Source organism: Paraburkholderia sp. DD10 (assembly GCF_049177125.1).
In the GTDB taxonomy this organism is placed as follows: Bacteria; Pseudomonadota; Gammaproteobacteria; order Burkholderiales; family Burkholderiaceae; genus Paraburkholderia; species Paraburkholderia terricola.
The window spans coordinates 2,294,940-2,350,897 of the sequence record NZ_CP185393.1; the positions used below are offsets into that span (position 1 = coordinate 2,294,940).

At 63.4% G+C, this 55,958-nt stretch carries 53 protein-coding genes and 4 tRNA genes (2 of these 57 cut by a window edge); 16 read left to right on the forward strand and 41 right to left on the reverse strand.

The window, feature by feature from the left end; genetic code table 11:
• The 5 genes from carB to gloB form a co-directional block, all read right to left on the reverse strand.
• Positions 1-1,674, reverse strand: partial view of a carbamoyl-phosphate synthase large subunit gene (carB, locus tag ACOCG7_RS25515; protein ID WP_083086615.1) — the 5' portion only. It extends 1,581 nt beyond the left edge of the window; the window shows 1,674 of its 3,255 coding nt (coding positions 1-1,674); it begins with the start codon at positions 1,672-1,674; its stop codon lies beyond the left edge, outside the window.
• 179 nt (positions 1,675-1,853) lie between these two features.
• Positions 1,854-3,008, reverse strand: a complete 1,155-nt coding sequence (gene carA, locus ACOCG7_RS25520) for a glutamine-hydrolyzing carbamoyl-phosphate synthase small subunit (RefSeq protein WP_083086613.1) — start codon at positions 3,006-3,008, stop codon at positions 1,854-1,856.
• Positions 3,009-3,447: 439 nt separating this feature from the next.
• A complete protein-coding gene (locus ACOCG7_RS25525) occupies positions 3,448-4,689 on the reverse strand; it encodes an MFS transporter (RefSeq protein WP_421377823.1) in 1,242 nt (413 codons plus the stop codon).
• Between the two features lie 200 nt (positions 4,690-4,889).
• Positions 4,890-6,533 (reverse strand): transglycosylase SLT domain-containing protein, encoded by a 1,644-nt coding sequence (locus tag ACOCG7_RS25530; RefSeq protein WP_244744795.1) that lies wholly within the window; start codon positions 6,531-6,533, stop codon positions 4,890-4,892.
• 155 nt (positions 6,534-6,688) lie between these two features.
• Positions 6,689-7,480 carry a hydroxyacylglutathione hydrolase gene (gene gloB / locus ACOCG7_RS25535; RefSeq protein WP_083086610.1) on the reverse strand — a complete coding sequence of 264 codons (792 nt, stop codon included), beginning with the start codon at positions 7,478-7,480 and terminating at the stop codon, positions 6,689-6,691.
• A 17-nt stretch (positions 7,481-7,497) separates the two neighbouring features.
• Between gloB and ACOCG7_RS25540 the strand changes: the two genes are divergently transcribed.
• The 5 genes from ACOCG7_RS25540 to ACOCG7_RS25560 all read left to right on the forward strand — a co-directional run bounded on the left by ACOCG7_RS25540 (position 7,498) and on the right by ACOCG7_RS25560 (position 12,056).
• The gene (locus ACOCG7_RS25540) at positions 7,498-8,352 is read left to right on the forward strand and encodes a class I SAM-dependent methyltransferase (protein WP_073431182.1); all 855 of its coding nucleotides are present in this window, start codon (positions 7,498-7,500) and stop codon (positions 8,350-8,352) included.
• Positions 8,349-8,795 (forward strand): ribonuclease HI, encoded by a 447-nt coding sequence (gene rnhA / locus ACOCG7_RS25545; protein ID WP_073431181.1) that lies wholly within the window; start codon positions 8,349-8,351, stop codon positions 8,793-8,795. Before ACOCG7_RS25540 ends, rnhA begins: the two co-directional genes overlap by 4 nt.
• 74 nt (positions 8,796-8,869) lie before the next feature.
• Positions 8,870-9,604: a DNA polymerase III subunit epsilon gene (dnaQ, locus tag ACOCG7_RS25550; protein ID WP_073431180.1), complete on the forward strand. Its 735-nt coding sequence runs from the start codon at positions 8,870-8,872 to the stop codon at positions 9,602-9,604.
• Between the two features lie 48 nt (positions 9,605-9,652).
• Positions 9,653-9,727 (forward strand) — tRNA-Val (locus ACOCG7_RS25555).
• 451 nt (positions 9,728-10,178) lie between these two features.
• Positions 10,179-12,056 (forward strand): ABC transporter ATP-binding protein, encoded by a 1,878-nt coding sequence (locus tag ACOCG7_RS25560; protein ID WP_083086608.1) that lies wholly within the window; start codon positions 10,179-10,181, stop codon positions 12,054-12,056.
• A 146-nt stretch (positions 12,057-12,202) separates the two neighbouring features.
• Here the strand turns inward: ACOCG7_RS25560 and ACOCG7_RS25565 are convergent, their stop codons facing one another.
• The 3 genes from ACOCG7_RS25565 to ACOCG7_RS25575 all read right to left on the reverse strand — a co-directional run bounded on the left by ACOCG7_RS25565 (position 12,203) and on the right by ACOCG7_RS25575 (position 14,977).
• Positions 12,203-12,667, reverse strand: coding sequence for a DUF2214 family protein (locus ACOCG7_RS25565; RefSeq protein WP_073431178.1), 465 nt, complete (start codon positions 12,665-12,667; stop codon positions 12,203-12,205).
• A 152-nt stretch (positions 12,668-12,819) separates the two neighbouring features.
• A complete protein-coding gene (locus ACOCG7_RS25570) occupies positions 12,820-13,671 on the reverse strand; it encodes a hypothetical protein (protein ID WP_073431177.1) in 852 nt (283 codons plus the stop codon).
• 241 nt (positions 13,672-13,912) lie between these two features.
• Positions 13,913-14,977: a glycosyltransferase family 4 protein gene (locus ACOCG7_RS25575; protein WP_073431176.1), complete on the reverse strand. Its 1,065-nt coding sequence runs from the start codon at positions 14,975-14,977 to the stop codon at positions 13,913-13,915.
• 667 nt (positions 14,978-15,644) lie between these two features.
• On the opposite strand from ACOCG7_RS25575, the gene ACOCG7_RS25580 reads away from it, so the two are divergent.
• Positions 15,645-17,516, forward strand: a complete 1,872-nt coding sequence (locus tag ACOCG7_RS25580) for an ABC transporter ATP-binding protein (protein WP_193615301.1) — start codon at positions 15,645-15,647, stop codon at positions 17,514-17,516.
• 131 nt (positions 17,517-17,647) lie between these two features.
• Here ACOCG7_RS25580 and otsA read toward each other — a convergent pair whose 3' ends face one another.
• Both otsA and otsB read right to left on the reverse strand, forming a co-directional pair.
• Positions 17,648-19,120, reverse strand: a complete 1,473-nt coding sequence (gene otsA / locus ACOCG7_RS25585) for an alpha,alpha-trehalose-phosphate synthase (UDP-forming) (RefSeq protein ID WP_083086607.1) — start codon at positions 19,118-19,120, stop codon at positions 17,648-17,650.
• Between the two features lie 55 nt (positions 19,121-19,175).
• Positions 19,176-19,925 carry a trehalose-phosphatase gene (gene otsB / locus ACOCG7_RS25590; RefSeq protein WP_083086664.1) on the reverse strand — a complete coding sequence of 250 codons (750 nt, stop codon included), beginning with the start codon at positions 19,923-19,925 and terminating at the stop codon, positions 19,176-19,178.
• A gap of 343 nt (positions 19,926-20,268) precedes the next feature.
• On the opposite strand from otsB, the gene ACOCG7_RS25595 reads away from it, so the two are divergent.
• The 3 genes from ACOCG7_RS25595 to ACOCG7_RS25605 are packed head-to-tail and all read left to right on the forward strand — an operon-like array spanning position 20,269 to position 22,307.
• A complete protein-coding gene (locus ACOCG7_RS25595) occupies positions 20,269-20,955 on the forward strand; it encodes an SCO family protein (protein ID WP_143326731.1) in 687 nt (228 codons plus the stop codon).
• A 17-nt stretch (positions 20,956-20,972) separates the two neighbouring features.
• Complete coding sequence (locus ACOCG7_RS25600) at positions 20,973-21,434, forward strand: copper chaperone PCu(A)C (protein ID WP_244744794.1); 462 nt, start codon at positions 20,973-20,975, stop codon at positions 21,432-21,434.
• A 9-nt stretch (positions 21,435-21,443) separates the two neighbouring features.
• Entirely contained in the window at positions 21,444-22,307 is an 864-nt protein-coding gene (locus ACOCG7_RS25605) for a cytochrome c oxidase assembly protein (protein WP_083086603.1), read from the forward strand.
• Between the two features lie 62 nt (positions 22,308-22,369).
• Here ACOCG7_RS25605 and ACOCG7_RS25610 read toward each other — a convergent pair whose 3' ends face one another.
• From ACOCG7_RS25610 to ACOCG7_RS25620, 3 genes are all read right to left on the reverse strand, one after another.
• Positions 22,370-22,864: a GNAT family N-acetyltransferase gene (locus tag ACOCG7_RS25610; protein WP_083086602.1), complete on the reverse strand. Its 495-nt coding sequence runs from the start codon at positions 22,862-22,864 to the stop codon at positions 22,370-22,372.
• A gap of 176 nt (positions 22,865-23,040) precedes the next feature.
• Positions 23,041-23,241 (reverse strand): hypothetical protein, encoded by a 201-nt coding sequence (locus ACOCG7_RS25615; RefSeq protein WP_083086600.1) that lies wholly within the window; start codon positions 23,239-23,241, stop codon positions 23,041-23,043.
• A 42-nt stretch (positions 23,242-23,283) separates the two neighbouring features.
• On the reverse strand, positions 23,284-24,042 hold the full coding sequence (locus ACOCG7_RS25620; RefSeq protein ID WP_083086599.1) for a TraB/GumN family protein: 759 nt from the start codon (positions 24,040-24,042) through the stop codon (positions 23,284-23,286).
• 336 nt (positions 24,043-24,378) lie between these two features.
• Here ACOCG7_RS25620 and ACOCG7_RS25625 point away from each other — a divergent pair, with 336 nt between their 5' ends.
• Positions 24,379-24,801, forward strand: coding sequence for a hypothetical protein (locus ACOCG7_RS25625; protein WP_073431170.1), 423 nt, complete (start codon positions 24,379-24,381; stop codon positions 24,799-24,801).
• 133 nt (positions 24,802-24,934) lie between these two features.
• Here the strand turns inward: ACOCG7_RS25625 and ACOCG7_RS25630 are convergent.
• The 5 genes from ACOCG7_RS25630 to uvrC all read right to left on the reverse strand — a co-directional run bounded on the left by ACOCG7_RS25630 (position 24,935) and on the right by uvrC (position 28,593).
• Positions 24,935-25,008, reverse strand: a tRNA-Cys gene (locus ACOCG7_RS25630).
• A 103-nt stretch (positions 25,009-25,111) separates the two neighbouring features.
• Positions 25,112-25,187, reverse strand: a tRNA-Gly gene (locus ACOCG7_RS25635).
• Between the two features lie 62 nt (positions 25,188-25,249).
• A tRNA-Gly gene (locus ACOCG7_RS25640) sits at positions 25,250-25,325 on the reverse strand.
• Between the two features lie 278 nt (positions 25,326-25,603).
• A complete protein-coding gene (pgsA, locus tag ACOCG7_RS25645) occupies positions 25,604-26,197 on the reverse strand; it encodes a CDP-diacylglycerol--glycerol-3-phosphate 3-phosphatidyltransferase (protein WP_073431808.1) in 594 nt (197 codons plus the stop codon).
• A 188-nt stretch (positions 26,198-26,385) separates the two neighbouring features.
• The gene (gene uvrC / locus ACOCG7_RS25650) at positions 26,386-28,593 is read right to left on the reverse strand and encodes an excinuclease ABC subunit UvrC (RefSeq protein ID WP_073431807.1); all 2,208 of its coding nucleotides are present in this window, start codon (positions 28,591-28,593) and stop codon (positions 26,386-26,388) included.
• Positions 28,594-28,758: 165 nt separating this feature from the next.
• Between uvrC and earP the strand changes: the two genes are divergently transcribed.
• The 4 genes from earP (at position 28,759) to ACOCG7_RS25670 (ending at position 33,102) form a co-directional block, all read left to right on the forward strand.
• Positions 28,759-29,952 (forward strand): elongation factor P maturation arginine rhamnosyltransferase EarP, encoded by a 1,194-nt coding sequence (earP, locus tag ACOCG7_RS25655; protein WP_421377833.1) that lies wholly within the window; start codon positions 28,759-28,761, stop codon positions 29,950-29,952.
• A 414-nt stretch (positions 29,953-30,366) separates the two neighbouring features.
• A complete protein-coding gene (gene efp, locus ACOCG7_RS25660; RefSeq protein WP_012433870.1) occupies positions 30,367-30,924 on the forward strand; it encodes an elongation factor P in 558 nt (185 codons plus the stop codon).
• A gap of 275 nt (positions 30,925-31,199) precedes the next feature.
• The gene (locus ACOCG7_RS25665; protein ID WP_083086595.1) at positions 31,200-31,406 is read left to right on the forward strand and encodes a CsbD family protein; all 207 of its coding nucleotides are present in this window, start codon (positions 31,200-31,202) and stop codon (positions 31,404-31,406) included.
• 313 nt (positions 31,407-31,719) lie between these two features.
• Positions 31,720-33,102, forward strand: coding sequence for a sigma-54-dependent transcriptional regulator (locus ACOCG7_RS25670; RefSeq protein WP_073431805.1), 1,383 nt, complete (start codon positions 31,720-31,722; stop codon positions 33,100-33,102).
• Between the two features lie 123 nt (positions 33,103-33,225).
• Here the strand turns inward: ACOCG7_RS25670 and nagZ are convergent, their stop codons facing one another.
• From nagZ to ACOCG7_RS25780, 22 genes are all read right to left on the reverse strand, one after another.
• Positions 33,226-34,254 carry a beta-N-acetylhexosaminidase gene (nagZ, locus tag ACOCG7_RS25675; RefSeq protein WP_073431804.1) on the reverse strand — a complete coding sequence of 343 codons (1,029 nt, stop codon included), beginning with the start codon at positions 34,252-34,254 and terminating at the stop codon, positions 33,226-33,228.
• A gap of 64 nt (positions 34,255-34,318) precedes the next feature.
• On the reverse strand, positions 34,319-34,762 hold the full coding sequence (gene acpS, locus ACOCG7_RS25680) for a holo-ACP synthase (protein WP_073431818.1): 444 nt from the start codon (positions 34,760-34,762) through the stop codon (positions 34,319-34,321).
• 23 nt (positions 34,763-34,785) lie between these two features.
• The gene (gene pdxJ, locus ACOCG7_RS25685; protein ID WP_073431803.1) at positions 34,786-35,550 is read right to left on the reverse strand and encodes a pyridoxine 5'-phosphate synthase; all 765 of its coding nucleotides are present in this window, start codon (positions 35,548-35,550) and stop codon (positions 34,786-34,788) included.
• Positions 35,547-36,458, reverse strand: a complete 912-nt coding sequence (recO, locus tag ACOCG7_RS25690) for a DNA repair protein RecO (protein WP_073431802.1) — start codon at positions 36,456-36,458, stop codon at positions 35,547-35,549. The genes pdxJ and recO overlap by 4 nt, the downstream gene beginning before the upstream one ends.
• Positions 36,445-37,344: a GTPase Era gene (era, locus tag ACOCG7_RS25695; RefSeq protein WP_073431801.1), complete on the reverse strand. Its 900-nt coding sequence runs from the start codon at positions 37,342-37,344 to the stop codon at positions 36,445-36,447. The genes recO and era overlap by 14 nt, the downstream gene beginning before the upstream one ends.
• Before the next feature lie 54 nt (positions 37,345-37,398).
• Entirely contained in the window at positions 37,399-38,670 is a 1,272-nt protein-coding gene (rnc, locus tag ACOCG7_RS25700) for a ribonuclease III (RefSeq protein WP_073431800.1), read from the reverse strand.
• A 172-nt stretch (positions 38,671-38,842) separates the two neighbouring features.
• Positions 38,843-39,736 (reverse strand): signal peptidase I, encoded by an 894-nt coding sequence (gene lepB, locus ACOCG7_RS25705; RefSeq protein WP_083086591.1) that lies wholly within the window; start codon positions 39,734-39,736, stop codon positions 38,843-38,845.
• An 18-nt stretch (positions 39,737-39,754) separates the two neighbouring features.
• The gene (lepA, locus tag ACOCG7_RS25710; RefSeq protein ID WP_083086589.1) at positions 39,755-41,548 is read right to left on the reverse strand and encodes a translation elongation factor 4; all 1,794 of its coding nucleotides are present in this window, start codon (positions 41,546-41,548) and stop codon (positions 39,755-39,757) included.
• A gap of 230 nt (positions 41,549-41,778) precedes the next feature.
• The gene (locus tag ACOCG7_RS25715; RefSeq protein ID WP_073431797.1) at positions 41,779-42,021 is read right to left on the reverse strand and encodes a glutaredoxin family protein; all 243 of its coding nucleotides are present in this window, start codon (positions 42,019-42,021) and stop codon (positions 41,779-41,781) included.
• Positions 42,022-42,023: 2 nt separating this feature from the next.
• Complete coding sequence (locus ACOCG7_RS25720; protein WP_083086587.1) at positions 42,024-43,550, reverse strand: DegQ family serine endoprotease; 1,527 nt, start codon at positions 43,548-43,550, stop codon at positions 42,024-42,026.
• 34 nt (positions 43,551-43,584) lie between these two features.
• Complete coding sequence (locus ACOCG7_RS25725) at positions 43,585-44,628, reverse strand: MucB/RseB C-terminal domain-containing protein (protein WP_083086660.1); 1,044 nt, start codon at positions 44,626-44,628, stop codon at positions 43,585-43,587.
• A 4-nt stretch (positions 44,629-44,632) separates the two neighbouring features.
• Complete coding sequence (locus ACOCG7_RS25730; protein WP_073431816.1) at positions 44,633-45,259, reverse strand: sigma-E factor negative regulatory protein; 627 nt, start codon at positions 45,257-45,259, stop codon at positions 44,633-44,635.
• An 82-nt stretch (positions 45,260-45,341) separates the two neighbouring features.
• Positions 45,342-45,941, reverse strand: a complete 600-nt coding sequence (gene rpoE, locus ACOCG7_RS25735) for an RNA polymerase sigma factor RpoE (RefSeq protein ID WP_073431795.1) — start codon at positions 45,939-45,941, stop codon at positions 45,342-45,344.
• 100 nt (positions 45,942-46,041) lie between these two features.
• On the reverse strand, positions 46,042-46,530 hold the full coding sequence (locus ACOCG7_RS25740; RefSeq protein ID WP_310314529.1) for a protein YgfX: 489 nt from the start codon (positions 46,528-46,530) through the stop codon (positions 46,042-46,044).
• Between the two features lie 15 nt (positions 46,531-46,545).
• Complete coding sequence (fabF, locus tag ACOCG7_RS25745) at positions 46,546-47,784, reverse strand: beta-ketoacyl-ACP synthase II (RefSeq protein ID WP_073431793.1); 1,239 nt, start codon at positions 47,782-47,784, stop codon at positions 46,546-46,548.
• 218 nt (positions 47,785-48,002) lie between these two features.
• Entirely contained in the window at positions 48,003-48,242 is a 240-nt protein-coding gene (acpP, locus tag ACOCG7_RS25750; protein WP_004197638.1) for an acyl carrier protein, read from the reverse strand.
• Between the two features lie 151 nt (positions 48,243-48,393).
• Positions 48,394-49,143 (reverse strand): 3-oxoacyl-ACP reductase FabG, encoded by a 750-nt coding sequence (gene fabG, locus ACOCG7_RS25755; protein WP_083086585.1) that lies wholly within the window; start codon positions 49,141-49,143, stop codon positions 48,394-48,396.
• Between the two features lie 73 nt (positions 49,144-49,216).
• Positions 49,217-50,152: an ACP S-malonyltransferase gene (gene fabD, locus ACOCG7_RS25760; RefSeq protein ID WP_073431791.1), complete on the reverse strand. Its 936-nt coding sequence runs from the start codon at positions 50,150-50,152 to the stop codon at positions 49,217-49,219.
• A gap of 79 nt (positions 50,153-50,231) precedes the next feature.
• On the reverse strand, positions 50,232-51,221 hold the full coding sequence (locus tag ACOCG7_RS25765; RefSeq protein ID WP_083086583.1) for a beta-ketoacyl-ACP synthase III: 990 nt from the start codon (positions 51,219-51,221) through the stop codon (positions 50,232-50,234).
• Positions 51,221-52,327: a phosphate acyltransferase PlsX gene (gene plsX, locus ACOCG7_RS25770; RefSeq protein ID WP_073431789.1), complete on the reverse strand. Its 1,107-nt coding sequence runs from the start codon at positions 52,325-52,327 to the stop codon at positions 51,221-51,223. Before plsX ends, ACOCG7_RS25765 begins: the two co-directional genes overlap by 1 nt.
• A 172-nt stretch (positions 52,328-52,499) precedes the next feature.
• A complete protein-coding gene (gene rpmF / locus ACOCG7_RS25775; protein ID WP_006051932.1) occupies positions 52,500-52,679 on the reverse strand; it encodes a 50S ribosomal protein L32 in 180 nt (59 codons plus the stop codon).
• Between the two features lie 101 nt (positions 52,680-52,780).
• The gene (locus ACOCG7_RS25780; RefSeq protein ID WP_083086581.1) at positions 52,781-53,425 is read right to left on the reverse strand and encodes a DUF177 domain-containing protein; all 645 of its coding nucleotides are present in this window, start codon (positions 53,423-53,425) and stop codon (positions 52,781-52,783) included.
• A 212-nt stretch (positions 53,426-53,637) separates the two neighbouring features.
• On the opposite strand from ACOCG7_RS25780, the gene ACOCG7_RS25785 reads away from it, so the two are divergent.
• Both ACOCG7_RS25785 and ACOCG7_RS25790 read left to right on the forward strand, forming a co-directional pair.
• Positions 53,638-54,255, forward strand: coding sequence for a Maf-like protein (locus tag ACOCG7_RS25785; RefSeq protein WP_083086656.1), 618 nt, complete (start codon positions 53,638-53,640; stop codon positions 54,253-54,255).
• Positions 54,252-54,971, forward strand: coding sequence for an SAM-dependent methyltransferase (locus ACOCG7_RS25790; RefSeq protein WP_083086580.1), 720 nt, complete (start codon positions 54,252-54,254; stop codon positions 54,969-54,971). The genes ACOCG7_RS25785 and ACOCG7_RS25790 overlap by 4 nt, the downstream gene beginning before the upstream one ends.
• Positions 54,972-55,028: 57 nt before the next feature.
• On the opposite strand, the gene ACOCG7_RS25795 is transcribed toward ACOCG7_RS25790, so the two are convergent.
• A protein-coding gene (locus ACOCG7_RS25795; RefSeq protein ID WP_073431785.1) for a S49 family peptidase crosses the window boundary here: on the reverse strand, positions 55,029-55,958 show its 3' portion. Its footprint extends 75 nt past the window's final position; only the last 930 of its 1,005 coding nucleotides appear in the window; its start codon lies beyond the right edge, outside the window; it ends in the stop codon at positions 55,029-55,031.

The following is a 55,958-nucleotide window of genomic DNA, read 5'->3' on the forward strand; positions in this document are numbered from 1 at the left end:
GGTCGGGTTCGCTTCGCACTCTTCCTCGTAGGTCGAGTACATGTAGGCGGTTTTCGTCGCGAACTCGGCGGCGCACGTGTCGACGCGCTTGTACACCGGACGCACGTTCAACTCGATCCGGCGTTGACGCACTTCGGCCGGCTTCGCGCCGAGCAGCTTCGCGAGACGCCGGTCCGAGAAGCCGCTCTGCTTCACATACTTGAGTTCTTCTTTCGACAGGCTCGCGAGCGTGCGGCCCGTCAGCGCCTTTTCCTTCAGGACGATCTGTTCGATCTGCGCGAGGAACCACGGATCGATCGAGGTCTCCTCGAAGATTTCCGCGGCGCTCATGCCGATGCGGAACGCGTCGCCGACGTACCAGATGCGATCCGGACCGGCTTCGCCGATCTCGCGGATGATCTCGTCGCGGTTGCCGGTCTTTTCGTCCAGGCCGTCGACGCCGACTTCGAGACCGCGCAGCGCCTTCTGGAACGATTCCTGGAAGGTGCGGCCGATCGCCATCACTTCGCCGACCGACTTCATCTGCGTGGTGAGGCGTGAATCGGCTTCGCGGAATTTCTCGAACGCAAAACGCGGGATCTTCGTGACGACGTAGTCGATCGTCGGTTCGAACGACGCCGGCGTCTGGCCGCCGGTGATTTCGTTCTTCAGTTCGTCGAGCGTGTAGCCGACCGCGAGCTTCGCCGCGACCTTCGCGATCGGGAAGCCGGTGGCCTTCGACGCCAACGCCGACGAACGCGACACACGCGGGTTCATTTCGATCACGATCATCCGGCCGTCTTTCGGATTGATCGAGAACTGCACGTTCGAGCCCCCGGTATCGACGCCGATTTCGCGCAGCACCGCGAGCGACGCGTTACGCAACACCTGATATTCCTTGTCGGTGAGCGTTTGCGCCGGCGCGACGGTGATCGAGTCGCCGGTGTGGATGCCCATCGGGTCCAGGTTTTCGATCGAGCAGACGATGATGCAGTTGTCCTTCTTGTCGCGGACCACTTCCATCTCGTACTCTTTCCAGCCGAGCAGCGACTCTTCGATCAGCAATTCGCGAGTGGGCGACAGATCGAGACCGCGCTTGCAGATCTCTTCGAATTCGTCGCGGTTGTAGGCGATGCCGCCGCCCGAACCGCCCAGCGTGAACGACGGGCGGATCACCACCGGATAGCCGCCGCTGCCGGTTTCCGCCGCGATTTTCGCCTGCACCTGCAGCGCTTCTTCCATCGAATGCGCGGTGCCCGACTTGGCCGAACCGAGGCCGATCTTCGTCATCGCGTCCTTGAACTTCTGACGGTCTTCCGCCTTGTCGATCGCTTCCGGCGACGCGCCGATCAACTCGACCGTGTATTTGTCCAGCACGCCGTGCGCATGCAGATCGAGCGCGCAGTTCAGCGCGGTCTGACCGCCCATGGTCGGCAGAATCGCGTCCGGGCGCTCCTTCGCGATGATGCGCTCGACCACTTCCCACGTGATCGGCTCGATGTAGGTCACGTCGGCCGTGTTCGGGTCGGTCATGATCGTCGCCGGATTGCTGTTGACGAGAATGACCTTGTAGCCTTCCTCACGCAACGCCTTGCATGCCTGCGCGCCCGAGTAGTCGAACTCGCACGCCTGGCCGATGATGATCGGACCCGCGCCGATGATGAGGATGCTCTTGATGTCTGTCCGCTTGGGCATAACGCTCTCGCTAATGTATTCCTGAATTCTTTCCGTCGGCGCGCGTCGTTGCTACGCTGCGCGCGCTCTGTTTGTGCGGCTCGCCCGACAGGCGCTGAGCACAGTGAGTGCGCCGAGTGCGCGGCGCGGCTCGGCCGCGCGCGCCGCAACGGCGCTTCACAGGCCGCTTCTATCGCCTCTTACGCCGCCGCGGTCCTGCCTGCCTTCTTCGCGTCCATCAACCCGGTGAAGCGGTCGAACAGATAGGCGATGTCGTGCGGACCAGGCGATGCTTCCGGGTGCCCCTGGAAGCAGAACGCCGGCTTGTCGGTCAGCGCGAAGCCTTGCAGCGTGCCGTCGAACAACGAGACATGCGTGACCTTGGCGTTGGCCGGCAGCGTGTCGGCGTCGACCGCGAAGCCGTGGTTCTGCGACGTGATGACCACGCGGCCGTCGTCCAGATCCTTCACCGGATGGTTTGCGCCGTGGTGGCCGGTCTTCATCTTCAGGGTCTTCGCGCCGAGAGCGAGCCCCATGATCTGGTGACCGAGGCAGATGCCGAACGTCGGAATGCCGCGCTCGATCAGCTCCTTCGTGGCCGCGATCGCGTAGTCGCACGGTTCCGGATCGCCGGGACCGTTCGAGAGGAAAATGCCGTCCGGGTTGAGCGCGAGCGCATCAGCCGCGCTGGCTTGCGCCGGCAGCACCGTGACGTGACAGCCACGCTCGGCCAGCATGCGCAGGATGTTGTACTTGACGCCGTAGTCGAACGCGACCACACGGTACTTCGGCGCATTCTGCTTGCCGTAGCCCGTGCCAAGACGCCATTCGGTCTGGGTCCATTCGTAGGCTTCCTTCGTGGACACGACCTTTGCGAGGTCCATGCCCGAGAGGCCTGGGAACGAACGCGCGAGTTCGATGGCCTTGGCCTCGTCGTCCGAGCCGGCCAGGATCGCGCCGTTCTGTGCGCCCTTGTCGCGCAGAACGCGGGTCAGCTTGCGGGTGTCGAGGCCGGCGATGGCGACCACGCCTTCGTCCTGCAGATACTGCGAGAGCGTGCGCTCCATGCGGAAGTTCGACGCGAGAACCGGCAGATCGCGAATGATCAGGCCGGCGGCATGGACTTTCGTAGCTTCAATGTCTTCAGCGTTCACACCGACGTTACCGATGTGCGGATACGTGAGGGTCACGATCTGGCGCGCATAGCTCGGATCAGTCAGGATTTCCTGATAGCCGGTGATAGCGGTGTTGAACACGACTTCGCCGATCGTATGCCCTGGGGCGCCGATGGAATAACCACGAAAGACCGTGCCGTCGGCGAGCGCGAGCAGAGCGGGAGAAAATGACGGCAACACGGGAGACTCCTTGGGGAACACCCTGTTGCCGACCTGTCTATCCGACTGAGAGCCGCAGCGAAAAGCATCCACGGGATGCGCGCGCAGACTCGCTCGCGTACTGCCGTCGACGTTGCAAGGGGCGCGATGAGCCCATTGTCTGGACGGATCGGCTGGGTGCGTGGCCCTTCTTGCTACGCAAACGGCGCGCGGCGGATGAACGGTATGGGAGAGGTAGGCGCTAGGGTGCGGGTTGATAAGCTCAAACCTTGTAATTATAGCCGGAAACTGCCCTTCTCTCCAAATCCGAGATGGGGAGCGAACCAGGGCGCGCGTCCGCAGAAATCGGCGAAACCCTTGCTGGGCGGAGCGCTGCCGCCGTCGGACAAGACCTGCGGCGAGCGGAATCGGGATAGCGTCGGCAAACGCGCTCGGACCGGCGCAGCGCCGCGCGACAGTCTCAGGCCTCGTGCTCCGCATGCAGCACGACCGGCCGAACAGGCGTGCGGCCAGGCAATACGTACCAGACCGCGCTCAACACCTGCAGCCCCACCAGAATGCCCCAGGCGGTCAGATGCGCGACCGCCGGATAGTGGCCGCCGCTCGCCGGCCAGCGCGACAGCACCGCACCCACGCCGATCTGAAAACCGAAGATCAGCAGAAAGATGATGAGCGTGAGCGTGGTGTTCACCCGGCCGGTCATCTGCGCAGGAAAATGCCGTGCCATCACCGCGTAGCTGAGAATGCCGGTGCCGCCGAAAATCCCATACGCCGCCCACAGCAGACCTGCGGGCAGCGGCGCGCGGAACATGATCAGCATTTGCGTCGCAACGTAAAGCGCCATGCCCACGCCGCAAAACGCATACAGCGAGACGCCGCGGCGTTCGAGGACGCGCGCCGCCGCGCCGAAACCCACGCAGCCCGCCATCATCGCAAAGCCCAGAATCGACACCAGCGCGGCCGCCTCGGGCGGCTCGAAGCCCTGAACGTCACGCAACCAGGCCCCCACCCACAGCGATTGCATCGCATAGAACACGCCTTGGGTGACGACCGAGAACGAAGCGATTTTCCAGAACGCGGCGCTGCCCAGGATATGCAAGGTGCCTTTGAATTGAGTGCCAAGACTCGCCTGTCGGCGCGTTTCGTGCGCGTCCGGCGCAAGCGTCCATTGCGCCAGCGCCACCAGCACCGTCAGCAGAACCAGTCCCACGCAGACCGTGCGCCAACTCGCGAAGCCGAGCACCCACGTGAGCGGCGAGCCCACCATCACGCCGCCTAAACCGCCGATCGCCATCACGAGTCCGTTCATCAGCGGCAGGCGCGCCGACGCGAAGTGCTGCGCCAACGCCTTGAAAGCCGCGCCGAGGCACACCGACACGCCGACGCCGATCAGGAGCCGCCCGACCATCATCACGCCGACGCTATGGGCGGCGCCGAACACCCCTATTCCGAGCGCGGCAAACAGCAGGGTCGCGGCGGTCACGCGCCGCGCGCCGAAGTGATCGAGCAACACGCCGGCCGGAATTTGCGTGCCCGCGAAGCCGAGGAAATACAGGCTGGTCAGCAAACCGAGGTCGGTTGCCGACAAGCCCAGGTCATGCGTGATGAACGGAGCAAAGCCGAGGTTGACGCCGCGAAACACGTACGAAACAAAGTAACCGGCGGAAAACAGGAGAAAGACGCGCAGTTGGGTCGACGACATAAGCTTCGATCGGAGCGGCCGGTCGGCCAAAGCTCGAACGATAAAGGAAATCCGTCGAACTCGCCCGCGATGAACCGCACAACGAAAAACGCCGTCACACAGGTGACGGCGTTGGCAAGGCTTCGGTGCGAGCGCATCGCTATGGCGGCGGTGCTCCAGTACTGCATGGCCTCACTACCGAGGCGGAGCGGCTTTTCGCGCTATTTGCTCTTCTTCGTGTCGGCCGCGGTTTTCGACACCTTGCTGGATGTGGAAGCCGACGCTTTCGTCACCTTGCCCTTGCTCGCGGATGCCGCCGGCTTGCCGGCTTTGCCCGCGGGCTCGGCCACCTTGACCACCGCTGAACGGCCACGGCCCTTCTTCGTGTCACCAACGCGCGTGCCGATTTTCTGGACGCCGCCGCCTTGCACGTTGGTGGCAATGCGCTCGGGGCCGGGTTCGCTCGGCACCGTCTTGCCCACCGGCACGTGCAGCACGATGACCTGGCCACGCGAGACCTCGTTACGATGCGTGCGATTCCATGACTTTAACTGGCCGAGCGAAACGCCGTAACGTGCGGCGATCGCCGCCATGCTCTGATTGCGGCGCACGCGGATCAACATTTTGCGGGTATCGGGAACGTCCGGCTCCATCGCCAGAACCGCGCTTTCGGCAACATCGGCGCTGATGTCCTCGTCGTCGTCCGAACCGCGCGGCACCACAATCGTGGAGCCCGGCTTAAGACGCATGCCGGCCGGAATCTTGTTCACTTCCATCAGCGTGTCGGCGTCGACGCCGATTTTTTGCGCGATCGCCGCCGGCGCCGAACGCTCCGTGACGGTGTAGGTAGTCCATGAGGACAGCGAACCCGAATACGTCTTCAGATTGCGCTCGAAGGCGCTCGCGTTGTCGAACGGCAGCAGGATCTGCGGCTGCGTCGCGCCGAGAATCACCGGCTTCCTGAACGATGGATTCAGCGAACGGAATTCATCCCACGAAAGATTCGCCAGCTTGGCAGCCGTGTCCACGTCGATATCGTGCGAGGTGGTGACCGTGACGAAATACGGGTGATTCGGAATCGACGGCAACGCGAGCCCGTACATTTGCGGGTTCGCCACGATGTTTTTCACCGCCTGCAGCTTCGGCACGTAGTTGCGCGTCTCGTTCGGCATGCGCAAGCTGAGGTAGTCGGTGGGCAAGCCCGCCGCTTCATTGCGCGCGATTGCGCGCTGCACGTTGCCCTCACCCCAGTTGTACGCGGCGAGCGCGAGCTGCCAGTCGCCGAACATGTCATGCAGACGCGACAGATAGTCGAGCGCGGCGCTGGTCGAGGCCAGCACGTCGCGACGCTCGTCCTGCCACATGTTCTGCTTGAGGTTGTAGGTGCGGCCGGTGCCGGGCATGAACTGCCACATGCCGGCCGCCTTCGCCACGGACAAAGCCTGCGGGCTGTACGCCGATTCGATGAATGGCAGCAGCGCGAGCTCGGTCGGCATATGGCGCGCCTCGAGTTCCTCCACGATGTGATAGAGGTACTTCTGCGAGCGCTCGGTCATGCGCTGCACGTAATCGGGACGCTGCGCGTACCAGTTGACCTGCATGTCGACGAGGTCGGTCTGCAAATCCGGCATTTGAAAACCGCGGCGAATACGGCCCCAAAGATCGGCATCCGCGCTGGTCAGTTGAGTGACTGAACCCTGATCGACGTTGATCGTCTCTTTGGCGGTGGCTGTCTTGCGAAGGGCGTCGGCTACGGCTTGCTGACTGGCGGGATTTGTTGCGGTGGTGGGGCTATTCGTTGTCGGTCCCTGGCTCGCGCAAGCGGCGAGTGTCAGGACCAGCAACGCACTTAAGATAAATCTCATGAACGTCTCGGTTTCCACAAGGGCTGGAATTTGAGCCGATAGTACGAAACGCCAACGTCCGCGTCAATCGGAAAATTACGAAAAAATCAAGTAAATCTAGGGCTTGGCGAATTTTTCGGATTATTCCCCTGAACAACACCCTCATGCGAATCCGGTTAACGAAAGCGGTTTTTCCATTCACGCATCAATGTGAACGCCGCCAACCGGTCAGAGACTTTCTCATGCAACTGCGCCTGCAAGCTCGCTTGAACGGCCGGATTGCCGGCGCGCAAAAACGGATTCACGGCGCGTTCGTGGGCGATGGTGGTGGGCAGTGTCGGCGTATTGCGCGCGCGGAGTTCGCTCGCCTTGTCGCGCCAGGCTTGCAGCTCGGCATTGTCCGGCTCGCAGGCGAGCGCGAAGCGGATGTTCGACAGCGTGTACTCGTGCGCGCAGTGGACCTCGGTCGCGCCGGGCAGCGCGGCGAGCGAATCCAGCGAGGCAAGCATTTGTTGCGGCGTGCCTTCGAACAGCCGGCCGCAACCGCAAGCGAACAGCGTGTCGCCGCAGAACACGTGCGGCGTGCCGCGCGGGTCCGCCGCCTGGAAGTAGGCAATATGTCCGCTCGTGTGACCAGGCACCTCGAGCACGCTGAATTCGAGCGCGGGGGCCGCGATCGTCACGTGATCACCATTTCGGAGACGGTGTGTGAGATGCTCGATCGCTTCACCGGCGGGGCCGTACACGGGAACGGCCTGGCCATTCAGCAGATCGGCCACCCCGCCGACGTGGTCTTGATGATGGTGCGTGAGTAAAATAGCGCTCAGCCGCCAACCTCGTTTCGCCAGATAGGCGCGCACGGGTGCGGCTTCGCCCGGATCGACGACCACCGCCAGGTGTCCGTCGGAAACGACCCAGATGTAATTGTCTTCAAACGCCGGGACCGGTACGTACTCGAGCGCATTCATAGGCGACGCATTTTGATATGACTGACCGAGCGATTATAGACTGGCCCGCCTGGACCGATTCACCGCCTGGCCGCTACGTGCTCGAGTGGGAGCAGACCCAGCTCGACCGCGTAGTGTCGGACGTGTTCGGTTACCACGCGCTGCAACTTGGCCTGCCGCAGCTCGACGCCTTGCGCGAAAACCGCATGCCGTGCCGCGGGCTGGTGCTCGATGCCGCGAGCGGCGCGAGCGCGCCCTACACTTTTCCGCGTGGCCCGGCGCAGGCCGGCAATGGCTCCGCGGGTAACCGTTCCGCGCAAGCCGAGCCCACCGTCCTGACCGCGCCGGCCGGACGCAGCGCGGTATGGTGCGATCTGCTCGACTTACCGTTCGAAGCGCAAAGCGTCGACCTGATCGTGATGCCGCACACGCTGGAATTCACCAGCGACCCGCACCGGCTGCTGCGCGAAGCCGAGCGCGTGCTGATGCCCGAAGGCCAGTTGATCATTCTCGGCTTCAACTCGCTGTCGTTATGGGGCGCGCGACAATCGGTCGGCAAAATGACCGGGCGGCCCTTTGTGCCCGCCGCGGTCGATCTGATCGCCTTCACGCGCCTGAAGGACTGGATCAAGCTACTGGGTTTCGACCTTGAACGCGGGCGCTTCGGCTGCTATCGTCCGCCCCTCGGCAGCGATCAGTGGCTGTCCCGCTACGGTTTCATGGAAGCCGCCGGCGACCGCTGGTGGCCGATTTTCGGCGCGACCTACATGATCAAGGCGATCAAGCGCGTGCGCGGCATGCGTCTCGTCGGCCCGCTGAAAGTGAAGAAACCCGTCCTCGCTCCGGGCCTCGCGCCCGCCGCCACACCGAACACACGCAACCACACTCAATGACTTCCGATCACATCGATATTTATACCGACGGCGCCTGCAAGGGCAACCCCGGCCCCGGCGGCTGGGGCGCGTTGCTGCGCTTCGGCGACCAGGAAAAAGAACTGTTCGGCGGCGAGGCGAATACCACCAACAATCGCATGGAACTGATGGGCGTGATTGCCGCGCTCGAAGCGCTGAAGCGCCCCTGCAAGGCGGTCGTGCATACCGACTCGCAGTACGTGCAGAAGGGCATCAGCGAATGGATTCACGGCTGGAAAAAGAAAGGCTGGATCACCGCCGCGAAGCAGCCGGTGAAGAACGCCGATTTGTGGAAGCGGCTCGATGCGCTCGTCGCGCAACACGAAATCGAATGGCGCTGGGTGCGCGGCCACAATGGCCACCCGGAAAACGAACGCGCCGATCAACTGGCCAATCGCGGCGTCGCGTCGCTCGCCGAACTGTGACGTCCGCCGCCGCGCCGGCACCCATGCGCGCACCGTCTTTTTTGCTGCAATTTTTCGAAGCAGGCTAATCCCCCATGCGCCAACTCATCCTCGATACCGAAACCACCGGCCTGAACGCACGCACCGGCGACCGGATTCTCGAACTCGGTTGCGTCGAACTTGTGAACCGCCGGCTAACCGGCAACAACCTGCACTTCTACATCAATCCGGAACGCGACAGCGATCCGGGCGCGCTGGCGGTGCACGGCTTGACCACCGAGTTCCTGAGCGACAAGCCGAAGTTCGGCGAGATCGCCGACCAGATCCGCGACTTCATCCAGGGTGCGGACCTGATCATTCACAACGCACCATTCGATATCGGCTTCCTCGACGCCGAGTTCGCCCTGCTGGGTCTGCCGCCCGTCAGCACCTATTGCGGGGAAATCATCGACACGCTCGCGCGCGCCAAGCAGATGTTCCCCGGCAAGCGCAATTCACTCGACGCGCTGTGCGATCGCTTCGGCATCAGCAACGCGCACCGTACGCTGCACGGCGCGCTGCTCGACTCGGAGTTGCTCGCCGAGGTCTATCTGGCGATGACGCGCGGCCAGGAAAGCCTCGTCATCGACATGCTCGGCGAGTCTCACGCGAATGGAAACGAGCATGCGCCGCGTGTGGCGATCGACTCGCTCGAACTGGTCGTGATCGCCGCCAGCGACGACGAAATCGTGGCGCATCAGGCCGTGCTGGACGGTCTCGACAAGGCGGTCAAGGGCACGAGCGTGTGGCGCCTCGAAACCGTGCCCGCAGCGGATGAGCAAGCCGCTTAAAAAATACTGGACGCGTAAAAAAAACCCTGACATAATTCGGCTCTCTTCGGGTGGTTAGCTCAGCGGTAGAGCACTGCCTTCACACGGCAGGGGTCACTGGTTCGATCCCAGTACTACCCACCAGAATTTTGGTGTGTCGATCACCGAAGACTAAAGGGCTTATGCAGAAATGCGTAGGCCCTTTTCTATTTGCCGCTCAAGCTTCAGCGTCTGATTGCATGCCGCAGTGCGCCAGCCTCGTCAGGCTTGCGCGTCAACACCGAAACTTCGTACGATTGCAGCCGCCAGGCACTTGCTGATATAGTCGGCACTCGGGCATTCGCCCCGTCCATCTTCTTCACCTCATTCGACCATAGGGAGGCGTCACATGTTTGCAGTGCACATCGCCATCCCTTACATGGTCTCGCGACCTTAATCCGTCGCTTACGCGGCTCCGCCTGAACCCGGCGTTCCGCGCAAAACCCTAGACAGTCCACAGTTTCATTGCCGGTGCTTTCCGGCACGCTTCGACTGTCTCGTTCTCTCGCTTCTGACTGGAACCTCGGTGCGCTCACGCGTCGCCGGGTCGTCGCAAATGACCAGAAAAAAACTCGACTTTCGCGGACAAGCCTTCAAGGACGTCCTCGGCTTCACCTTCCTGCATTGGGCACGGCAGCCCTGGCGCATCGTCGCCATCACGGTGCTCGTGCTGCTCTCGGCCGTGGCGGACGTGCTCACGCCGATGTTCGCCGGGCATCTCGTCGACGCGATCGCGTCCGGCTCGGCCGGCAACGCCGTCGCCTGGCACGCCGCGCTCACGGCCTTCGGCCTGCTGAGCGCGCTTGGGCTCGGCGCCACCCTGCTTCGCCAGGGCGTGTTCTTTCACATCATCAAGCTCACGCTCAAGATGATGAGCGAGGTCGCCGCGAACGCATTTCATCGCGTGCAGCGCTTTTCGACCGACTGGCACGCCAACAGCTTCGCCGGCTCGACCGTGCGCAAGATCACGCGCGGCATGTGGGCGCTCGACCTGCTCAACGATACGCTGCTGATCGCCCTGTTCCCATCGCTGGTCATGCTGGTCGGCGCAACGGCCTTGCTCGGCTGGCGCTGGCCGATGATGGGCGCGGTCGTCGGCATCGGTTCGGTGTTGTATATCGCGGTGACCGTGGCCCTGTCGCTCGGCTTCGTGGCGCCCGCCGCGCGCCTTGCGAATGCGTGGGACACGCGCATGGGCGGCGCGCTCGCCGACGCCGTCAGTTGCAACGGCGTGGTGAAGGCGTTCGGTGCCGAGGAGCGCGAAGAAGCGCTGCTTGCGGGCGTGATCGGCAAGTGGCGTCATCGCACGCGCCGCACGTGGATGCGCGGCACCATCAATGGCGGCGTGCAGGGCGGCATGCTGGTGGCGATTCAGGCTGCGATTCTCGGCGCCGCGCTGCTGTTGTGGATGCGCGGCGAGGCGAGTGTCGGCGACATCACGTTCGCGCTCACCATGTTTTTCATGCTGCAAGGTTATCTGCGCGAGGTGGGCATGCACATTCGCAATCTGCAGCGTTCGGTCAACGACATGGGAGAGCTGGTGTCGCTGGAACGTCAGCCGCTCGGCATCGAGGATCAGCCGGGCGCGGGTCCGATCGTGATCGGCAAGGGCGAGATTCGTTTCGAGCACGTCACCTTCCATTACGGTGCGAACGCCACGCCGCTCTACGACAACTTCTCCGTGCGGATCGCGCCCGGAGAACGCGTCGGACTGGTCGGCCATTCGGGTTCGGGCAAGACGACCTTCATCAAGCTGATCCAACGCCTTTACGATCTGTCGGAAGGCCGCATCACGATCGACGGTCAGGACATCGCACACGTGCGGCAAGCGTCGTTGCGCAGCCAGATCGCGATCGTTCAGCAGGAGCCGGTGCTGTTTCACCGCTCGCTCGCGGAGAACATTGCGTATGCGCGGCCCGGCGCGAGCCGCGCCGAGATCGAGCGCGCCGCGAGGCTCGCCAGCGCGCACGACTTCATCGCGGCGCTGCCCAATGGCTACGACACGCTGGTCGGCGAACGCGGGGTGAAGCTGTCGGGCGGCGAGCGTCAGCGCGTGGCGATCGCGCGCGCGTTCCTCGCCAACGCGCCGATCCTGATTCTGGACGAAGCCACCTCGAGCCTCGACAGTGAAAGCGAGGTGCTGATCCAGCAGGCCATGGAACGGCTGATGATGGGCCGCACGACGCTGGTGGTGGCGCACCGCCTGTCCACCGTGCGGGCACTCGACCGGTTGCTGGTGCTGGACAAGGGCAAGGTCATCGAGGAAGGCAGTCACGACGCGCTGATCAAGCTCGAGAGGGGGCTGTACCGGCGGTTGTTCGAACGTCAGGCGCTGGAACTCATCAAGGGCTTGAGCGAGCCGGATTCCTTGCCCGAAACGGCGGCCGCCAAGGCAAACCGGACAGATGATTCCAGCCTGCTCGTGGGGAAGTAACTTGCAACGAATGTGTGGAACGTCGAGCGGAGACCGCCGGTAAGTACCGGTAGCAAACGGTTTGCGCTGGCGTTTCACACGCTTACCGCATTGGCCGCACAACGCGACGGCACGCCCCGCCCGGTTTTATCGTTGGGGCGCGCCAGCTACACCGCGCCCGCGGACAAGCCAATGCCGCGCGCCATTCCCGCGGCCGCGAACACCATCAAAACCAGCAGCACCGTTTGGATCACGCTGAGGTGGGCATACGAACGCGCCTTTCGAAGATCCGGCGCGGCGCCCTTTCTCACCGCGGCGCGCCAGCGCATCAGCGCCAGCATCGACGGTACTTCGAGGACGAGAATCACCACGAGCAGCGTCATCTTGACGTGAAAGAGCGGCTCATGCAGGTAGTAGTCCGCGCCTTTTTCGTAGGTGCCGAAGACGCGCATCAAGCCGGTAATGACGAGCACCAGTGCGGAGAGGCCCCAGCGGGTATCGGCGCGGAACAGGGATCGCAAGGCCGCGGGCACAGTGGCTCGGCGTAGCGCCCAGGTACGCCGGAGAATCGACGCGAGCGCGAACCCATAAGCGAGCAGATGAATGGCGGCAAGCAACCAGCGAACCAGCATAGCGACTCCTGCAAACGACGCGATACGATCGGTGTACGTCTGACCCGCCGGCCTTGCAGCGCCGTGCGGCACTCACTTCATTATCGACCAGCGCATACTTTACGACGCCCGCTTCGGCCACCGCGTGTGGCCGACTGCACAAAGCGTCGGATTCAGACTTGCTGCAAAGACGTGTCGAGCGCACGCGCGGCGACCCGATCGCCTTCGGTAGTCAGCGCGGTGCGGAATACGGTCTGTCGGTTATGGCCGGCAGCAGCCGGCGAGTCCCACAGCAATTCGATTTTCGGACGGCGGCCGAAGGCGCCGCGCGCCAGCGACGGCGCAGCGGTCGAGCGAGGCGCCGCGTGCCCGTCCGGCTCGCCGGCCGTCGCGAACACCACCGTGCGAGCGGCCGCCGGCGTGCCGCGCACGCCTTGCGCGGCGGCCCAACGCACCGACAATTCGCGAGCGTCGTACTGCCCCACCTTGCGACGCTCGGCCCACACGCTCACTGTGCGCGTGACGGGATCGAGCGCAACCGCATAGCGGCCGATCGCAAAGCGGCGCGCGGCGACATTGGTTCGCCACAGCGCGCGCGGGCGGCAAATCCACAGGACGGCCGCGTATAGCGCCGGCGCGGCCAGCAGCCAGCCGTTGGTGGCCGCCACCGTTTGCACGGTGCGCCGCCAACCGGCGCTCGCCGCGAACGCGCCCACCGACCAGACCGCGAACAGGAATCCAAGGAAAGCAAACAGACGCAGCGCCTGGCGCAGCCATTGCGGCAGCGGATGAAACGGACGCTCGGCCACGGCGCGCGCGCCGGGCAGGAAGATCAGCAGGAACAGGAACACGAGGTTGATGCACGCCCACGGCGAGGACACCATCGCCGACAGCGCCGCGCCCAGGTCCATCTGCGCCATCGAAAACAGCCAGCGAGCCAGAAGCACGAGACCGATGGCGCGCAGCGCGAAAATCGTTCCGGCGCCGGGCGCCGCGTTCGCGCGCGTCTCTTTCGTTCTCGCCAAGGCATCCTCCTGTCGTCGGCGGCGCCGCAGCCAAATTTGCGGCACGGCCATTATAGGGATATTACGGAGGGTGACCCATTCTTGCAGACACGAAACCCTCCATTTCCGCCGCTCCTCGGGAAAAACGCGGCGCGCATGCAACAACGCCCCGCGGCGAGTGGCTCACGGGGCGTTATTCGCGGTTCAGTGAGCGCCCGAAAGCGCCTGGTGAACCGGCTTGACTGCTTTTACCTATGGCGCATTAGCTGGCGTTGACTTCGCGCAGCACCGTGCGATGCTTCTGACGCAGCAGTTCTTCGTAGGTGGCGACGTAGTTCTGCGCCATGACCTTCGACGAAAAGCGCGACTCGAAAGCCTTGCGCACCGTTTCGCGCGGCAGCGTGTGCAGACGCTTGACCGCGGCGACCGCGCTGATTTCATCTTCGACGACAAAACCCGACACGCCGTTTTCGATCACCTCCGGCACCGAGCCGCGATTGAACGCGATCACCGGCGTGCCGCAAGCCATGGCTTCGATCATCACCAGACCGAAGGGCTCCGGCCAGTCGATCGGGAACAGCAGCGCGTGGGCGTTGCCGAGGAACTCGGTCTTTTCCGATTCGCTGATTTCGCCGATGTATTCGACGTGCGGCAGCGACATGAGCGGCTTGATCACTTCTTCGTAATAGGCGCGGTCGGCCTTGTCGAGCTTCGCGGCAACCTTGATCGGCATGCCGGCTTGCTGGGCGATGCGAATCGCTGTGTCAAGACGCTTTTCCGGCGAGATGCGGCCGAGGAACGCGAGGTAGCTCGGCTTCACGTCCTTGATCGGCGTGAGCAGGTTTTCCGGCAGGCCGTGATAGACGGTTTGCAGCCAGTTCGCCTGCGGCAGCGGAATACGCTGGTTGTCCGAAATCGACACCACCGGCACGTCGCTGAACGTGTTGAAGATCGGCTGCAATTCCGGCAGATCGAGACGGCCATGCAGCGTGGTCACGAACGGCACCGGCTGGCGGGCGAACAGCGAGAACGGGTAATAGTCGATATGGAAATGCAGCACGTCGAATTCGTCCGCGCGGCGGCGCACTTCCTCGAGCAGCAGCATGTGCGGCGCCATCACGTCGCGAATGGTCGGATCGAGGCGCAGCGCCTGCGGCCAGAATGCTTCGAGTTTTGCCGAGGTTTGCGAATCGCCGCTCGCGAACAGCGTCACATCATGGCCCTGTTCGACCAGCGCTTCGGTCAGGTAGGACACGACGCGTTCCGTACCACCGTACAGCTTGGGAGGAACCGCCTCGTGCAACGGAGCGATTTGAGCGATTCGCATAATGAAGAACTCCTCGTAAAAAATCAGGCAAAGGTACTGCGTTTGATAAAAGCGACTCGCTTGCTCGCCCGGGCCGCCTGCCGGACATGCCCGGCGCGGCCTGATTCTTCGAGAAATCTTGCGATGGGTCGCCTGGATAGTGGCCCAGACCAGTCGATCACCGTCTGCGCATGTGCCGGTAAACGCACTCGCGCGGCCTACGTTGACAAACTGTCAGAAATTTCAGGAGCCTACGGAGCACGCATTATCGATGCCCGAATCCTTGCCGCGCCACGACATTTCAAAGTCTTTACGTTGTTACACGAGGGAAACACTTTACAAACCCTTGTTTTATAAGGCGGTTCTACAGTGGCGGTTGGCCTTGGACAGGTCCGGTCGACCCGACATGTGCAAGCTCTTGCAAGCTTGCGCGTCAACTTTACCGGCAGCGTTGAAGCAATGACGCGCCTCGGTTGAAGGCAATTTGTAATTGTATCTCGAAACTTTTCGCAGCCGGCGTGAACCCCACGCCGTGCTGGGCGGTCGAGCAACTACAGGTTGTGCAGTTCTATCGCGAAATCACTCGCGTCACGGCCCGGATACCCAGGGCGTAATCGCTTTTGCATGTTTACAATGCGAAGCATCGGGTTCGCGGCGAACCCTTTTTTCCGTATGGCCCGCGCTTTGCATGCGCAAGCCGAAACCCATCGAACCCACGATCAATTTGGAACACTTAACCATCGCCCAGCGCAACGCCCAGAACGCAAAGCTCGCGAGCTATGCGCATCGGCCGCTTGCGTTTCTTTTCCGCTTTATTCGCCGCCACCCGCTCGCGCATGCGATCGTCGTGTGCAGCGTATTCGCGGCCGTGGGCTGTGCGCTCGCATCGCAATACGCGATCAAACACCTGATCGACGTGCTCGGCCAGGGCCGGCATCATCCCGGTCCGCTGTGGGGGGCGTTCGCCATCCTGGTCGGCCTGATCGCCGCCGACAACCTGCTGTGGCGGGTCGGCGGCTGGGTCGCGGCGCACACGTTCGTCGCCGTGACCGGCGACTTGCGGCGCGATCTGTTCCAGTATTTGAGCGGACACTCGCCGACCTATTACTCGGAGAAGCAGCCGGGCATGCTCGCGAGCCGGATCACGGCCACCTCGAACGCGGTGTACACCGCCGAGAACACCACCGCCTGGAACGTGCTGCCGCCGTGCATCGCGGTGCTCGGCGCGATCGTGATGATCACCGCGGTGAATCCGCTGATGGCCGGCGGCCTGATGCTGTGCTCGGCGATCCTGTCGGTCGTGCTGTACAAGCTCGCCGGCCGCGGCTCGGCGCGTCATCATCATTTCGCCACCCGGGCGGCCTCCGTGGACGGCGAACTGGTCGACGTGATCAGCAACATGGGCCTCGTGCGCGCGTTCGGCATGACGTTTCGCGAGCAGCAGCGTTTCGGCGCGACCGTCAAGGCGGAAATGGAGGCGCGCCAGCAGAGCCTGCTGTATCTGGAGAAGCTGCGCCTGCTGCACGCGGTGATCACCGCGTTGCTCTCGGCCGGCTTGCTCGGCTGGGCGCTGTGGCTGTGGGACCAGGGCCGGGCGACTTCCGGCGACATCGTGCTCGTCAGTTCGCTCGGCTTCACGATTCTGCACGGCACGCGCGATCTGGCCGTAGCGCTCGTCGACGTCACGCAGCACGTGGCGCGGCTCGCGGAGGCCGTGCGCACGCTGCTCGAGCCGCACGGCATGCCGGATCGCGACGGCGCGACGGAACTCGTGCCGCAAGGCGGCCGGGTCGACTTCGAAGGCGTGACGTTCGCCTACCCGCGCCGCCGTCCGATTCTCGATCACTTCGATTTGCATATCGAGGCGGGCCAGCGGGTCGGCCTGATCGGCAAGTCGGGCGCGGGCAAGTCCACCGTGCTGGCGCTGCTGCAGCGTTTCTATGAGACCCAGGGCGGCGCGATCAAAATCGACGGCCAGGACATCGCCACGATCACTCAGGACAGCCTGCGCCATGCGATCGCGCTGGTGCCGCAAGATATCTCGCTGTTCCATCGCACCGTGTACGAGAACATCGCCTATGGCCGTCCTGAGGCGAGCCGCGAAGAAGTGCTCGCCGCCGCCCGCGAGGCGCGTTGCACGGACTTCATCGAGGCGATGCCGGAAGGCTTCGACACGATTGTCGGCGACCGCGGGGTGAAGCTTTCCGGCGGCCAGCGTCAACGCATCGCGATCGCTCGGGCGATCCTGAAGAACGCGCCGATCCTGCTGCTGGACGAAGCCACCTCGGCACTCGACAGCGCGTCGGAAGAAGCGATCCAGAAAGCGCTCGACCGCCTGATGGTGGGCCGCACGGTGGTCGCGATCGCGCACCGCCTGTCGACGCTGAACAACTTCGACCGGATCATCGTGATGAGCGCCGGCAAGGTAATCGACGACGGCAGCCCGGAAGAGCTGCGCCTGCGCCCCGGTCTGTATCGCGATCTGCTGTCGAAGCAGTACGGCAAGGGCGCGACGCTGCATGTCGGCGGCAAGAAAGTCGACGAACAGCACGTGGTCTGAGCCACGCGCGACGCGCTGTAACCCCGCGCTGTAACCCCGCGCTGCAACCCGTCAGCAAGCTGCAAACAGAAAAGCCGCTGAAAGCGGCTTTTCTGTTTTTCCGAACCTCGGAAGGCAGCCTTTTTAAAGCGCTATCCGGCCAGCGTTTCGCGCGCCGCCTTTTTCCCCGCCACGGCGCGCACCTTCCCGCTTCTGGTGCTCCGTGCACCATTCCCCGCGCCGTCGACACCTTGCAGATCGCGCATGAAGTTATCGCGCCACACCGACACATTGTTCTCCCGCAACTGCACCATCATGTCGCGATGACGCGCCTGGCGCTCCGCAAGCGGCATGTCCAATGCGCGAGCAAGCGCTTCGGCCATGCCGTCGATATCGACCGGATTCACGATCAGCGCGCCATCCAGTTCCTGCGCCGCGCCGGCAAAGCGTGACAGCACGAGCACGCCCGGATTCTCCGGGTCTTGCGCCGACACATATTCCTTGGCGACGAGGTTCATGCCGTCGCGCAACGGCGTGACATAACCGACGTGCGCGGTGCGAAACAGCGCGGCCAGCACCGAGCGCTCGTATTGCTTGTGAATGTAGAGAATCGGCGTCCAGTCCAGTTCGGCGAAGCGGCCGTTGATGCGTCCCGACTCTCCTTCGAGTTGCAGACGAATGTCCTGGTACGCGTGCAGGTCGGCGCGCGTGGGCGGCGCGATCTGCAGGAACGACACCTTGTTGCGTTGCGCCGTCGCATGTTCGAGCAGACGCTCGAAGGCACGGAAACGCTCGACCAGCCCCTTCGAATAATCGAGGCGGTCCACGCTCATGATCAGCTTGCGCGAATGCAGCGTCGCCTTCATCGTGCGCACCGGTTTACCGCGCTCGCCGGCTTTCGCCAGTTCGGCGATCTCGTCCGGATAGACGCCGATCGGGTACGCCGACGCGCGCAACGTGCGGCCGAACGCGTGAACGGTGAGCGGACCGCTCGCCGATGCGTCGACTGTGCCGTTCGCCTCGTTGACGATGTAATCGCAGAACGCGCGCAAGTCCGGCCTGGTCTGGAAGCCCAGCAGATCGAACGAACACAGCGCCTCGACCAGTTCCCGATGCGGTGGCACCGCGAGCAGCACCTGCGAAGCCGGAAACGGAATATGCAGAAAGAAGCCGATGCGATTTTTCACACCGGCCGCGCGCAACGCCTGCGCGAACGGAATCAGGTGATAGTCGTGGACCCAGATCACGTCGTCGTCGCGCAGAAGCGGCACGAGTTGCTGCGCGAGCCATGCGTTGACCCGCCTGTAGCCCTCGAAGTCGTGCCGGTCGTAGTGCAATAGATCGGCGCGGTAGTGGAACGCGGGCCAGAGCGTCGCATTCGAGAAGCCGCGATAGTACTGATCGTAGTCGCGACGCATCAGCGCGATGGTCGCGAAGGTCACCGGCCCGCGCTCCTCGACCTTGATCCGCGGCTGACCCGAGCTCAGCACGTCGCCGCTCCAGCCGAACCACATGCCGCCGGTTTCCTTCAGCGCGTCGTACACGCCGACCGCCAGACCACCCGCCGCCGGGCCGCCCTCCGAGATCGGCGCAACCCGGTTCGATACGATGATCAGTCGGCTCATGAAGCGCGATTCCCGATACGGTGCGTTAGGTGCGTTGAGCGGCGCGGCGTGGCGATCATGCCCTGCGCGCCGCCGCGATAATCGATTCGACCCAGTCGAGCAGCGCGGAGACCGATTCGATGCGCGTATGCGCCATCGTCTCGCCCACGCCGACCTTGATCGACAGGCCGCCGCGCTCGTTGACGACGGCAAAGCCTTTCTCATCGGTCAGATCGTCGCCGGCGAACACCGCGAAGCGGCCGACGAACGGCGGCTCGTCCAGGAACGCGCGCATCGCGCGGCCCTTGTCGACGTCCTTCGGCTTGATTTCATAGACCATCTTGCCGGGCTGCAGCACGTATGCGCCGGGGTAATCGGCCACCAGACGCTCGGTCGCCTCGCGCGCCACCGGCTCGCGGTCGGGCGCGTTGCGATAGTGCAGCGCGAGCGCCGCGCCCTTGATTTCGAGCAGCATGCCGGGATGTTCGTTGACCACCTGCGCGAGCACCTGCTCCATTCGCAACAGCCGCTGATCGTGAAAGCCGATGCGCTGCGTGTCGCCGTTCGCGTCGCGCCGCTCGGCGCCATGCAGGCCGGCAATCGGCAGGTCGGGCATGCCGAGAAACGCGTCGATACTGTCGATGCCGCGGCCGGATACCACCGCGACCGCGCCGTTCGTCAAACGCCGCAGTTCGCTCAGCAGTTCGACCACGCGAGGTTCGACCTGCACGCCATCCGGCGTGGGTGCGAGCTCGACGAGCGTACCGTCGAAATCGAAGAAAAATGCCGTCTCGCTCGGAGACAGGACAGCCGGAAGTACTTGCATCGGTTGGTTTTGCCTTTCAGCCTTGTGCGGCCGGAAAAGTGTGCGCATCTTACCGCGCATCAGTCAATTTTTCGAGAAAGTAAGCGAGGACACAGGCTCGGCTTGACGGCGCGCGGCAAGACCGCTTCGGATTGCATTCAAAAAGAGAACGATCAGGCTGCGGCCGGCTTTCATCGGCGTGCGTCAAATTGCCTCGCAAACCGCGCGCCAGCGGGCGCTCGACGACGCCGCCGGAGATTTTGCGATACAGTCGCTGCCACGCGGACCGTTGCGGTCACGTTCATATTTGCACGATCGCGCGTCTTGGCGGCGATGGCGGCTGCCCTTCAAGCGCCGCTTTTTAATCGAGTCATTGATACCTGCTTTGTTCCCGACCATCTCATCCCGACGCCGGCAAGCCGATCGCGCACCGTCAGACCGGCCGCGCCTGGTGCAACGGTTAGCGCTGCGCGCGGTCGTCGCGATCGCCGCGCTGGCAGCGCTCGGCGGCTGCACGCAACGCGCCGAGCCCTGGCACCTAACCAATGTGACCGGCCACTTGCCGGACCTCGACTTCACGCTGACCGCCGACGACGGCCGCGCCGTCGACGGCGATTCGTTCAAGGGCCGCACCGCGCTGGTCTACTTCGGCTACACGCATTGCCCGGATGTCTGCCCGGAAACGATGGGCCGGCTAATGCAAGTGCTCGGCAAGCTCGGCCCCGACGCGCGAAAAGTGCGCATCCTGTTCATTACCGTCGATCCCGCGCGAGATACGCCGCAAGCCTTGCACGATTACGTCGGCGCCTTCGACTCGCAACACGCCGAAGGGCTGACCGGCACCGACCGGCAAATCGAGTCGCTCGCCAAGCGCTACCGCGTCGCCTATCAGATGGAAAAGCGCGACCCGAATGGCAGCTACGAAGTGACTCATAGCTCCGCCGTCTACGTGTTCGATCCGCAAGGCCGCGCGCGTCTGCTGGCCACCGACCACGACACCCCCGATGCGATCGCGCAGGACCTGCGCCGTATCATCGATGACCGCTCCTGACCTTTCCGATTCCACTTATGTCGATCAAGAAAAAAACGTTCGCCGCCCTCGCCTGCACCCTCGCCCTTTCGTTCGGTTTCGCTCCGGCCGCGCAAGCCGCCGGCGCGCAGGCGATCAGCGTCAAGGACGCCTGGGTCCGCTGGCTGCCCAACAACTTGCCCGCCGCCGGCTACGCGACGCTCGTGAATGCCAGCGATAAGCCGGTCGATCTCGTCGATATTTCGAGCAGCGATTATGGCGACGCAATGCTGCATCAGACCGTGTCGAACGGTTCGTCGCAGAAGATGGTGATGGTCGACAAGCTCACGGTGCCCGCGCACGGCCAGGTGGCGATTGCGCCGGGCGGCTATCACATCATGCTCGAAGATGCGAAGCGCAAGATCGCACCGGGCGACACGGTGCGTCTCAAGCTGAAGTTCTCCGACGGCGAAACGCTCGACGCGCCGTTCGCCGTCAAATCGCCGGCCCAGATCAAGTAACCCGCCGCGATGAACCTGCTCTACTGGCTCGATCCCTGGGAGTTTTCGCCGACCGTCGTGATCGCCCTGCTGGTGCCGGCGATCCTCTTCGTGCGCGGCGCGCGCAAGGCGAGGCTGTCGGTCGCCCGGCGCGTTTCCTTCTGGTTCGGGCTGGTGGCGTTATACGTCGCCCTGCATACGCGGCTCGATTATTTCTTCGAGCATGAGTTCTTCATGCATCGCGCGCAGCATCTGGTGCTGCATCACCTCGGGCCGTTCTTCATTGCGCTGTCGTATCCGGGCACCGCATTGCGCGCGGGGATTCCGTTCGACTGGCGGCAGCGCTTCGTGCGGCCCGCGCTCGAAACCCCGGCGGTGCGCAAACTGCTCGATATCGTGATGCATCCGGTGGTCGCGGTCACGTTGTTCGTCGGCCTGATTTACTTCTGGCTGATGTCGCCGGTGCATTTCGTCGCGATGCTCGACTGGCGGCTTTATCGCGTGATGAACTGGAGCATGGTGATCGACGGCCTGCTGTTCTGGTGGCTCGTGCTCGATCCGCGGCCGGCGCCGCCGGCGCGTTTGTCGCCCGGCAAGCGCGTGCTGGTGGTGATCGCCGCGATACCGCCGCAAATCATCCTCGGCGCGTTCATCTTCTTCACGCCCCGCGAGTTGTATCCGATCTATTCGATCTGCGGCCGTGCCTTCACGTGGCTGAGTCCGATGCGCGATCAGCAGATCGGCGGGCTATTGCTGTGGATTCCGGGCTCGATGATGAGCGTGATCGGCGCGCTGGTGGCGCTGCGTCACTGGATGCGGCTCTCCGCTCGCGGACGCCTGCGCGGCGAACGGCGCGCGCTGGCGGCGCAAGCGTTGGCGCGCGGCCAACGCTGAGCCAGGCGTCCAGCACGGGAGCCGGCCGTTCGGCGCGCACGCGCCGGGCTTCGTGACGACGCTCAGGCCGAGCGCATCCAGACGTGCGGAATGCCGTCCTCTTCGTGGATTTCCGATACCGGCGCGAAGCCGAACGCCCCATAAAAACCTTGAAGATGCGCCTGCGCATGCAAACGAACCGGCGTCCGCGGCCACTGCGCGCGGATGTGTTCGAGCGCGCGTTCGAGCATCGCGTTGCCGAGACCGATGCCGCGAAAATCCGCGGTGGTCAGCACGCGACCGATACGGATATCGGCATCATCGGCGTCGGGCAACAGCACGCGCAGATAGCCGGCCAGCGGCGGACGCGTTGCGCCGGGCCCGTAGGCTAATAGATGCCAGGCGTCGGTATCGAGCCCGTCGATATCGCCATACAGGCAATTCTGTTCGATGACGAATACCGCGCTGCGGGCGGCCAGCATGGCATAGACTTCGGCGCTCGTGAGTTCGTCGAAGGCTTTCCAGCGCCATTCGATTTCAGCGAGCCGCGCGGCGGCAGTGTGCTTCGGTTCGTTCATGGAAAGGCTCAAAGAAGTGGGCCGGACCTGGTGGCGGCGATCCGCAATTATGCCGGGCGCGCTGCGCTTAAGCCATGCGGCAGCGCGCGCATCGTGACGATGCATGCGCAAAAAGCAGCGGGAGACGCTCGCGGCGCATGAAGCACGTCCGGTCCCGCTGACGCCCCGAGCCGCGTTCAGCGGCTATGAACGGTGCGCGCTTTCGACGCCTGCTTGTGGCGGTACATCGCGGCATCGGCCGCCGCCAGCAGTTCGCCGATCGCGCCATGCCGCACCGGATCGTATTGCTTCTGGCCAACGCTATGGCGGATCTGATAACCGCGCTGAGCCTGGGCGTTGCGCGCGTCGAGCAGGTGCGGGCGAATACAGGCGTTCACGCTCAGCTCATGATGCCGCGAGGCATGCGAGACGCGAATCCGCTACGTGCTCGCAAAAACCGGTTCGACGGGATGCGCGAGACAGTCGATCAGGTTGCCGGGACCGCACAGATGCAGCGCGCCCACCACGACCAACGTCCGTTCGGGACGCGTTGGAAAGTCCTTCAAACGCGCCGCCCAGGCGCGATTGCGTGCATCGAGAATCGCCTCGCGGATGCCCGGTAAATTGAACATCGGTGATTCGGCGGCGATGCGCTGCACCTCGGCCAGATCGCCGTCCAGCCAGGCTGCGTGCATCCGCTCGAGCGTGCGCTGCGGTTCCGCCAGATCGGACATCAGCAAGCCGAGCGCGGCGCCGATCGCATCGAGCGGAATCGATTCGAGCGACGCGGCCACTTCCTGCGCGGTCTCCAGATACCGATACGGTTTGCCTTGCGTGATCGCCGAGCGCAGCATGCGCGGCTCGACACCTTCGACCACCTGCTGGAACAACGTCGGCGCGACGATCAACGCCGCCCATGGACGCAGATCGGCGAGCGGCGCCAACGCTCCCTCGACGGGCCACGCCGCCTCGAGACGGTGCCAGGCATCGGCGGATAGCAGCGACCGCAGCCGGTTTGCGCCGTCGTGCGGATGCGCCTTCAGAAACGGCAGGATCGTCGGCGGATCGGACTCGAAGACCAGCGCTTCGGCCCAGTCGTACGCTTCGGCGATCCACGGCGGCATCTTGCGGCTCGCCGCGGGGAACAGATGCATCGAGCCCAGCAGACGGACCTGGGTGCCGGTGAGTTGTAGATACATGCAGCCTCGGTGCGGACGGGAAAATGATGCGAAGAAGCGAGCGATTCACGTAGTGACGCCGAGCGCAATCCCAACAGCGGAAAAACGCAGCGGTGTTCGAGATGCCGGCTTTGGCCGTGCGTGATTACCCGCACGCGAAGCCGCCATTATCCGCATCTGCGGCATAGCGCACACAGTTGGCGGAATGGTCGTATGGCAACCGACGTTTCCCACGCATGCCCCCCCTGTAAAACGACAACACAGATTGGCGACGCGCAAATCGGGTACCGGCCCGGTATGCGTCCCGATAAGAAAAACGTCGAAACGAAAACGTAGAAACAAAAGGGGGAGTAAAACATGTCAACGAAATGGCGACACGGCATCTGGCTTGCCACGATGCTGAGCGTAAGCGCTGCGGCGCATGCGGACATAGACTGCAACGGGGGACGCGGTGGGTATCGCATGCAAACATCGGATAGCTGGTTTCACAGCGACAAGCTGAAGCACTTCGCGGTCTCGGCGCCTTTCGGCGCACTGGGCGCCTACCTGACGCGCGACACCGAGCATCCCGTGATTTACGGCACGCTGATCGGTACGATACCTGGCTTGATCAAGGAAGGCATCGACGGCACGTGCCGCGGCGGCGGGTTTTCGTACAAGGATCTGGTCGCCGACGTAGCGGGCGCGCTGACCGGAGCATTGCTGACCAACTGGGCCATCAGCTATAGCCGGGATGGCCGCAGCCGCACCGTCGCGATTTCCTATAGCCGACGCTTCTGAATACCGTATCGACCTGGCGCCGATAATTGGAAAGCGCCTCGCATCACACTGCGCGCACCGCATTGACATGCATGACAAGACGCCGAAAAAAGAAAAGCCCCGACGAGTCGGGGCTTTTCCTTACATCAACTACTGGAGGCGCGAGCCGGAGTCGAACCGGCCTAAACGGCTTTGCAGGCCGCTGCATAACCGCTTTGCTATCGCGCCGCAAGCGGACTGGAATCTAGCTGCAGATTCGCAGGTTTATCTGGCTGCCAACCTCTGGGACCGGCCTACCAAACAAAAAGGGAAGCGTTGCTTCCCCTTGGTATGGAGCGGGAGACGAGGCTCGAACTCGCGACCTCAACCTTGGCAAGGTTGCGCTCTACCAACTGAGCTACTCCCGCATTGCACTGCTTCACAACGCCTTGCACCTTTACTTCGCCAAACAACGCGTTGCTTCGAAAACTGGAGCGGGAGACGAGGCTCGAACTCGCGACCTCAACCTTGGCAAGGTTGCGCTCTACCAACTGAGCTACTCCCGCGTATTACTGCTTTTGTGCTGCTTACTGCTGCGTTCTTGCTGCTACTGCCTGCCTACTGCTTCCGACGTTTCGAACTGCTCACATCGGAGAAACGAGATTATGGAGAAACGGCTGAAACGTGTCAACCCCTTTTGCGAATGTCTTTAACCGAAAAGATTTCACTCACCGTCTCGTCGCAACGCGCGGTCTTCACGCCCGTCCTTCTTGCCATTACCGGGACGAAATGCACGACGCAGCACACGCGAGAGCCCGCGACAAACCGCGCCGTGAACGAGCCCTCAAACAGCACCGCCGCGCTCGCGGATCTGCGGCCATGCGAGCTTCATGTAGTAGAGCATCGACCAGATGGTCAGGAACGCGGCCAGATAGATGAGCCACAGGCCCCACACGCGCGTGTCGACCACGATGCCGCCGCCGAACGGCAACGGCCCGTAGTACAACAGCATTGGAATCGCGACCATCTGGCAAGCGGTTTTGAACTTGCCGAGCGAATTCACCGCCACGCTCTTCGACGCGCCGATCTGCGCCATCCACTCGCGCAGCGCCGAAATCGCGATCTCGCGCCCGACGATCACAAGCGCGATCGCCGAATCGATCCGCGCGAGCTGCACCAGCACGAGCAACGCCGCGGTCACCATCAGCTTGTCGGCGACGGGGTCGAGAAAGGCGCCGAACGCCGAGGTCTGATTCCACTTGCGGGCGAGGAAGCCGTCGAACCAGTCGGTGAGCGCCGCCAGGACGAAGATGGTCGCGGCAGCCACATTGCGGTGCGCCGGGCTCATCATCATGTCAGGCAAATAGAACACGCCGACGACGAGCGGGATCAGGATGATCCGCAACCAAGTCAGGAAAATCGGGAAATTAAACGGCATGGGCAGGCGCAGCGTCTGACAAGGGAGATGCAATTGTGCCGCGTCACAAGGCCTGCCACAAGCAAAGCGGCGCGCGGACAGGGCCCGCGCGCCGCTTATTCGTCGCCTGTTCGTCGCCTGTTCGTCCGCCTATTTACCCGCTTTTCACCCACGCATGCACCAACCACCGCGCATCTGGCCGCAAAGGATCAGTGCAATTGCCGATAAATCTGCTCCGCGAGCGCCTGTGAAATCCCTTCGACGCTGGCCAGATCCTCGACGCTGGCCGCCACCACGCCGCGCAGTCCGCCAAAGCGGGCGAGCAGCCGCTGGCGCCGCTTCGCGCCCACGCCCTCGAGTTCCTCGAGCCGCGAGGTCTGGCGCGTTTTGCCGCGCTTCGCGCGCATGCCGGTGATCGCGAAGCGGTGCGCTTCGTCGCGAATCTGCGCGACCAGCATCAAGGCCGCGCTTTCCTTGCCGAGTTCGAGCGGCGCGCGGCCGTCGGCGAAAATCAGGGTCTCGAGGCCGACCTTGCGCCCTTCGCCCTTCGCGACGCCGACCAGCATGCCGGTATCGAGACCCAGTTCCGTGAACACCTGGCGCGCGATTTCGACCTGGCCCTTGCCGCCGTCGATCAGCACGATGGTCGGCAAGATGCCGCCCGCCGCCGACGGCTCGGCGGCATCCGACGCGAGCGACGGATCGGCGGCCGCGTCGCTTTGCAACTCGGCGGCTTCGTCGGCGGCATTCGCGGCGGCTTGCGCGACCATCTTCTCGTAGCGGCGCGTGAGCACCTGGCGCATCGCCGCGTAGTCGTCGCCGGGCGTGATGCCGGTGATGTTGTAGCGGCGATATTCGGACGACTGCATCTTGTGATGGTGATACACCACGCACGACGCCTGGGTCGCCTCGCCCATCGTGTGGCTGATGTCGAAACATTCGATTCGCAGATGCGCGAGGTCGTCGCATTCCATGCCGAGCGTATCGGTGAGCGCGCGCGTGCGGGCCTGCTGCGAGCCTTGCTCCGACAGCAGGCGTGCGAGCGCGAGCCGCGCGTTCTGTTCGGCCATCGCGAGCCAGGCGCGCCGTTGGCCTTGCGGCTGACGCAGCACCGTCACCTTGTGGCCGGCCTGCTCGATCAGCACGTCGACGAGTTCGCGGGTGGACGGTGCGTGGCTCACCACCAGCACCGGCGGCACGCGATTGCCCAGGTAATGCTGCGCGATGAACGCTTCGAGCACTTCGGACTCGATGCCGCCGGCCGCGCGGCGTTTGCGCGGCTTCGACGGTTCGGATTCCGACCCGGCTTCGGCATCCGCTTCGCCGAGGTCATCTGCCTCGGTTTCGAGCCCGGCGTCTTCGTCTTCCTCTTCTTCCGATGGCATGTCTTGCGCGATCGCGAGCGCGTCGGCGGCGTCCGGCGAGCCGGTTTCGCCGCCCGTGCCTGGTTGCGCGACCAAACCTGCATTGGCCGCGACGTCCACCAGCGCCTCGCCGCGGCCTTCCTCGAGGCCGCCCTCGTCCACCGTCAACGCGCTTTCCACATGCGCCGGGAAATACGCCTTGTCGCCAAGATGCCGGCCGCCGCGCACCATCGCCAGATTCACGCAGACGCGGCCGCCGAGCGCCACCACCGCGAGAATGTCGACGTCGCTATCGCTGCCGACTTCGATTGCCTGCTGATGCAGCACCGTCGACAACGAACTCATCTGATTGCGCACCGCCGCGGCCTGCTCGAACTTCAACTCGCTCGCGAACGCGTGCATCTTCTGCTCGAGCTCCTTCATCACCTCGCCTTGGCGGCCCAGCAGAAAGCGCGACGCGTTGGCGACATCGCGCGCGTAGTCCTCCTCGCTGATGGCCGCGACGCATGGCGCCGTGCAGCGGCCGATCTGGTGCAGCAGACAGGGCCGCGTGCGATTGTTGAACACGGAGTCTTCGCAGGTGCGCAACTGGAACACGCGCTGCAGGATCTGGATGCTTTCGCGCACCGCCCACGCGCTCGGAAACGGACCGAAGTACTGATTCTTGCGATCCACGGCGCCGCGGTAGTACGCCATGCGCGGAAACTTGTGACCGGTGAGCTTGAGGTAGGGGTACGACTTGTCGTCGCGAAACAGGATGTTGTAACGCGGCGCCAGCGCCTTGATCAGATTGTTTTCGAGCAGCAGCGCCTCGGCCTCGGAACGCGTGACGGTCGTCTCGACGCGCGCGATGCGCGTCACCATCATCGCGATACGCGGCGACAGCAGCGTCTTCGTGAAGTAGCTCGAGACACGCTTTTTGAGGTCGCGCGCCTTGCCCACGTAAAGCACCGCGCCGTGCGTGTCGTAATAGCGATAGACGCCCGGCAGATGCGGCAATTGGGCGAGCACTTGTTTCGGCTCGAAAACGTCGGTTGCTTCGGGTTCGGTCATGCAGAATCGGTAGGATGGGACGGTCTCGCGAAGCCTTGTTCCGTGTGTCGCGCGGTCCGATGAACCGGCGCGCGCACCGCGAACGAGTGCTTTAGAATCGCCAGTTTAGAACATTCCGCGTGGCTTCGAATCCGTTCGACTCCGCGCCCCGCGCCCCGCGCCATCATGTCCGCCGCCACGCCCCATTCCGAAGCACCGCCCGCCGCGTCCCCGGCCATCGCCTGCGATATCTTCTGCGCGGTGATCGACAACTTCGGCGACATCGGCGTGTGCTGGCGCCTCGCGCGCCAGCTCGCGAGCGAACACGGCTGGCAGGTGCGCGTGTTCGTCGACGACCTGCACGCGTTCCAGAAGCTGTGCCCATCGCTGGCGCTCGAACGCGCCCGCCAGACGTTGAGCGGCATCGTCATCGAACATTGGCACGAGCCCGCGCATGCGGGCGCTACGCTCGAAGTGGCCGACGTCGTGATCGAAGCGTTCGCCTGCGAACTGCCGCCGATCTACGTCGCCGCGATGGCGCGGCGCGAGCGCGCGCCGGTGTGGGTCAACCTCGAATATCTGAGCGCCGAGGACTGGGTCGCGGATTTTCACCTGCGGCCGTCGCCGCACCCGCGCTACCCGCTCACCAAGACGTTCTTCTTTCCGGGGCTCGGTCCCGGCACGGGCGGCGTGCTGAAAGAACGGCATCTCGACGCCGCGCGCACGGCGTTCGAGACGTCGCCGTCCGCGCGCGAAGCATGGTGGCTGGAAACCGCCGGCCGCGCGCCGCTGCCCGCCGCGGCCACCGTGGTTTCGCTGTTCGCCTATGAGAACCCCGCTGTCGACAGTCTGCTCGCACAGTGGCGCGACAGCGACGAGCCGGTCGTGCTGCTGGTGCCGGAAGGCCGCATCTCGGGTGCGATCGCGCGCTTTTTCGGCTTGCCTTCATTCGCCGCGGGCGCGCGGGCCGAACTCGGCAGTCTGACCGCCCACGCCCTCGCCTTTACCCGGCAACCCGCCTACGACGCGCTGCTTTGGGCAAGCGACGTCAACTTCGTGCGCGGCGAAGACTCGTTCGTGCGCGCCCAATGGGCCGCGAAGCCCTTCGTCTGGCACATCTACCCGCAAGCCGACGACGCCCATTTGCCCAAGCTCGACGCCGCCCTCGCCCACTACGCCCGCACGCTGCCCGCCGACGCTCGACACGCCCTCGCGCGCTTCTGGCATGCGTGGAACGGCGCCGGCCGGCCGGACTGGGCGGAATTCCAGCGCCACCGGGCGGTGCTCATGCAGCGCGCGGCCGATTGGGCGGGCGAACTGGCGCAAGTGGGCGACCTCGCGGGAAATCTGGCCTTATTCGCAAAAACTCAGCTAAAATAAGCGGTTATCCAACGGCCGACGACGCAAGCGCGGCCCGATCGCAACAGCGAACCTACCCAGATCGACCTGCCTGATCAACGTGCCTCGAAAGAGGCACGACCCGCTCTCATCATTCCCGGTAAGCAGCGGCGAACGGCAAGAAAATCGGGAAAGGACGTGTTCAGCGCATCGGCGCCACTCGTGTACACGCCCGCACAGGGTAAAAAGCAGGTAACGGATTGCAGGGTTTGCATGAGCCGCGCACAGGCGGCGCCATCGTGGATTCCGACAGCGAGCCGGCCTTGTTTCCCGCATCGCTGCCGGCGCGCCCGCTTCAAGCGGCGCGCCGCGCGCAATGCGAGAAGCGCCGAAGCCGCTTGCGCCGTATGCCGTTGAGCAATAGTTGAAGCTACTTATTTCGTACAGGACAGTTTTATGAAGACCGCACAGGAACTCCGCACCGGCAACGTCGTCATGATCGGCGCAGACGCCATGGTCGTGCAAAAGGCCGAATACAACAAATCGGGCCGCAACTCCGCCGTCGTCAAGATGAAGTTCAAGAACCTGCTGACCGGCGCAGGCATGGAAAGCGTCTACAAGGCGGACGACAAGTTCGACGTCGTCGTGCTCGAGCGCAAGGAAGTCACGTACTCGTACTTCGCCGACCCGATGTACGTGTTCATGGACGCCGACTACAACCAGTTCGAAGTCGAAGGCGAGATGATGGGCGACGCGCTGCATTACCTCGAAGACGGCATGGCTTGCGAAGTCGTGTTCTATAACGAGAAGGCGATCTCGGTCGAACTGCCGACCACGCTGGTTCGCGAGATCATCTATACGGAACCGGCTGTGAAGGGCGATACGTCGTCGGGCAAGGTGCTGAAGAACGCCAAGCTCAACACGGGTTTCGAACTGCAAGTGCCGCTTTTCTGCAATATCGGCGACAAGATCGAAATCGACACGCGTACGCACGAATACCGCAGCCGCGCTTAAGCGCGCTGCAAGCCTGACTCCGGCGCCGGGGCAACACCGGCGCCGGAAAAAAATGGCAAAAAAAAGCGCCCGTCCTGGGCGCTTTTTCTTTTTGGCGCCGCCGTGTATCGTTGAGGAAAACTTTACCGGGAACCTTCCCAAAATTGCCCGTCCGCCGTCCAGCTCCCTGCCCCAAGCCGCTGATTCGTTTGGATAAACGCGTCTGGCACAGTCACTGCTTACCATCGAAGAACGCCAGCATGGCTTTATTTTTTTCTCAACTCGGGAGGTGCGAGATGAATAACGACATCGCTGAAGGCAAGTGGAAGCAGTTGATCGGCAAGGCCAAGACGGCATGGGGCGAATTGACGGACGACGAACTGATCCGGGCCGAAGGCCGCGCCGACAAACTCACCGGCCTGATCCAGGAGCGTTACGGTAAAACGCGGGACGAGGCGGAACTCGAAGTACGCCGCTTCTTCGATAGCAACCGGGATTTCTGACCGACCCTGTGAAGAAAGTGCCCGTGTCTGGCCACGTCATAAACGTCAGGCCGGGCACCGCATCCGCTGAGAAGCAAAAAGGACCAGAACTACATGAGTCGAATCGCCGCCGCCTCGCCTGCATGGAGAGGGACACGCCGTGCGCCGCGTTCATGCCGGCCGAGTCGCCGCGCCCGCGCCGCATTGGCAAACGCTGCCCGGGTGGCCTCGCATTCGACCGGCAGTAACGGCCAGCCATCGCGCCCGCGGGTCGCGCCAGAGACTGTCTGGTGCGACCCACACGGTATTCCGCCCATTAAAAATTGCGCTCGCCATGCCACACGCCCTGATTGTTGAAGACGATCCCAATAGCCTGTCGGGTCTGTCCGCCATCCTCGCCGCCGACGGCTTTTCCGTCGATACCGCGACCACGATCGCCGAGGCACGGGCCGCGCTGACACGCTTCATTCCCGACGTCGTGCTGGTCGACCTGAATCTGCCGGATGGCAGCGGCCTCGATTTGCTGCAGCATTTGCCGGCGCATCCGCCGGGCGGCGCCTTGCCCGTGATCGTGATGACCGGCAACGCGACGGTCGAGAGCGCGATCGAAGGCTTGCGGCACGGCATCTGGGACTATCTGCTCAAGCCGGTCAACATACCGCGTTTGCGCAGTCTGCTCGCACGTATTCCGCGCCCGTATGAACTCACCGAGGAAGTCCAGACGCTGCGCGCGTCACTGCGCCAGCTCGGCCGTTTCGGCGCGATGCTGGGCCGCGACGGGGCGATCCAGCACGTCTACGACACGATCGAGCATATCGCCCCGACTGAAGCCGCCGTACTGATCTCCGGCGAGGCCGGCACCGGCAAGCACGTTGCGGCGCGCACGCTGCACGACATGAGCCGGCGCCGCAAGGGTCCGTTCGTCACGTTCGATTGCCGCAGCGCGGGCAGCCTCGCCGCGCAGCGCTCGCTCGACAGCCTGCTGTTCGGCCACGAACGCGGTGCGTTCAGCGGCGCGGAGCAGCGCGAACCGGGTCTGTTCGAGCAGGCAAGCGGCGGCACGCTCTTCATCGACGAAATCGCCGAATTGCCGCGGGTCCAGCAGGAAGCGCTGCTGCGCGCGCTCGATTCGCAGACCTTCATGCGGGTCGGCGGCAGCAACCAGGTGGTGACGGACTTCCGGCTAATCGCCTCGACGCGCAAAATGCCGCGCGCGGCGGTCGCCGACGGCAGCCTGCACGAAGATCTCGCGCTGCGGCTGGAAGCCGCCGCGGTCACGCTGCCGCCGCTGCGCGAACGTGGCGAGGATGCGGCGCTGATCGCTCAGGCGACCGTCGACGAATTGAATCTCGAAGCGGCCGCGCGCGGCACCTCGGAAGCCGCCAAGCAGATCGGCCCGAACTTCCTGCGCGAATGTCTCGCCTACGAATGGCCGGGCAACGTGCGGGAACTCCAGGATCGCGTGCGGCGTGCGTATCACGCGTCGGGCGATGTGCTGGAATCGTTGCGCGCCGACGAGACGGCTTCGGCGAACGGCCGCGATCTGAACGGCAGCCGCGTGCAGGTCACTGTCGGCACGCCGCTCGCGGACGTCGAGGAAATGCTGATTCGCGCGACGCTCGATGCGGTGGGTGGCACGCGTCATCGCGCGGCGTCGCTGCTCGGGATCAGCCCGAAGACGCTGTACAACAAGTTGCAGCGGATGCGTTTGAACTGAGTCGTGCGATCTTGCGGGCCGGCGAACCGGCCTGAATAAAAACGGCGCCTCGATTGATTCGAGGCGCCGTTTTTTTGTCCGCTTAAATGCCACTGCGCGATTGCTGCGTGGCTACCGCGTGGCTTATGCGAACGCGCTACGCAGCAACGCCTGCGCTTGCAGATACTGCGGGTCGGCAACCAGCTTGCTCCACTTCAGCGCCTTGCCGCGCGGCCGCATACGTTTGAGGCGCTGCCGCGATTCCTTCGACGGCGTGAAGCGCAGCGCGTCCAGCACCTTCTCCGCTTCATCCGGCTGATTGCAGATCAAGACCATGTCGCAACCGGCCTCCAGCGCGGCGCTCGCGCCTTCGGTCAGCGTGCCGCCCTGGCGCGCGGCTTCCATCGAAAGATCATCGCTGAAAATCGCGCCTTCGAAACGCAGCTTGTTGCGCAGAACGTCCTGCAACCAGATGCGCGAGAAACCCGCCGGCTTCGAATCGACCTTCGGATAGACCACATGGGCGGGAAGCACCGATCCCAACGACAAACCGAGCCAGTCATACGGCGCCACGTCGTCGCGCAGGATTTCGTCGAGCGAGCGGTCGTCGACCGGCATGGCGACGTGCGAGTCCGCGTGCGCGAAACCGTGCCCCGGAAAGTGCTTGCCGCAATTGCTCATGCCGGCCAGCGCAAGGCCGTGGTTGAGGCTCTTCGCCAGCAGCGCCACCACGCGCGGATCGCGGTGAAACGAGCGATCGCCGATCACTTGCGACTGCCCGTAGTTCAGATCGAGCACGGGCGTAAAGCTCATGTCGACGCCGCACGCGCGCAACTCCGAGGCGAGGATGTAGCCGATCGCGGTCGTCACCTTGGTCGCGTGCAGAACGTCGCTGTCCCACAGTGCGCCGAGCTTGCCCATGGACGGCAAGACCGTGAAGCCGTCGGTGCGAAAACGCTGAACGCGCCCGCCCTCGTGGTCGACCGCGATCAGCAGATCCTCGCGGACCGCGCGGATCGAATCGGTCAGCGCGATCAATTGCGCGCGGCTCTCATAGTGGCGCGCGAACAGGATCACGCCGCCGGTCATCGGATGGGCAAGGCGGCGCTTGTCGTCGTGGTTCAGCGTTTTGCCGACCACGTCGAGCATGACCGGTCCGGGAGTTGTTTTCATCGAATTCCGCTAGAAGGAAGCTCAGGGCAAAAAAAGACGCGGCCAAGGCGGCCGCCTTCGAGATTTATTCGTCGCTGGCGGGCGCGTGCGGTGCGACGGGCTCTCGCGCCACCGCGCCCGTTTCCGCTATGACGAACGACACCGCGTAATCGTGCTCGTCGCTGATCGTCACGCGCGCCGTGATGCCGCGGGCGTCGAGCCACGCGGCCAGTTCGCCCGAGGCGACCACCATCGGCTCGCCGCTCGGCTTGTTGAGCGTTTGCAGCGCGCGCCAAGTCATCGGCCAGTGCATGCCGAGGCCGATCGCTTTCGAGAAGGCTTCTTTCGCCGAAAACCGCGTGGCGAGAAACGCGAGACCGCGCGCCGCCGAACGCGCCTGGCGCGCGTGATAGACGCGCAGCTCGTCAGGCCCGAGCACCTTTTCCGCGAAACGGCCCTTGGTGCGCGTCATGACCGCGGCCACGCGGCTGACCTGAACGATGTCCGTGCCGATGCCGTAGATCGCCATGTGCGACGCCGCCTCGGATCGCATCAGGCGCGAGCGCCGAGACGCGCGGCGACCATGATCGCCTTCATCTCGCGCACCGCGTTGTCCCAACCGGCGAAGATCGCGTGCGCAACGATCGCATGGCCGATATTCAACTCGACGATGCCTTCGATCGCGGCGATCTGCTGGACGTTCGTGTAATGCAGACCGTGGCCCGCATTCACCTTGATGCCGAGCGTCGCGCCGAATTCGACCGCGCGAACCACGCGCTCGTATTCGCGCTGCTGCTCGGCGGGGTCGTGCGCTTCCGCGTAACGGCCGGTGTGCAGCTCGATCACCGGTGCGCCGGCTTCATGCGCGGCGCGAATCTGCGTCTCGTCCGGGTCGATGAAGAGCGACACGCGGGAGTTCGCGTCGGCGAGTTGCCTGCATGCGGCGCGCACGGCTTCGAACTGGCCGGCGACATCGAGGCCGCCTTCGGTCGTCAGCTCCTGACGTTTTTCGGGCACGAGGCAAACGTCGTGCGGCTGTACTTCACAGGCGATGTCGAGCATCTCCTGCGTGACCGCGCATTCCAGGTTCATGCGCGTTTTCAGGAGCGGCCGGAGCTTGTGGACGTCGGCGTCGACGATATGGCGGCGATCTTCGCGCAAGTGCAGCGTGATCGCGTCGGCGCCGGCCTCTTCGGCGAGCAACGCGGCGCGGATCGGGTCGGGGTAAGTCGTGCCGCGCGCGTTGCGCAGCGTGGCGACGTGATCGATGTTTACGCCCAGGTCGATCACGGTCGGCGACGTAAGAAAGAAGCTCATAGATTCTGCAAGTCGATCAGGATCTGGCGCGTCGCGAGCGGCGTGCCGCCAAGATAAGTGTTGAGCAGAAAGCGCATCAGCGTTTTGCTTTGCGCCACGGTCTGCGCTCGATGGTAATCGTCCTGTTCCATATCGAGCAAGGTTTGTCCCGCGACCACCGGCCATTGCGCGGGCAGATCGTCGGACGCCTCGCGCACGCCGCGCTCGGGGTCGAACACGTAGCGGCCCTCGGCCTGCACCGCCTTGCGCGCGACGGTGCGATCCAGCGCCATTGCATAGCCTGTTTCGCGCAGCAGCACGCGCTCGAACGAACGCAGCACCTGCACGGGCGGCTCGTCGTGCGCGAGACGCGTCATCGTGACGACGTAATGATGGAACAGTTGCGGATGCGGATCTTCGCGCGCGCAGAATTTAACCAGCAGTTCGTTCACGTAGAAGCCGCAGAGCAACGCGCCGCCGGTCAATGGCAGCATTCCGCCGACCCATTCGGCGCCGGTCAACGTGCGCACTTCGGATTTGCCCGACCACGACAACGCGAGCGGCTGGAACGTTTGCAACACGCCGCGCAGTGCGGAGTGCGGACGCTTCGCGCCCTTGGCGACGAGCGCGAGACGGCCGTGATCGCGCGAGAGCACGTCGATGATCAGACTGGTCTCGCGATACGGGTAACTATGCAGGACAAAGGCGGGCTGTTCCGCGATCCGGTATTCGGATGCGGACGCAGCGCTTCTGGGCGCGCGGCGCGCCGGCGCTTTGCGCGGCTCGCCCTCGGCGCCCTGCGCGCTTCCGGCGCTCGGGGAGGATTTTTTGGCGGTTCGTCTGGACGGCTCGCGCGCCGGCGCGGCCGGCTGGGAGTCGTCCGGGTCAGCGTCGGAATTCAGCGTCATCGACGCGTCATTCGTACCCATACGCGCGGAGTCCTGCCTCGTTGTCGGCCCAACCGCTCTTTACCTTGATGAAGGTTTCCAGATACACCGGACCGTCGAAGAGCTTTTCCATGTCGAGACGTGCTTCGGTGCTGATCTGCTTCAGCTTGGCGCCCTTCTGGCCGATGATCATCGCCTTGTGCGTATCGCGCTCGACCATGATGGTCGCGAAAATGCGGCGCAGGCGCCCTTCGGTTTCGAACTTGTCGATCAGCACGGTGCTCGTGTACGGCAATTCGTCGCCGGTCCAGCGGAACACTTTTTCGCGCAGGATTTCAGCGGCGAGGAAACGCTCGCTGCGATCGGTCAGGTCGTCTTCGCCATAGATCGGCGCGCCTTCCGGCAGGAACGGCTTGACGGTCGCCATCAAACGCTTGATGTCGTCGGGATTTTTCGCCGACAGCGGCACGATTTCGTTGAACTCGCGCAGCGCGCTTACCTGCTGCATGAACGGGAACAGCGAATCCTTATCGGACACGCGGTCGAGCTTGTTGGCGATCAGCAGCGTGGGCACCGACGGCGGAATCAGGTCGAGCACCTTCTGGTCGTCCGGGCCGAAACGGCCGGCTTCGATCACGAACAGAATGGCATCGACCGAAGTCAGCGTGGACGTGACCGCGCGATTGAGCGAACGGTTCAGCGCGCCGCTGTGCTTGGTCTGGAAACCCGGCGTGTCGACGAAGATGTACTGCGCGTCTTCGAGCGTATGAATGCCGGTGATGCGGTGGCGCGTGGTCTGCGCCTTGCGCGACGTGATACTGACTTTCTGGCCGACCAGCGCGTTCATCAGCGTGGATTTGCCGACGTTCGGGCGGCCGACGATCGCGACCATGCCGCAGCGGAAACCAGTGGGAGTGGGAGCGTTCATATTCGGGCTACGGCAAGTTCAACTCGGCGCGCGGAATGGACGCGCCGATGGCAATCAATGGCCCGCATCGGCGACACGGGTTTGCACCGCGTCGGCTACGCCGGGTTCGTGTTCGGTGGACGCCGGCATGCCGGGCGCGGGCACGGCTGCGCCGGCTGCGGGGTCGCGGCTGCGGTGTTTGTCGGCGTGTTTTTCGGTTTGTTTTTCGGCGCTGCGGACGCTGGCGGCTTCGACGGGTTTCGCGTCGGCTGATTTCGCCTCCGTCGGTTTCGTATCGGACTTCTCGGCTGGCTTGTCCGCTGCCGCCTGTTCAGTCGCCTTCTCAGACGACTTGTCGGCTCCGTGAGCCGACGCTTTATCCGCCTTCTCGGCGCGCTCGGACTTCTCTTGCCCGCTATATTCGACGTGCGCGGCGCGAATCACGGCCAGCGGCGCGGCAGCGGCTGTCGGCAACGGCCGTTCGGCGGACGGCTCCATTGCTGCCGCGGCTACCGCTCGGGCCTCGGTCCGCCCAGTGCCGCGTTCGCCCTTGCGATCCGGACTGCGCAGATCGAGCGCGGCCTGCACGCCGGTGACGCCGGGCACGATCTCAGGCTCGGCGTGCTTCGCCGCGCGGGCGCCCTTCGAGCGCTTCGGCTTGGCGACCACGGCGGGCGCCGCCGCCATCACCTCGTCGAGCGCCTTCTTGGCCGCGGCCTGCTCCGCCGCCCGGCGGCTCGCACCGGAACCCGACACTTTCACGTCCAGCTTCGGCACCGTGCATTCGACTTCGAATTGCTGATTGTGCGCTGCGCCATGAGTCGCAACCACCGTGTAAGTAGGCAGCGCGATCTTGTGGCCCTGCAGATACTCCTGCAGCAGCGTCTTGGAGTCCTTGCCCAGCGTGCGCGGATCGATGTGATCGAGGATCGGCACGTAAAGGCGCTTGATGACCGTTTGGGCGGCGTCGAAACCGCCGTCGAGAAATACCGCGCCCAGCACCGCCTCCAGCGTGTCGGCGAGGATCGAGGGCCGGCGAAAGCCGCCGCTGCGCAACTCGCCTTCACCGAGCCTTAAACCTTCCGAGATATTGAGGGCCTGAGCGATCTCGTAAAGCGACTGCTGTTTGACCAGATTGGCGCGGACGCGCGACAGATCGCCTTCGTCCAGTTTGCCGAAGCGTTGGAACAAAAGCGCAGCCACCGCGCAGTTCAGAACGGAATCGCCGAGAAACTCGAGCCGTTCGTTGTGCGTGGAACTATGACTGCGGTGCGTTAAAGCCTGGCGCAACAATTCCGCATTGCGAAATTCGTAGCGCAAACGGCTTTCCAACGGAGATAGGGGCATGGGCAGAGTATAACGCGGGCGCCTTACCCCGCGAAAAGGCGGGACGGCCAGCGGAAAAAGCGTGCTGAAGCGACGTTACCGCAGCTTCTTAAAGTGGTGTAACAACACGCCGCGACTTAATTGACCATGCGTGGCCATCGCGCGACGTGTCGTGCAATCGGTGCACGCGAACTCAGTTGAACGAGCCGATGCGTTTCAGATTGCTGAAGTTCATCCAGATGAAAAACGCGCGGCCGACGATATTCTTATCCGGCGCAAAACCCCAGTACCGGCTATCCGCGCTGTTGTCGCGGTTGTCGCCCATCATGAAGTAATTGCCCGGCGGCACTTTGCAGATCACGCCGCGTGCGTTGTACGTGCAGTTGTCGCGATATGGATAATCCTCGGCACCGATGATGAACGGCGGCACCGCGGGATTGTTCAGGATCGCGTTCTTGCGTCCTTCGATATTCTCCTCGAACTGCTTCGCGTAACCGAGGCGCTCTTCGTCGAGATAGTCCGGCAGCGGCGTTTCAGGAACCGGCTTACCGTTGATCGTCAGTTTCTTGTCCTGATAGGCGACGGTATCGCCCGGCACGCCGATGACGCGCTTGATGTAGTCGACGGATTCGTCTTTCGGGTAGCGGAACACGACGACGTCGCCGCGTTGCAGCGGACGGCCTTCGGTGATCTTCGTATTGGTGATCGGCAAGCGGAGGCCGTAATCGAATTTATTGACGAGGATAAAGTCGCCCACCAGCAGTGTCGGCACCATCGAACCCGACGGAATCTTGAATGGCTCGACCACGAAGGAGCGCACCACGAACACCACGAGAATCACCGGGAAGAAGCTCGCCGAATACTCGAGCCACCACGGTTGACGCAGCTTGTCGTCACGCAGACGGGCGCGCGTTTGCGCGGCATTTTCGTCGGCGAAACGCTCGCCGATGCGTGCCTGCTGACGGTCGAATTCGGCGACCGCGGCTTCCGCCGCGCGGCGCCGTTGCGGCATGAAAACCAGTTTGTCCGCCACCCATGCGATACCCGTCAAAACGACGAGCACAAAAAGAATCAGCGCAAAATTCATAGAGTTCCGTTGTTCGTCTTATTTGTCTTCGACACGCAGAATCGCGAGGAAAGCCTCTTGCGGAATCTCGACGGACCCGACCTGCTTCATTCGCTTCTTGCCTGCCTTTTGCTTTTCCAGCAATTTCTTCTTGCGTGAAATGTCGCCGCCGTAGCATTTTGCCAGCACGTTCTTACGCAACGCTTTAATGTTTTCGCGCGCAATAATGTTCGAACCGATGGTGGCTTGAATCGCGACGTCGTACATCTGGCGCGGAATCAGTTCGCGCATTTTTGCCGCGACTTCGCGGCCGCGATACTGGCTTTGCGAACGGTGCACGATGACCGACAGCGCATCCACCTTGTCGCCGTTGATGAGCATGTCGACCTTCACGACGTCGGAGGCGCGATATTCCTTGAACTCGTAATCCATCGACGCATAACCGCGCGAAATCGACTTCAGACGATCGAAGAAGTCGAGCACGACTTCGCCCATCGGAATTTCATACGTGAGCTGCACCTGACGGCCGTGATACTGCATGTTGATCTGGTTGCCGCGCTTCTGCGTGCATAGCGTGATCACCGCGCCGACGTAGTCTTGCGGCATGTACAGATTCACGGTGACGATCGGCTCGCGCACCTCCTCGATCTTCGACGGCTCGGGCATCTTGGCCGGATTTTCGACCATGATGGTCGTGCCGTCGCGTTGCAGGACTTCGTACACCACGGTCGGAGCCGTGGTGATGAGGTCCATGTCGAACTCGCGCTCGAGACGTTCCTGCACGATCTCCATATGCAGCAGACCGAGGAACCCGCAACGGAAACCGAAACCGAGCGCCTGGGACACTTCCGGCTCGTACTGCAGCGACGCGTCGTTCAGCTTCAGCTTCTCGAGGGAGTCGCGCAGCGCGTCGTACTGGTTCGCCTCGACCGGATAGAGCCCCGCGAACACCTGCGGCTTCACTTCCTTGAAGCCCGGCAGCGGCTCGGCGGCCGGACGGTTCAGCAGCGTGACAGTGTCGCCCACCTTCGCCGCGGCCAGTTCCTTGATGCCGGCGATGATGAAGCCCACCTGCCCCGCCGATAATGATTCGAGATTCTTCGACTTCGGCGTGAACACGCCGATATGCTCGACCGGATACTGCGCGCCGGTCGCCATCATGCGAATCTTGTCTTTCGGACGCAGCGTGCCGTTGACGATACGCACCAGCATGACGACGCCGACGTAATTGTCGAACCAGGAGTCGATGATCAGCGCTTGCAGCGGCGCTTCAGGATTGCCCTTGGGCGGCGGCACTTTTGCGATCAGCGCTTCCAGCACGTCTTCGACGCCTTGGCCGGTTTTCGCGCTGCAATGCGTGGCATCCGTTGCGTCGATGCCGATCACGTCCTCGATTTCGGAGATCGCGTTTTCGGGGTTTGCCGCCGGCAAGTCGATCTTGTTGAGCACCGGAATCACGTCGACGCCGAGTTCGATCGCCGTGTAGCAGTTGGCGACGGTTTGCGCCTCCACGCCCTGGCTCGCGTCGACGACCAGCAGCGCGCCTTCGCAGGCGGACAGCGAGCGGCTGACTTCATACGAGAAGTCGACGTGGCCCGGCGTGTCGATCATGTTCAGGTTGTAAATCTGCCCGTCACGGGCGCGATACGTCAGTGCGGCGGTTTGTGCCTTGATGGTGATGCCGCGCTCGCGCTCGAGATCCATCGAGTCGAGCACCTGGGCTTCCATCTCGCGGTCGGACAAGCCGCCGCAGATCTGGATGATGCGATCCGCGAGCGTCGACTTGCCATGGTCGATGTGCGCAATGATCGAGAAGTTACGAATATGATCCATTCAGTACCGATCAAGCGAAAAAGGCGCGCTCGGACAATAGCGGAGCACGCCTTGTAAGTAGGTGAAAAACCTATCTATTTTAGCCGAAAAGGCTATCGCCCGGCGCATCTTGCGAGGCCGGGGCGGAAAGACGGCTCAGGAGAGACGTGGAACTTGGCGCGAACATTTTCATAAAGCGCGCGCTTGATCCTGTTGCGCGTTGCTGCAACCTCGTTTGAACTCAGCGCACCTCACCGCATTGCAAGCGCGGCGCGAACTCGTGCGATGTCGAGGTGATAGTGGCACAACTCGATGCCGTCGCAGACCAGGACGGGCACCAACTCGTTGTAACGCGCTTCCAGCGAGGGATCGGCGTCGACGTCGACAACTTCTAGCTGCGCGCCGAACTCGGCCAACAACGGCTCGAGCGCGGCGCGCATGTCTTCGCACAGGTGGCACCACGCGCGCCCGTAAAGCGTGAGCGGTGCCGCCATGCTTACTTGGTGCCGCTGCGCGGGCGAATCGGCACGAACTGCGTGGTCTCGCCGCGGCGAACCAGCAGCGCGACCATCTTCTGCGAATCGAGATGCGAGCTGATTTCGTCGAACTGCTTCGCGCTCGTGATGTCGGTATCGCCCACACGCAAGATGATGTCGCCCTTTTGCAGCCCGACGCGCGCGGCCGGTCCGTCCACCGCGTCGATCTGCACGCCGTTGCGCAGCTTGAGCGCCTTCAACTGATCCGAGGGGATGTCGCTGACGGCGACACCCAGCACGTTCGTGGCGCGTTGCTTCGGCGGCTGCGGCTTCTTCTGGTCCGCCTTCGCGCTCTTGTCAGGCTGCATCTCGGCGATCGTGACCGGCAGATCGCGCGTCTGGCCCTTGCGCCAGATCGTGATCGTCGACTTGGTACCCGGCTTGGTGTCGCCCACCATGCGCGGCAGATCCGTTGCGGTATCGACCGAATGACCGTTGAACTTCAGGATGATATCGCCCGGCTGCACGCCCGCCTTGTCCGCCGGACCGCCCGGTTCGACGCTGCTGACCAGCGCGCCCTGCGCCTTTGGCAGGCCGAGCGAATCGGCCACGTCCTTGGTGACCTCGCCGATCGCGACCGCGATCCGGCCGCGTACGACCTTGCCCGATGCCTTGAGCTGATCGGCCACGCGCATCGCCTCGTCGATCGGAATCGCGAACGAAATGCCCATGAAACCGCCGGTGCGGCTGTAGATCTGCGAGTTGATGCCGATCACCTCGCCCTGCATGTTGATCAGCGGCCCGCCCGAGTTCCCCGGATTGACAGCCACGTCGGTCTGGATGAATGGCAGGTAATCGCCCGTGTCGCGCCCCTTCGCACTGACGATGCCAGCCGTCACCGTGTTCTCAAGACCGAACGGCGAGCCGATCGCGACCACCCATTCGCCCACGCGAACCTTGTTCGAGTCGCCGATCGTAATCGTGGGCAAGTTGCCGGCGCTGATCTTCACGACGGCGACGTCGGTTCGATCGTCCACGCCCACCAGCTTGGCCTTGAATTCGCGCTTATCGGTAAGCGTGACGTAAATGGTGTCCGCGTCATCGACGACGTGCGCGTTCGTCATCACGTAACCGTCCGCCGACAGAATGAAGCCCGAGCCCACGCCGCTGTTCTGTTCCGGATCGCTGCCGTCGGGCGAGTCCGGCGTGCCGCCGCTGCCGCCGTTGTCACCGCCGCGCGGCGATCCGGGCGTTTGAGGTGAGCCGGGGGATTGCGGTGATTGCGGCATCGGAATGCCGAAAAAGCGGCGGAAGAACTCCGACATGTCGCCGTCGTCCATGCCGGGCGGTAGACCGCCACGCAGACCGCTGCTCGATACGCGCGTGGTCGTGCGAATGTTGACGACCGCCGGGCCGACTTTGTCGACGAGGTCGGTGAAATCGGGCAGATTGGCTGCGGGAGCCGCAGACGCCGTATGCGGTACGAGCGGCAAACACGCCGCTACCACCGCGGCCGCGAGGAAATTGCGCACCGAGAAAGTCGTCATATCGTAGAAAGCCGAGGGATTCAGGATTCGGGGATTACTTCGGAGCCTTGTATTCTATGGCAGACGCAAATTGCTGCAATGTGCTCTGGGGCACTTCACCGAGCAGGGTAATCCAGAAGTCGCCGCGCCGCTTGACGAGCACATGCGTCGCGCCGCTGCTGCCCGCGCCCTCTTTGCGCGTGTTGTTCTCGACCGGTTCGACGAACACGGAAATCGCCGCGAGGCCGTCGGAAAACACGGCCTGGTCCACGGGAATGGTCGGCTGGCCGGCTTCCCGCGCGGCCATCGGACGACGCAACTCGCGAATCTTGCGGAATCCGGGAACCGTCGGCGAGATCTGCCAGCCTTGCGCGGCCATATCAATCGGCTCAACTGGAGGACGCACCACCGTCCAGCCTGCTGTATTACGAATTCCGTTGACGATTGCGGCCTTGTCGACCGGCACGCCGATGCGAATCTGGGAAAACGACAACTGCTCGAGTACCTGGCCGTTTGGGTCGAGTGTCTGCGCCCGCAGCAGCAAGCCAGTCTTTTTATCGGCCCACAGTTTGTAGGCAAAGCGATACGCATCTTTCGGATCGAGTTCGATCACCTGGCTGTCGATGCCGGCGACGCGGTCGTCGCCGAGCAGTTTCGGCTCGTAGACCGACAGCACCTGCTCGCCGCTTACCGCGAGCAGCGCCGGGAATGAGTCCTTGTTTTGGCGCTTTTCGACTACGCACAGACGCCGCTCCGGCACAAACGTGTAGAGATCCTCGTTATGACGAAGCATCCTGCGCGGCTTGCCGTCGAGGCTTTCGAGTTGCTCGTATTCGCCGTCGGCGCGGGTCGCATAATGCGATATCCGCGACGTCTGAACGAAATTGCCGCGTTGATAAACGAACGCGCCCTCGTAGTTCTGCTGTTGCGCGGCCTGATGGATGCGATCGAGCATATCCGCGGCCGTGCGACGAACGGCGAGCGGATCGTCGGTTTGTGCAAAAACCCGCGGTGTAGCGGACAACAACACGGCTGCGCAGAATAAAAATGCCGGCAGCCGCCCCCAAATAGTCGTTTTATTCAACCGCGGAGTCTGCATCAAACTATTGGCCTTGCGTAGTGACCGCCGCGGCACGAATCAGCGGCATCGAGCCCGGCATGGCCGGTTGTTGCGCGAATTGCTGGTGCGCTTCCAGATACTGATCCAGACTGGCGTCGCGAATGATGTTGGCGTCTTGTGCGACGGCCTGAACGGCAGCCGCCGGCGCGGACGCCATCGCCACCCGCTGCAGCGCACCCTGCGACTGGACCGACGCGACCTGCGCCGCGCCCGGCCCGCCCGGTACACCTTGTAGTTGCGGCACGACGATCCAAGTGAGCGTCGCGGCGGCGGCAGCCACGGCAAAGGCCGGCACCACACGGCGACGCAGCGCCAATAAGCGGCGCGCGATCGGCATCGCCTCAGGCGCGAGCACATGCGGTTCGTTTTCGAAGCGCGCGGCGAAACCGCTCAGAAACGCGCGGCTCACCGCCGGGCTAACCGCCAGATCGTCGGAACGCAACGCGTCGCCGATCAGGTGATAGCTCGACCAGCCGGCACGATCCTCGCCGTCCAGCTCGGAAAGAAACTTGTTGAGATTCAGATGCTCTTCGCCGAATTCACCGTCGACAAAAGCGGACAGACGCTCGCCGCGCGAACTGGCTTGCGATTGCATCGAGACCGACCCCATGATGCTCCCCATCTTACAAATACCCCGTAGTGACACCACTAATCCAGAGATTGCACCCGCGCCCATTCGGCGAGCCGGTAACTTACCAGCGCTTGCCTTCAGGTGTGTCAAGCAACGGACGCAATTTTGCCGCAATGGCTTCGCGAGCGCGGAAAATTCGCGATCTGACGGTGCCAATCGGGCAACCCATCATCTCGGCGATTTCCTCGTAGCTCAAACCTTCAATTTCACGAAGAGTAATGGCGGTGCGCAGCTCTTCCGGTAAAACCGCCATCGCAGCATTGACCGTCTCTGCGATCTGCTTGCTCATCAACATCGACTCAGGCGTGTTGATATCCCTTAGTTGGTCGGCATCCGAGAAAGTTTCAGCTTCTTCAGCATCCGCTTCGGTCGAGGTCGGAGCGCGCCGGCCCTGGGTCGCAAGGTAGTTCTTTGCCGTGTTGACCGCAATCCGGTACAACCACGTGTAAAAGGCCGAGTCCCCGCGAAACTGCGGCAAGGCCCGGTATGCCTTGATGAAGGCGTCCTGGGCAACGTCTTCCACTTCGGCGGGATCGCGCACGAGGCGCGAGATGAGCCGGAGAATCTTGCGGTGGTATTTGGAGACCAGAAGCTCGAACGCGGCCTTGTCGCCCTTCTGGACGCGCTCGACCAGCACCTGATCAATTTCTTTTTCGCTCACCTGATAAATCCGTTAACTATAGGGCGCATGGAGGGGCACCATTGTAGCGCCCCAGACATTGCGGCAAGTTACGCCGGTAACACGGTTACAGTCGTTACAGTCACGCGCCGGCGCCACGCCGGCCCAGCACCGCCAGTTCCCGGAAGGCAGACGCGGGAATCGCATCGACGGGGACCATCAGCGTGCATGGCCGCCCATGATCCGGCGCGAGGGCCAGAACCAGCAAACGACCGGTCCACTGCGAACAACCGGCAATGCGCCCTTGGGCGAGCAGATTTCCAGCGCCATCCCATGCGGACAAGCCGTCCGGCCCAAGTTTGAGCGTGATGGGCCGCGCAAGCTCATGTCTGGCCGCGCCCAGTATGAGCAGCGCGCATGCGGCGAGCGTAAACGGAACCGCCCACCACGCGCCCATGCGCGCGGCGAGACATGTGTAGACGGCCAGTGTCGCGATCAGCACGAAAACCGCCGCCGCAGTGCGCAGCGTAACGGAGCGCCGCAACGCGATCCGTTGCGACGCTCCGTCGGGCGTTGCCGATTCAAGGGAAGCCGCCGGCGGAGCCGGCGTCGCGGACTGGCGTGTCGTCACCAAACGATCGGGCGATCAGGCGCGCTTGAAGACCAGCGTGCCGTTCGTGCCGCCGAACCCGAACGAGTTCTTTAGCGCGACGTCGATCTTCATCTCGCGCGCGGTATTGGCGCAGTAGTCGAGATCGCAGGCCGGGTCCTGGTTGAAGATGTTGATCGTCGGCGGAGACACCTGGTGATGCACGGCCAGCACGGTGAACACGGACTCAAGACCGCCGGCGCCGCCCAACAGGTGACCCGTCATCGACTTGGTCGAGTTCACGACCATGTCCTTGGCGTGATCGCCGAATGCGCGCTTGATGCCGGTAGTTTCGGCCAGGTCGCCGAGCGGCGTGGACGTGCCGTGCGCGTTCAGATAATTCACCTGATCCGAGTTGATGCCCGCGTTCTTCAGCGCGGCCAACATGCAGCGGCGTGCGCCGTCGCCATCTTCGAGCGGCGCGGTCATGTGGTAGGCGTCGCCGCTCATGCCATAACCGCTGATTTCGGCGTAGATCTTCGCGCCGCGCGCCTTGGCGTGCTCGTACTCCTCCAGCACCATGACGCCCGCGCCCTCGCCCAGCACGAAGCCGTCGCGGTCCTTGTCCCACGGACGGCTCGCCGTGGCCGGATCGTCATTGCGTTGCGACAGCGCGCGCGCCGCGGCAAAGCCGCCGATGCCGAGCGGCGATACGGTGGATTCCGCACCGCCAGCGATCATCACGTCGGCGTCGCCGTATTCGATCAGGCGCGAAGCCTCGCCGATACAGTGCAGGCCAGTGGTACACGCGGTGACGATCGCGAGATTGGGACCCTTGATGCCGAACTTGATCGACAGATGGCCCGAAATCATGTTGATGATCGACGCCGGCACGAAGAACGGCGAAATGCGGCGCGGGCCGCGATTGAGCAGTTCAGTTTGCGTCACTTCGATCATCGGCAGGCCGCCGATACCCGAACCCACCACCACGCCGATGCGCTCCGAATTCTCGTCGGTGACTTCGAGCCCGCTGTCCTGCATCGCCTGGATGCCTGCAGCCACGCCGTAGTGGATGAACGTATCCATGTGGCGCGCCTCTTTACCGGGGATGTAGTCCTCGATATTAAAGCCCTTCACCTCGCCGGCGAAACGAGTGGAAAAGTTCGACGCGTCGAACTTCGTGATATTGGCAATACCCGACTTGCCGGCGACCAGATTGGCCCAGCCGTCGGCAACATTATTGCCAACAGGCGAAATCAGCCCCAGGCCTGTAACAACAACACGACGGCGGCTCACGGTAACCCCTTTTTCATAGATGACAAAAGCAAAAGCCACAGCGACCACAGGAACCTGCCCTGTATGCCCTGTGGCTGTTAAGTCGGCAATCGCGCGAAAGTTGCGCTGTCAACATCGCTGGCTCCTGCACGGCAAAAAGCCCTAACCCCGCTGACGTCGGCAACCGACGCGGCAGGGCGTCACACGCCGCCAACGCAGAAACGCAGGCGCGAATGACCTTAGGCCTTGACGTTCGCGCGAGCGTAGTCGATCGCTTGCTGAACGGTGGTGATCTTCTCGGCTTCTTCATCCGGAATTTCCATGCCGAATTCGTCTTCGAGGGCCATCACGAGTTCAACGGTGTCGAGCGAGTCGGCGCCGAGGTCGTTCACGAACGAAGCTTCGTTCTTGATTTCAGCTTCTGCAACGCCCAGTTGTTCTGCGACGATCTTCTTGACGCGCTGTTCGATATTGTCCATTACCCCTCCAAGGGAAAAGAAGTTCAAAAATACAGGTGCGCGCATTTTATCAGGTTTGACCCGGCAAAAAAGCGGCGCATCGGGTTCCTGTCAAGGCATGCGCCTTACGCTTTTGCAAACGCATCAAGGCGCGGATAGTAACCGAATTTGGTTACGACATGTACATTCCGCCGTTCACATGCAATGTCGTGCCGGTGATGTAGCCGGCTTGCGGCGACGCGAGGAATGCGACCGCGTGCGCGATGTCTTCGGGACTACCGAGGCGGCCGAGCGGAATCTGCGTCTTCAGCACGGTTTGCTGCTCTTCCGGCAGACTCTTGGTCATGTCGGTGTCGATGAAGCCCGGCGCCACGCAATTCACGGTGATGCCGCGGCTGCCGATCTCGCGCGCGAGCGCGCGTGTCATTCCCGCGACGCCCGCTTTCGCGGCCGCGTAGTTGACCTGCCCCGGGTTGCCAGCCGACCCGACCACGGACGTGATGTTGATGATGCGGCCGCCCTTCGCCTTCATCATCGGACGCAGCACCGCCCGCGACAGGCGGAACACCGACTTGAGATTGGTGTCGATCACCGCGTCCCAGTCGTCGTCCTTCATGCGCATTGCAAGTTGGTCCTGCGTGATGCCGGCGTTGTTCACCAGCACGTGCAGCGCGCCGAATTCCTTCACCGTGCCGTCGATCAACGCCTCGGCTGCGGCCGCGTCGTTCACGTTGAGCACCGCGCCGCGGCCGTTCACGCCGGCTGCCTTGAAGGCTTCGGTGATGGCGGTCGCGCCGCTTTCGCTGGTCGCCGTGCCGATCACGGTCGCGCCCTGGCGCGCCAGTTCCAGCGCGATCGCACGGCCGATGCCGCGCGAGGCGCCCGTCACGATTGCGATCTGCTTGTCGAGAGTCTTGTCCATCTGTCGGTCCGGATACCCTTTCGAAGGGCTGATTGGTTCTTGATGTGGAGTTCTGGCGGTGATGACGCGGCGATCAGCCCGCCGTCACCAGCTTGAGCGTCTCGTCGAGCGAGGCCGGATCGAACACCGACGCGCCGACCAGGTTGCCGTCGATTCGCTTGGTCAATCCCGCAAGGACCTTGCCCGGCCCGCATTCGATCACATGCGTGACGCCCTGCGCCGCCATCGCCTGAACGCTTTCGACCCAACGCACCGCGCCGGCCGCCTGACGCACCAGCGCATCCTTGATTTTGGCCGGTTCGTTGACCACCGCGACGTCGACGTTGTTGATTACGGGAATCGACGGCACTTGCACATTGACGCTTGCCAGATATTCCCGCAATTGATCCGACGCCGGCTTGAGCAGCGACGAGTGGAACGGCGCCGACACCGCCAGCGGCAATGCGCGCTTTGCGCCCTTCGCCTTCGCGATCTCACAAGCTTTTTCGATCGCGGCCTTGTGACCGGCGATCACGACTTGCGCCGGCGCATTGAAATTGACCGCCTCGACGACGCCCGCCACCGACGCTTCCGCGCACACCGCGCGCACCGCGTCGTCGTCGAGGCCGAGAATCGCGGCCATGCCGCCCTCACCGACGGGCACCGCCGTTTGCATGGCTTGCGCGCGAAAACGCACGAGCGGCACGGCATCGCGAAACGCGAGCGCGCCGGCCGCGACCAGCGCCGTGTATTCGCCGAGGCTGTGACCAGCGACGATCGCGGGTTTGGGACCGCCCGCCGCCTGCCATGCGCGATAAATCGCGTATGCCGCGATGAGCATGACGGGTTGCGTGTTGGTGGTGAGATTGAGATCTTCGGCGGGACCCTCGGCGATCAGTTTGCCGATGTCCTGATTGAGCGCGTCGGATGCTTCCTGAACCGTTTCACGCACGACCGCGTGATCGGCGAATGCATTGAGCATGCCGACCGACTGCGAACCTTGCCCAGGAAAAACGAACGCAAATTTCATATCGTCCCCAAAATCGGTTTGATCAGATGTGGGTAGCCGCGACGGCGACGCAAACGGCGCCCGTGGTTCGTCGTCGCTATCAGTAGCGGATAACCGACGCGGCCCAGGTGAAGCCGCCGCCGACGCCTTCGATCAGCACGTTCTGGCCGCGCTTGATGCGGCCGTCGCGCACCGCGACGTCGAATGCGAGCGGAATGGACGCAGCCGACGTGTTGCCGTGCTCGCCCACCGTGACGACCATGCGTTCCTGCGGCAAGTGGAGCTTGCGGCAGGTGCTTTGCATGATGCGGATATTGGCCTGATGCGGAATCAGCCAATCGATCTGCTCGGCCGACAGATTGGCTTTCTCGAGCGCCTCGACCGCGACCTTTTCGAGCACGTTGACGGCGAGCTTGAATACCGCCTGACCGTCCATATGAAGAAACGCGCTGCCGGCCACTATGCCGCCGTTCACGTTACCCGGCGTGCAAAGAATGTTCGAATAGCTGCCGTCCGCATGCAATGCGCTAGCGAGTACGCCCGGTTCTTCGGACGCTTGCAGAATCACCGCGCCCGCGCCGTCGCCGAACAGCACGCAGGTGGTGCGGTCGTTGAAATCGAGAATGCGCGAGAAGGTCTCCGCGCCGACCACCAGTGCCGTGCGATGCTGGCCGCCGCGAATCAGACTGTCCGCCATCGCGACCGCATAGGCAAATCCGGAACAGACGGCCTGTACGTCGAACGCGGCGCCGTGGTTCTTGATGCCGAGCTTGTTTTGCAACAGACACGCGGTACTCGGAAACACGAAGTCGGGCGTGGACGTTGCAACAATGATCAGATCGATGGACTGCGGATCGATGTCGGCCGCCTCGATCGCGCGCTGCGAGGCGAACAACGCCAGATCGCTGGTGGCGACGTCAGGCTCCGCGAAGTGGCGCGCGTGGATGCCCGTGCGGGCAACGATCCATTCGTCGCTCGTCTCGACGCCCTGCCTGGCGAGACGGTCCGCCAGATCCTGATTGGTGACGCGCGCGGGTGGCAGGTAGCTGCCGGTGCCCAGCACGCGGGAATAAATTGTCGATTGAGCCATTATGCCTTCGAGGATTGCGCAGCGTAGGGCTCGGCCGGCTGGCCTGCGATCGGGCTTGCGTGACCCGCACCGCTTGCTTCGCGCGCGGCCTGTTCCAGAGAACCCGCGTTCTCCTCCATTGCTCGCGCAAGGCGTTCCAGCACGCCGTTTTTGACGGCATCATACCCGCGTTTGATAGCCCACTCAAACGCATAGGCGTCCGCCGAACCGTGGCTTTTGATGACCAGCCCGCGCAAGCCGAGCAGCGCGGCCCCATTGTATTGCCGATGATCGACGCGCTTCTTGAAGCGCATCAACACCGGCAATGCGAGCACCGCCATCACCTTCGTGAGCCACGAACGGCCGAACTCTTCCTTGATGATGTTGGAGAGCATCTGCGCGAGGCCTTCCGACGTCTTGAGCGCGACGTTGCCGACAAAACCGTCGCAGACGATCACGTCGACCGTGCCCTTGAAGATGTCGTTGCCTTCAACGTTGCCGTGAAAGTTAAGTGTACTCGCGCGCAGCAATTCGCCGGCACGTTTGATGGTGTCGTTGCCCTTGATGACTTCTTCACCGATGTTGAGCAGGCCGATGGTGGGCCGGTCGCGGCCCTCGAGCGCCGACACGAGCGCGTGCCCCATCTCCGCGAACTGCAGCAGATGCTGCGGCTCGCAGTCGACGTTGGCGCCCAGGTCGAGCATCATCGTGTAGCCATTGGGATTGGGCAGTGCCGACGCGATCGCCGGGCGTTCGATGCCCGAGAGCGTTTTCAGCACGTAGCGCGAGACCGCCATCAGCGCGCCCGTGTTGCCGGCGGAAATACAGGCTTGCGCCTCGCCTTCCTTGACGCGATTGAGCGCCACGCGCATGGACGAGTCTTTTTTCTTGCGCAGCGCGACTTCGACCGGATCGTCCATGGCGACGATCTCGGAAGCGGGCACGACGGTCAGCGCCGGCAGGTCCTGAGCCTTCAGCTTCTTGAGCTGCGCACGAATCGCAGTTTCAATGCCGACGAGCAGCAGTTGCGCGTCGGGATGCGAACGAACGAAGCTGACGGCAGCGGGAACGGTCACGGACGGGCCGTGGTCGCCTCCCATGCAATCTATCGTGAGCTTTACTGTCATGGAGTGCGACGAATTTCAGGCACCCTGCTGGGGATCGCGGCAGGTGCCGAAGCGCCAACTGCGATCGACACAAAAAAGCGGCAGTTGAATGCCGCCTTTTTGCCGAGCCGGGAAAATGTCAAGCGAGCCGATCGCCACGCGAAACGCCAAGGGGCGCAACGCAGTGAAACGATTAGTCGTTCTTCGTCTTGACGACTTTCTTGCCGCGATAGTAGCCGTTCGGGCTAACGTGGTGACGCAGATGCACTTCGCCCGTGCTCGGCTCCACTGCCAACGGCGCTGCCGTCAGGAAATCGTGCGAACGGTGCATGCCGCGCTTCGACGGCGACTTCTTATTTTGTTGAACTGCCATGACTAACTCCTAAAAATTTTCCGAATTCTAACACAGCCCGATCCGGTCTCCGCCACTGGCCAAATGGCCAAGGCGCCCGCATCGCGCTCCCATGCAACTGATCAGTGCTTCTTGTCGTCCGGGTCGCCGCGCTTGAGACCCTTGAGCGCCGCGAACGGATTGGGCCGTTCGGGTTCGCCGCCCGCATCAGCCTCGTCCTGCGCGCTCTCGTCGCCCTCGCCTTCCGCACCGGCCACACCAGAGACGAGGCTCTCGTGCACTTCGGGGCAGACCTCGTGCTTGGGCACGAGCGGCAAGGAAAGCAGCAACTCTTCTTCGATCAAGTCGATGAGATCGAACTGGCGCGAGCCGACGATCACCTCGACTTCATCCTCGTCGAGCGGAAACTCTTCGGCTTCCGCCTCGGTGCTGACGATCCGGTAAGTTGCATCGACATTGAACGCCTGCGAATACGGTGTCATGCACCGCTGACATTCGAGCCATGCCGCGCCGTGAACCGCCATCCTCAAATAAGGCTGGGGACCCTCGGTGCCGTCATCCTGCAATTCCGGCTGCGTCGCCCCTTCGGCTTGCCAGGTGAACGCGGTATCGCGATCTGGCGCTTCTGCCGGGACTTCGTTTAACATGCGCGGCAGTTGCGAGACGCGCACGACACCTGCGGCCTGCCGCCCACTCCGCGCAAATTCGAACAGATCGAGCTCATGCGGGTCGGACAGACCAGCAGGGTTGCCAGGATGTTGAGTCATGTGCGCTCCTGCGTCGGCAAGGATTTCGCCGGGATAACCGGGTTTATATTGCAGCCCGCGAACTCTGTAAAAAAGCCCGCCCGCGCAATAGCATACCGATGAAAAGCCCAAAATCATATCCGTTTTGTCTTTTTGAGTCAAACACTTAAGCCCGTACACGCGCGAGTTCCGCGCAAGCCCGTACGTCCCGCCTCTCTAGCCGTTGGTTGACCATGCCAGATTCCCCCAATCGCCCGCCGCGCCTGATTCTGGCGTCCAGTTCGCCGTATCGCCGCGAACTGCTGGAACGCCTGCGCGTGCCGTTCGACGTCGCCGTGCCCGCAATCGACGAAACAGCCTTCGCTGGCGAAACACCCGACATCACTGCGCTGCGGCTCGCCGAAGCGAAGGCTCGCGCGGTGGCGGCGGGACTCCCCGCCGGCGAGGCCGCGCTCGTGATCGGCTCGGACCAGGTCGCCACCTACGACGGCTTGCAGATCGGCAAACCCGGCACGCACGAAAAGGCGCTCGCGCAGTTGCGGGCGATGCGCGGCCGCGAAGTGCTGTTCCACAGCGCGCTGTGCCTGTTCGATAGCCGCTCGGCAGCAGCGCAGACGGCCGACGTGATGACCCGCGTGCGGTTCCGCGATCTGCCGGACGCCGCGCTGGACGCCTATCTGCGGACGGAAACGCCGTACGACGTCGCGGGCAGCGCAAAATCCGAGGGACTCGGCATCGCGTTGCTCGAGGCCATTCATTCCGACGACCCGACGGCACTCGTCGGCCTGCCGTTGATCGCACTGTCGCGCATGCTGCTCGCGATGGACTTTCCACTCCTGGGGGCGCAATGACCGGCACGCTTTATCTGATCCCGAACACGCTCGGCGAAGGCGACGCTGACGCGCTCGACGCCGTCCTGCCGGCGCCGGTGCGCGCCCGCGCGGCGTCGCTGCACTACTACATTGGCGAAAACGCGAAAACCACCCGCGCTTTCCTGAAGAAAGTCGGCACCGAACGGCCGATTCAGGAAATCGAAATTCGCGAACTGAACGTCAACACGCCGGCTGGCGAGATCGACAAGCTGCTCGCGCCGCTCCTGGCCGGCACCGACGCGGGCCTCGTCTCCGAAGCCGGCTGTCCGGCGGTCGCGGACCCTGGCGCGCTGCTGGTGCGCCGCGCGCATGAGCGCGGCGTGAAAGTCGTGCCGTTTGTCGGACCCAGTTCGATTCTGCTGGCCTTGATGGCTTCCGGCCTGAACGGCCAGAGTTTTGCGTTTCACGGCTATTTGCCGGTCGAGCCCACCGAGCGGGCCAAGCGCCTGAGGGAACTCGAACTGCAATCGCGCAAGGGTAAGCAAACGCAGATTTTTATCGAAACGCCATATCGGAATCGTGCGCTGCTGGACACCGTGCTGGCGACGTGCGCGCCGTCGACGCTCGTTTGCGTCGCGGTCGATCTGACGTTGGAGACGGAAACCATCGCCAGCCACAGCGTGGCCGACTGGAAGAATAAGTCAGCGCTCGATCTGCACAAGCGGCCAGCAATCTTCCTCATTCTGGCCGTTTGAGGCCCGCACGCAAAAGCCCTGCGCAATCGCATTGCGCAGGGCTTTTTCCACGACGAATCACCGCAGGTTGAACTTCCCGCCCAACGCCATCGCATGCACGGCGCCGCTGCCGACCGCCGCGCCGAACTTCCGCGCGACGCGGTCCGTGATGCTTTCCTTCACCGTGTAGTCGACGATATCCGGCGCCTTGATGATGTCGCGTGCGACGAAATTGGCGTCGCCAAAACCGTCGGCAAGACCCAGTTCGACGCTCTTCTGACCCGTCCAGAACAGGCCCGAGAACATGTCCGGCGTTTCATGAAGACGCTTGCCACGGCCCTCGCGCACCGCCTCGATGAACTGCGCGTGAATCTGGTCGAGCAACTCCTGCGCATGCTGATCCATCTTCGGCGTTTCCGGCGAGAACGGATCAAAAAAGCCCTTGTTCTCACCGGACGTGCGCAGTCGCCGCTGGACCCCCAGCTTGTCCATCAGGCCGGTGAAGCCAAAGCTGTCCATCAGCACGCCGATCGAGCCGACGATGCTCGCCTTGTCCACGTAGATCTTGTCGGCCGCCGCGGCCGCGTAGTAACCGCCGGACGCGCACATATCTCCCACCACGACGTACAGCGGAGTGGACGGATGCTTGGCGCGCAACCGGCGAATCTCGCTATAAATGATGCCCGCCTGCACCGGACTTCCGCCCGGACTGTTGCAGCGCAGGATCACGCCGGCCGTGCCGGAGTCGTTGAACGCGCTTCGCAAGGCGGTTGCAACGTCTTCGGCGTTCGCGGTGGTGTCGGCGGAGATTTCGCCGTCGAGTGCGATCATCGCCGTGTGGCGTCCGGCGACGGCAACCTTGTCGCCGGAAAAATCGAACAGACCCCAGACGGCGAGCAGCACGACGGCCAGAAAGATGAAACGGAAGAAGATCTTCCAGCGGCGCGCCGCGCGCTGTTCGTGGATCGCCGCGAGCGCAATGCGTTCGAGCGCGGCGCGCTCCCAGCC

Excerpts from the sequence above, each read along its gene's own strand:
- ACOCG7_RS25785 (WP_083086656.1), top strand. The coding sequence starts at position 53,638 with ATGCCAGATTCCCCCAATCGCCCGCCGCGCCTGATTCTGGCGTCCAGT.
- ACOCG7_RS25670 (WP_073431805.1), top strand. The coding sequence starts at position 31,720 with ATGCCACACGCCCTGATTGTTGAAGACGATCCCAATAGCCTGTCGGGT.
- rpmF (WP_006051932.1), bottom strand. The coding sequence starts at position 52,679 with ATGGCAGTTCAACAAAATAAGAAGTCGCCGTCGAAGCGCGGCATGCAC.
- pdxJ (WP_073431803.1), bottom strand. The coding sequence starts at position 35,550 with ATGAGCTTCTTTCTTACGTCGCCGACCGTGATCGACCTGGGCGTAAAC.
- earP (WP_421377833.1), top strand. The coding sequence starts at position 28,759 with ATGTCCGCCGCCACGCCCCATTCCGAAGCACCGCCCGCCGCGTCCCCG.
- ACOCG7_RS25625 (WP_073431170.1), top strand. The coding sequence starts at position 24,379 with ATGTCAACGAAATGGCGACACGGCATCTGGCTTGCCACGATGCTGAGC.
- recO (WP_073431802.1), bottom strand. The coding sequence starts at position 36,458 with ATGGGTACGAATGACGCGTCGATGACGCTGAATTCCGACGCTGACCCG.
- ACOCG7_RS25605 (WP_083086603.1), top strand. The coding sequence starts at position 21,444 with ATGAACCTGCTCTACTGGCTCGATCCCTGGGAGTTTTCGCCGACCGTC.
- plsX (WP_073431789.1), bottom strand. The coding sequence starts at position 52,327 with ATGACAGTAAAGCTCACGATAGATTGCATGGGAGGCGACCACGGCCCG.
- ACOCG7_RS25730 (WP_073431816.1), bottom strand. The coding sequence starts at position 45,259 with ATGGGGTCGGTCTCGATGCAATCGCAAGCCAGTTCGCGCGGCGAGCGT.
- fabG (WP_083086585.1), bottom strand. The coding sequence starts at position 49,143 with ATGGACAAGACTCTCGACAAGCAGATCGCAATCGTGACGGGCGCCTCG.
- uvrC (WP_073431807.1), bottom strand. The coding sequence starts at position 28,593 with ATGACCGAACCCGAAGCAACCGACGTTTTCGAGCCGAAACAAGTGCTC.
- efp (WP_012433870.1), top strand. The coding sequence starts at position 30,367 with ATGAAGACCGCACAGGAACTCCGCACCGGCAACGTCGTCATGATCGGC.
- ACOCG7_RS25725 (WP_083086660.1), bottom strand. The coding sequence starts at position 44,628 with ATGCAGACTCCGCGGTTGAATAAAACGACTATTTGGGGGCGGCTGCCG.
- ACOCG7_RS25525 (WP_421377823.1), bottom strand. The coding sequence starts at position 4,689 with ATGTCGTCGACCCAACTGCGCGTCTTTCTCCTGTTTTCCGCCGGTTAC.
- ACOCG7_RS25780 (WP_083086581.1), bottom strand. The coding sequence starts at position 53,425 with ATGACTCAACATCCTGGCAACCCTGCTGGTCTGTCCGACCCGCATGAG.
- nagZ (WP_073431804.1), bottom strand. The coding sequence starts at position 34,254 with ATGAAAACAACTCCCGGACCGGTCATGCTCGACGTGGTCGGCAAAACG.
- ACOCG7_RS25715 (WP_073431797.1), bottom strand. The coding sequence starts at position 42,021 with ATGGCGGCACCGCTCACGCTTTACGGGCGCGCGTGGTGCCACCTGTGC.
- ACOCG7_RS25580 (WP_193615301.1), top strand. The coding sequence starts at position 15,645 with ATGCGCAAGCCGAAACCCATCGAACCCACGATCAATTTGGAACACTTA.
- rnc (WP_073431800.1), bottom strand. The coding sequence starts at position 38,670 with ATGCCCCTATCTCCGTTGGAAAGCCGTTTGCGCTACGAATTTCGCAAT.
- rnhA (WP_073431181.1), top strand. The coding sequence starts at position 8,349 with ATGACTTCCGATCACATCGATATTTATACCGACGGCGCCTGCAAGGGC.
- acpP (WP_004197638.1), bottom strand. The coding sequence starts at position 48,242 with ATGGACAATATCGAACAGCGCGTCAAGAAGATCGTCGCAGAACAACTG.
- ACOCG7_RS25720 (WP_083086587.1), bottom strand. The coding sequence starts at position 43,550 with ATGACGACTTTCTCGGTGCGCAATTTCCTCGCGGCCGCGGTGGTAGCG.
- ACOCG7_RS25600 (WP_244744794.1), top strand. The coding sequence starts at position 20,973 with ATGTCGATCAAGAAAAAAACGTTCGCCGCCCTCGCCTGCACCCTCGCC.
- lepA (WP_083086589.1), bottom strand. The coding sequence starts at position 41,548 with ATGGATCATATTCGTAACTTCTCGATCATTGCGCACATCGACCATGGC.
- ACOCG7_RS25575 (WP_073431176.1), bottom strand. The coding sequence starts at position 14,977 with ATGCGAATCGCTCAAATCGCTCCGTTGCACGAGGCGGTTCCTCCCAAG.
- ACOCG7_RS25540 (WP_073431182.1), top strand. The coding sequence starts at position 7,498 with ATGACTGACCGAGCGATTATAGACTGGCCCGCCTGGACCGATTCACCG.
- otsB (WP_083086664.1), bottom strand. The coding sequence starts at position 19,925 with ATGCAAGTACTTCCGGCTGTCCTGTCTCCGAGCGAGACGGCATTTTTC.
- fabD (WP_073431791.1), bottom strand. The coding sequence starts at position 50,152 with ATGAAATTTGCGTTCGTTTTTCCTGGGCAAGGTTCGCAGTCGGTCGGC.
- ACOCG7_RS25565 (WP_073431178.1), bottom strand. The coding sequence starts at position 12,667 with ATGCTGGTTCGCTGGTTGCTTGCCGCCATTCATCTGCTCGCTTATGGG.
- era (WP_073431801.1), bottom strand. The coding sequence starts at position 37,344 with ATGAACGCTCCCACTCCCACTGGTTTCCGCTGCGGCATGGTCGCGATC.
- pgsA (WP_073431808.1), bottom strand. The coding sequence starts at position 26,197 with ATGCCGTTTAATTTCCCGATTTTCCTGACTTGGTTGCGGATCATCCTG.
- dnaQ (WP_073431180.1), top strand. The coding sequence starts at position 8,870 with ATGCGCCAACTCATCCTCGATACCGAAACCACCGGCCTGAACGCACGC.
- lepB (WP_083086591.1), bottom strand. The coding sequence starts at position 39,736 with ATGAATTTTGCGCTGATTCTTTTTGTGCTCGTCGTTTTGACGGGTATC.
- acpS (WP_073431818.1), bottom strand. The coding sequence starts at position 34,762 with ATGGCGATCTACGGCATCGGCACGGACATCGTTCAGGTCAGCCGCGTG.
- ACOCG7_RS25530 (WP_244744795.1), bottom strand. The coding sequence starts at position 6,533 with ATGAGATTTATCTTAAGTGCGTTGCTGGTCCTGACACTCGCCGCTTGC.
- gloB (WP_083086610.1), bottom strand. The coding sequence starts at position 7,480 with ATGAATGCGCTCGAGTACGTACCGGTCCCGGCGTTTGAAGACAATTAC.
- otsA (WP_083086607.1), bottom strand. The coding sequence starts at position 19,120 with ATGAGCCGACTGATCATCGTATCGAACCGGGTTGCGCCGATCTCGGAG.
- ACOCG7_RS25610 (WP_083086602.1), bottom strand. The coding sequence starts at position 22,864 with ATGAACGAACCGAAGCACACTGCCGCCGCGCGGCTCGCTGAAATCGAA.
- ACOCG7_RS25765 (WP_083086583.1), bottom strand. The coding sequence starts at position 51,221 with ATGGCTCAATCGACAATTTATTCCCGCGTGCTGGGCACCGGCAGCTAC.
- ACOCG7_RS25665 (WP_083086595.1), top strand. The coding sequence starts at position 31,200 with ATGAATAACGACATCGCTGAAGGCAAGTGGAAGCAGTTGATCGGCAAG.
- ACOCG7_RS25620 (WP_083086599.1), bottom strand. The coding sequence starts at position 24,042 with ATGTATCTACAACTCACCGGCACCCAGGTCCGTCTGCTGGGCTCGATG.
- ACOCG7_RS25560 (WP_083086608.1), top strand. The coding sequence starts at position 10,179 with ATGACCAGAAAAAAACTCGACTTTCGCGGACAAGCCTTCAAGGACGTC.
- ACOCG7_RS25790 (WP_083086580.1), top strand. The coding sequence starts at position 54,252 with ATGACCGGCACGCTTTATCTGATCCCGAACACGCTCGGCGAAGGCGAC.